The sequence below is a fragment of the Prochlorococcus marinus str. MIT 9302 genome, from assembly GCF_000759975.1.
Classification (GTDB): Bacteria; Cyanobacteriota; Cyanobacteriia; order PCC-6307; family Cyanobiaceae; genus Prochlorococcus_A; species Prochlorococcus_A marinus_M.
Window position 1 is genome coordinate 283,856 of record NZ_JNAM01000010.1, and the last position, 55,906, is coordinate 339,761.

A 55,906-nucleotide genomic window follows, 5' to 3' on the forward strand; every position below is an offset into this window, starting at 1 on the left:
TTCTTTTATCCTCTAAATTATTTTTGAGTTCAGCAAAAACATATATGTAAATTTTTTGAGCATAAATCCATTGAAGGCTAATATTTTCCGGAAATTCCTCTGATAGTTGTATTATTTCTGAAAGTTCATTTAGATTTACAAATCCTTCAATAACCTTAATTGGATTAGATTGGATAGTCTTAAGTTCTATTTCGGTAATTATTGAGAAGAAGGGTGCTGCCCCTTTAATTGCTTCCCAAATCAATTGTTTTTCTGGGTTTAGTTGATTTTTTCTTAAAGAGATAAATGTGCCATTACCCAAGAAACCTTTTATTGATTCAATATTATCAATGGCTAATCCGTAGGCTCTACTAAGTGGGCTTACTCCCCCAGTAAGTATATAGCCTGCTCCAGGAAGTTTAGAAAGTCCGATTGGAAAACTTCGATTATGTTTTTGTAAATGATTTACTAGATCCCCCATTATTACTCCACCTCCAATTGTTACTAAATTACTTTCTCTATCTAGGTTAATTTTGCTGTGATTTTTTCTTAGATCAAGAGTTGTAAAACCATTTTTTGCACAGCTAGAGGTTGTCCCTCCACTACATACGCAAAGGTGCTCAAATTTTTCCTTAGAATAATTTTCCTCATTAAATAAGGAATCATCCACGTCATATATTAATTTCTTTAACTTTGCGTCCTTTGAGTTAATATTTGGAATTTCAAGCAGGTTATTATATTTTTTCACTAAATAATATTGTTCTTTACTATTATGGTATTAGTTATAACTTAATTTTGGATAATTTAGATTCGAAGTTAAATAATCAAGTCGCGATCCTTATCTGTGGACACGGGAGTAGAAATAAACTAGCCATTACTGAATTTCAAGAATTAACTAATCTCATTAAAAAAAGATATCCAACCATTTTAGTTGAATATGGGTTCTTGGAATTTGCTAAACCTTCACTTGTTGATGCTCTAAACAAGTTAAAAGATCATTCTATAAAAAAAGTAATTGCGATACCCGCAATGCTTTTCGCTGCTGGCCATGTAAAAAATGATATACCTAGTTTGCTTATGAATTATTCAAGTAAACAAGGTATTGAAATAATTTATGGAAGAGAATTAGGTATTAATAATTTAATGATTAGTGCAGCTTGTGAAAGAGTAAAAGATGTATTTAAACAAAATAATACTCTCAAACCTGAAGAATCATTATTATTAGTTGTTGGTAGAGGCTCTTCTGACCCAGATGCGAATTCCAATGTTTCAAAAATTACGAGAATGATAGTAGAGGGTATTGGTTTAGGGTGGGGAGAAACAGTTTTTTCTGGAGTAACTTTCCCACTTGTTGAACCTGGCTTGAAAAATGTTGTGAGACTTGGTTATAAAAATATAATTATTTTCCCTTATTTCCTTTTCTCAGGTGTGCTTGTTACCAGAATAAAAAGGCACAGTGATTTAGTTGCGATTAATAATCCACATATTTCATTTATACATGCAAAATATCTTTCATCACAGTCTTATGTGGTCGACACCTTTGTAGAAAGGATTGAAGAGATTCTTAATAACGAGGGTAAGAATTTTATGAATTGCTCCACTTGTAAATATAGATCAAATTTATTTGGCTTTGAAAAAGAAGTTGGAATGGTACAAGAAAGTCATCATGACCATGTAGAGGGTTTGGGTATCAGCTGTGATTTATGTGATCCTGAATGTAATGGTGCTTGTGAAATACAAAATCATATTCCAACTCATAACCAAGAAAACTCAAATTTACCAGAAGGTAGATACTTATTACATGAAAATTTGGAGACTCATCAACATGAACACCATCACCACCACCATAGTAGTTATCCAAATTCAAAACACCCTTTAGGCCCTGTTACACTTCGCTTGCCGAATGAAGATCAAATCTTAAGAAAATCCATTGAAAATGACTGAATCATCCGTCTCTTTCTCAGTTAAGTCTTAATAGACTCAGTATATATAAGTATTCTTAATATAAAATCTTAAAAATATATTGAACTGGATTTTCCACAATTTACTGATCGTTTTCCACGTCCAAATCCACATTGGATTAGACGTGCCAGTATTTTTTACAAAAAACAGGACTTCAACATTATTCTTGACTTTTTTATTGGCCCTTATCAATTTCCTTAATTTTAAAAGTATATTTTTAAAAATATAATTTATAACATGAGTCTCATTTGATAATCCAAATATTTTGTTAATAAGTTTTTTTGACTTTTAAAGAAAAAAATATAATTATGTTTATGTTGAAAAAAATAAATTTATGGATCAAATCAGACAATCAAATCTAACTGATATGAAAATTGAAGAATGCTCTTCAAAAAAAGTCTCTTTAGAGACAGAGCTTTCAGAAACTCTTTATAACACTATGAAAGATTTCGTATTAAGTAACCCAACTTGGGATCAATATAAGCTTATAAATTCAGCATTGGCTACGTTTCTTGTTCAAAACGGATGTACTGATAATTCTGTCTCAGAGATTTATTTAAATCAATTATTTACACCTTCTAAGTCTTTTTAATATTTAAACAAGCTCTTCTACTCAAGGCCATCATTGTAAGTGTGGGACTCTGCCAAGAAGATGTTGGCCAGCATGATCCATCTAGTACAAGTACATTCTTACATCTCCATAATCTATTGAATTTATCAACTACGCTATTTTCTTCATTAATTCCCATTGGTGCTCCCCCTACTTCATGAATGTAATATCCCGGAGGAGGAGGACTATCTGAAAGTGCTATTAAATTTTTTGTAAATAAACTCCCAAATGGGATATTTATTAGTTCATCAATATTTTTTATTTCTCCATCCGCAGCTTCTATTGCTTTTTGGATTGTTTTTACCATATGTTTAGACATATTTAACTCATTTTCACTCCATTCGAATTCGATGTGGGGGATTGGGATCCCCCATTCATCGGTTTTTTTTGAGAGAGAAACTGAATTACTCTTCCTAGGGAGGACTTCACCATGTGCAATAAGAAAGCCAATAGATGTATTTTGGTCTTTTTGTAAAAATTTAGGAATCCCTAATCTATCAATTGCTCCCCAGATTCCATAGCCTCTATGGAAATTTATATTGTCAATTGTGGGTAAATTCGTACCAAATGGAATGAAGAAGCTGCCTGCTCCAGAAAGAACGGGATAATTGTGTGATAGTTCTTCTGAGTTTTTTGTTTTTGGAATTGAAAAGAATCTACATACAGATATGTGATCCATGAGGTATTTACCTAATTTCCCAGAATTATCTTTAAACCCTGAGGTATTTGATTTATATTCTGAGTTCAATAGTATTCTCAGTGTTGAAATTGTTGATGCGCAAAGGAGAATTAAATCACAATTTAATACTTCTTTGCTTCCATTTTCTAGGTTTACGATCGTCAGTTTTGATGCAAGCTCCGTTATCTTGTTAATTTCAAAAGACTCTACTAAGTGATTAGAGATTATTTGTACATTCCCAGTCTCTAAAGCTTTTTTAAAAGTACTTCCTAAACTAGAAGACTTTGGCCATTTTTCTTCTTTTACTGATGAATTGCGGTCAAATCCTCTTGATTGGATAAATGGATAGTTTAATTTGGATTTAATTTTTCTGCCAAAAATATTTTCGTTTTCCGTAAGAGGAATTTCACCAATATATTTACCGTTTGGGAGTTCTTTAATATTATCTTTTCGTCCATAAATTCCACAGAAATTTTCAATGAAATCATAGTGAGGTGATAGTTCATCGTATGAAATAGGCCAGTTTGGCCCAAATCCGTCTTTTTTTGCTGGATGAAAATCTCCTGAGGAAAATCTTAATGTTATACCTCCCCAAGTTAATGATCTCCCCCCATATTGATTACCTTGGGTCCAAAGAAAGGGCTTTTTTTTGGGAAAGTCATAAGGATGCTTTGATTCATTTGAATACAAATCAGGATTATTTTTCCAATAACCAGGATGTTGAGATTGCTTGATATGTTTTTTTGTTAAAACTCCTGATAATCTTTTTAAGGTACTTTCGGGCTCATAATTGCTAGCTTCAAGCCTTTTGATTTTTGGTCCAGCTTCTATTACTAAAACTTTAATACCCTGTTCTGCCAATGTAAGTGCAGCTATTCCCCCTGTAGCTCCTGAACCAACAACAATTGCATCATAAGGATTTATATCCAAAATCTAATTAATTATTTATCATTTCAATAAATATAGCATTCAGTAAATAATTAATTTCTAGATTTCAGCTTAAGAAGTTAGAATTTTATAGAATTATTTCCCAAAATAGATGAGATTTCTAACTTTGGCTTTTTTGATGATTGTTTTAACCTTTCCAGCTATAAGCTTTGCAGCTTTAGATTATGGTAAACAATCCCTAGTAGGGGGAGATTTTTCTGGATCAGATTTAAAGGGAGCAACTTTCTATTTAACTGATCTACAAGATGCAAATTTATCAGATTGTGATCTTCAAAATGCGACTCTATATGGAGCAAAATTGAAAGATACTAATTTAAGTAACTCTAATTTAAGAGAAGTAACTTTAGACTCAGCTGTTTTAGATGGAACTGATTTATCAAATACTAATTTAGAGGATTCTTTTGCATATAGTACACAGTTTGAAAATGTAAAAATTCAAGGCGCAGACTTCACAAATGTTTTCTTGCCTAAAGATGTTGTCAGGAGATTTTGTGAAAGTGCTTCTGGAACTAATCCATTCACAAATAGAGAGACTAGAGAAACTTTAGAGTGTGATTACATTTAAATTTATGCAAATATAAGTTCTTTCTTAATCTTTCTTTGTTTATAAAGTGATCTTCCAATAGGCCAACCTAAAGTAGATAAATGTCTCATTAAAGAACTTGAGTATTTAAAATAAAAATTTTCTGAATATTTGATCCCAAGTTCTTTTAGAGTGGTTATTAATAAAAATAGATCTTTTTTGTTGCCTTTTTTCATATCCAATAAAATTAATGCCTCACTTGATAATTTTTTTTCTAGAACCTTATCATTTTCAGCAAAACCAACTTTAAGTGAATTAAATTCATCAGAATAAAGCGTATAAATTATTCCATCTTTGAATTTATCTGTAGAAGTATCTACATTAAAACTTGATGATATTAATGTTTTGGATCCTTTGATGATTTTTCTGTTATTCATAATTATTTGATTTCATTCTGAGCTAGTTCATATTTCTCCAATAGATTGTTTACTTCAGCTAGTGCAATCCTTTTTTGACAGGCCGAGTCATATCTATTTACTGCTACTGAAGGTATTGAACCTTTGCTTTTTATTTCCCTTAGACCAGTTTCTAAACACTGAAAAGCAACACTCGATAGATCCCGACCCTCTGCTGCGGCCCATACTTTTAAAAGATAAGTAAGATTTGATGGTACTGAGATCTGTACTTTGTTTGAATTTGAAGTATTTAATGCAATATCATCAAGACTAATTTCTTTTGAGGAAATAGTTTCTTTAACCTTTTTCTTCAAAATTTTTACTTGGCTTATAGCGTCCTCTTTATTCTTGAGTTTTTGTTCTATTTCAAATAACTCTTCTTCAGAATTAATTAAAGCTTCTAATGCCCATTTAGCATCATCTTTTGCAATGGCCGTTCTATCAAGCCATTCATCTCTTAATTTTGACCAATTACTAGGCATAAGCTTTATGCGTTAATTATATAATAAATAATTCTAAATAGATTGTCTACAAATTCTATATAGATTTAATATAGAGTATATAAAGTTTAAAAAATTTTTTATTTAGGATTCCTTATGTTAGAAATAATATTATATGGCAATTAAAACTTTAGAGTTTATCCAGTAAGATTTAATAGGTATTTTTTTCCGTTAATAGCAAACGATTTATTTGATAATTTAATCTTTATTTTTTTTGTTATTTGTTTATTAAATTAAAAACTTCCAAGCTTTTAATCTCTTTCTATAAGTTCAATTTTATATCCATCAGGATCCTCAACAAAAGCAAAGACAGTCTCCGATCTGACACCGCTTTACATAAAGGGAGCTATTCCCTTAAACTGTAGTATTTGCAATACATTTCAAGCAAGTAAAAATATAAAAGTAGTTTATTTAAATCTTATTTTATGTTGCTTGATGTTAAGGAAAGAACACGCAAAGTGGATGCTACTCCCACTATTCAATGTCGTGTAACTGAAGAAATTTTTAAACAATTTAGTAAGTTAGCTGAACATTACAACTGTTCTAATGCTGAATTACTAAGAGCATTAATTGATGACGGCCTTAAAAGACATAAGGAGGTTATCTAATGCCAAAAGAAAAAAGCCCTGACTTTCATCAAGACTTTTCCGCTATACCAATTATAACTTCGGATGCAATCAGATCAGATTCTAAAAAGCTAGTTGATGACTATTGTAATTTGTTTGAAAAAGAGCCAGATAAGGCAATGGCCTCCTTAGTTGAAGATGTTTGTGTTCACACTACGATTCTGGCTCAACTACAACAAGCCATTTTTGTAAGGCAAGATCAATTAAAGAAAATAATTGCCGAAAAAGAGAAGTTAGAACAAGAAAAAGAGTCTGCCGAAAAGGTTAGAACTGCACAAATAAGTAAACGGCTTGAGAAGTTAGAGGCTTATTTCCATAAAGGTATGTGAGGTTATGCAATATTCATCCAAAAGGAATCCTTGCCCAGTATGCGGAAGAAACAAGGACAGCGATTGCCGTTGGAATGATGAGGTCATGTTTTGCCATTGCGGAAGTAGTTTTGCACCTCCTCAACATTTAAAAGTTGGAGAAACTTTAATTGTTAATGGTATGGAGTGGGCTTTAGTAAAAACTGATGCTGGTCACTCTGGAAGGGCTTTTGTATTTAAACCTCACAGGCAATTAGAAAATACTTTTAATTATTCTCCTCATATATATAAGGAGCAAAAAACTAAAAAAGACGAACTTTTTAGAATTGCCATACAAGCCTTTGAAGATTTTTTAAAGGTAAGTAAAGCAGCTTTAGATGCTGGTAACTTTCAAGAATGTACTCTTGAAGAACTACGAAAAGCTAAAAAGTTAATTGAACGTGCAGTTGAAGAAGGTAAAGAGCTTAAAACAGTAATGCTCCAGATGCAGCGAAATGATAGAAGATACTCAGACTATTTAGAGCTAATAGATCAACGCAATAAAGAAATTAACTATTTAAAGAAAAATGCTGACAGCTTTTGCTGGGAACACTTAGGAGAAATCGAATGACAATGAAGCACCTAGATTATGACTTGCCTCCAGAAGGACAAGCAAAAGTTTTAAGGGTATTAAACAAGGAAGTTTTGCAGCCTGTAACTATGGAGCAAAAATTAGATAAATTAGAAATTGAAATTTTTAAGCTATTTCAACCAGAGTGCAAGATAAAACCTTTAGACAGAATCTTAGTTATGAGAGATTTTTGTTTAAAAGAAGGCTTAAAACTAACTGATACTGAGATAAGACAAAAGATTTGGCAGGGTAGGCGGTTAATGGAAGGAGCTGTAGAAAGTTATAAACCTAACCAACTACTAGATGTTCCAGAAGAAACTTGGGCTTGGGAAGGAGTAATAATGAGTGCTGATGCAAACTTGCTCATAAGTCTTCCAAAATGCGGAAAAACTACATTAATTGTTGATCTGATCGCTACTTGGTCTAGAGGTAATGACGAATATTTAGGACACAAACTAATTGGCAAATGCCCTCCTGTCGTAATAGTCGGAACAGATATGACGTTAAGCCGTTGGCTTCCACTATTACAGCGTTTTGGATTAGCTGAAAAAGTAGGAGACAAGATGCAGTTTTTCGAGCCGATCGTACAATTATTTGCAGCAAATAATCCTCTACACCTTACGCAAGAAGGATTAGAAAGAATTGCTGAAATAGCTAGAAACAATAAAGGAGCTTTATTTTTATTTGATAGTTTTGCCAAGTTAGTTGCTCCTCTAGGTTTAAAAGAATCTTCTGAGGATATAGCTCATCCTTTGGCAGATTTACAGGAAGTCTTAGCACCTTATAAATGTACTTCTATAATTATTCATCACTCAGGAAAAACTAAAGAAGACAGTCCAGTATTAGCTAGTCGAGGAAGTACAGCACTAACCGCAGCAGTATCACAAATAATTAGCTTGAGCTGGTTTAAAAGGGAGGAGGATAGACAAGACAAAAGAATATTAATGAGGACACAAGGTAGGGCAGAAGATGTACAGCTTTTAATTAGTCAAGATAACTCTGGATGGATGTTGGAAGGAAATGTAGCTGACGAACTAAAAAAAGACGAATTTAATAAAAAATTAGAAAAATTAACTGATTCACAGGCTGATGTATTTGAAGTTGTACAAGCAGCTAATGGTATGGAGGTTACTGCTTCTGATATACAAAACCAGTTAAACATTGCCTCAAAATCTGGCATAAGAATTTTACAGGCATTAACTAAAAAGGGATTTTTAATACAAAACAAATCCACTACTCCAGAATCTAGAGGCTCAGTTTTAACTTTTAAAATCAAACCACTTCTTTGAGGTCTGTGAGGTCATGCGTTTTGTGTGTTTAGTGAGGGCAGTTATATATCTAACCTCACAAACCTCACAAACTACATGGGTACACTAACCTCATTTAATCTAACTAAACTCACAAACCTCACAAACCTCATTAATTAATAATTAGTAAATAAGATTATGTTACGAAATTGTAATATTTAATTAGAGGCAAATAGACTGTAATTAGTGCAATTTAGAGCTTTTTAGAGGACATTTAATGTTATTAGAAACTAATTAAAAACAAATATAGACAAGACGCTAATTACACCAACTAAATATAAACAAATAGACAGTTTTTTAGCTCAGAATTGTATAAGTTACATAAACATTATGCGTAGACCGCATAAGACAGGTAACAAAGCTCCAGATGCACCTATTAGGTCAGAAGATGCTTTGCAATCTGCACAATATAGACGCTATTTGCGTGAGCAATTAGAAGTCGAACTCGGACATTATCGAGACTAACTATGGAAACAGTAGAAGAAATAACGCTGCAAAGACGTTATTTGTCTCTAGTTGATGAGACAGAGGAAGATCAGGCAGACACTTTAAAATTTTCTTTTTCTAGTGAAAAGCCTGTAAGTCGTTATGCCTTTGATGAAGTCTTAGACCATAGCGAAGACAGCGTAGACATGACCCGACTTAATGCGGGTGCGCCTTTACTTTTTAACCACAATCCAGACAAACCTATTGGTGTTGTACAAAGAGCTTGGTTAGATAATCGCAAAGGTTATGCACGAATTAAGTGGGGAACTTCCCAACTAGCGGAGGAAATTCGCAGGGATGTCGAGAACGGAATCCTTAAATCAATTTCGGTCGGTTATCGAATAGAAGAAGCTGACACCGAAGAAAAGTATGGAGTTGTTAGGGCTACAAGTTGGACACCCTATGAACTAAGCGTTGTGACTATTCCAGCCGATCACTCGATTGGTATTGGTCGGTCGATCGTTCAACAAGAAACTAAAAAAACACCAAAAAAGGAGGTTAAAAAAATGACTCAAGCAATTTCAACTATTAATGATGGTTGGTCTGAGTACGAAAGAGAATCTAGGAATTTTTCTATCGTTCGTGCTTTACAGGCAAGTGTTAGCGGTAACTGGTCTAACGCTGGATTAGAAAGAGAAGTACAGCAAGAATTATCTCGTGCAAATGGTAGAGAATCACAAGGAATCTTTGTACCAGATAATGGTTGGGCAACTAGAGACTATACAAAAGGGTCATCTACACAAGGACAAAAATTAGTAGGTGTTGACCATCTTGCCGACAGATTTATAGATGTTTTAAGAGCAAGATTAGTAACTGCCGAAATGGGTGCAACATTTTTGCCTGGACTTGTTTCTGACGTTTCAATTCCTAGAAGAACGGCTGGAGGAACAGCTTATTTTGTAGCTGAAGGGAGCAATGTTACTGAATCGACAGGCACGTTCGATAGCATTTCAATGAGTCCAAAAGTTATGGGTGCATTTAGTCAGTTTTCTTATTTAATGCAGCTTCAAGCGACTCCAGAAATTGAAGAATTAATTAGACAAGATTTTGTTGCTTTATTAGCTCAAAAATTAGATCAAGTTGCAATCAATGGCGGAGGCAGTAACGAGCCAAGTGGCATCCTTCAAACTTCTGGAATTGGCAGCGTGGTTATCGGGTCAAATGGCGGTGCGATCACTTTAGACAAAATGCTCGATCTTAAGCAAACAGTTGCAGTAGATAATGCAGACATTCCAACTGCTGGCTTTCTAACTAATACAAAAGTTGAGAACGCTTTAAGCAAATTAAAAGATGGAAATTCCGCATATTTATTAAACCCATACGGAACAGAAATTGGACAACAACAATTTGCTGGAAGAAGTTTGATGATCTCAAACAACGTGCCTTCCAACCTTACAAAAGGTAGTTCAAGCGGTGTATGTTCAGCAGCCATTTATGGTAACTTCTCAGACTTGCTTATAGGTCTTTTCGGAACTTTGGAACTCTTAGTAGACCCCTACACTCAATTCCAATCTGGAGGTGTTGGCATAAGAGCTTTACAAGGTGTTGATGTTAAAGTTCGTCACCCAGAATCCTTCGGTGCAATCTTAGACATTACAACATAATTTTTTAGAGGCAGTTAAGTTTTGGGTGTTTTGTTTCTTCGCACCTTCTTCCATAGTTCGGGCATAGTAGAACGAGCTTTTCTGCCTCTAATAACCCATTCTCAATAAGGATTTATCTGCCATATTTTGACACCCTATATATGGCAAATAGGTTCTTTTTCTCTGTGTGTTCGTGGGTAATTTCGCACCCCAAATTTTTTCTAGGCAGAGCCTCCATATATAGTGGACACTTACAATTCTCAATAAGGCAAAATAAGCAAAAATAAGGGCATATTATACCGCATAAATCCAGTTAGCAACTACTTTCTCATTTATCTCTAAATCGGTGTAAAAATGAAACCAGTTAATGTAAAACTTACAATTTCTGAGGCTGCTAGGGAGCTTGGTTACAGCTCCAGATCACAGCTTTATAACCTGATAAAAAAAGGGTATTTAAATAACTATCTTTGGGTAGATGAAAAGGGCAGAAAGTTCTTAGAAATGCACCCTGTCGGTCGTAGAAAATTAAAAGATTATTTACCAGCAATAATTAAATGGAGATCAGATTGCGTACACCTAAAAAGTTAACTGTCTACTATATGCGAAGTTGACGCTAAACAACTTTCCAGCCTTTGGATGACCCACAAATATAAGTAAAAAAAGAACCTAGTCTCTTTCTATTAGCTCAATTTTATAGCCGTCAGGATCTTCAACAAACGCTAAAACTGTCGTACTGTTCTTCATAGTTTTTGGCTTTGTTGTAACTTTACAGCCGTTATCTTCTAGCCCCTGACAAATGCCATGAATATCTTTTACACCTATAGCAATATGTCCGTACTTATCTCCAAGCTCATAATCTTCTGATTTTTTGCCCCAATTATGAGTTAGCTCAATTACTGCATTTTCTTTCTCAGAACCATAACCAACAAAAGCTAAAGTAAATTCTCCATGCGGATAATCTTTTTTTCTAATTAAATTCATTCCTAATCTATTTACATAAAAATCTATTGATTTATCTAAATCTCCTACCCTCAACATTGTGTGAAGAATCCGCATTTTAAATTATGAACCTAAATTAATTATCTAAAATTTTATGGCTGTCTGCCAAAAGGGATATGTTCCGTAAGATTTTTCTCTAATTAACTGTAATTTTCTAGAATTTATTTTTACCACTATTCCGTCTGTTGGATAGTTATTAAATAGTTTTTTATTAGCCCATTGTTGCCTGTAAATTTGCACCTGACTCGTAAAATTGCAGCTCTTATATTCTGGAATCGTAAAGCCTAATTTTTTTAAATATTTAAGCGAATCGTGTTGATTTAACTTGCCATTAATTATCTGGAAAGAACAAAAGCTAAGATGATCGCTTTTACTATCACGACTCCGCAAATAACCGCCAGCCTGTCGTTGCGAATAAGTTGGTCGTTCATATTCTGATGGGTTAAAGAGTTCTCCTCTAACTTGAAATAAACCTTGAACTTTTACTGTAGATGGTACATCTGGAATAGCTTTAATTTTTGAAGTTACATCTAAACCTTTTCGAGTTATACATTTTTCTAAGTTGCCATTTTGATATTGCAAAGCGATTGCACAGCCGTCAATTTTAGGCTCAATAATTAACCTTGTATCAGGCAATAAACCTTCTAAAAATTCTTCAATATTGTCCTTCGGCAAACTTGGCAAAGGCAATGCTTTTTTGTTTGCAAAGTAATCGCAATTAGGGTCTATTCGTAATAAGTTCCGTTCTAACTGGTCGAATTGTTTATCAGTAATCAGGGCATTGCCTGACCGATAATTTTCGTCATACCATTTAACTCTTTCTTCTAAATAACTGCTCATTTTTTACCTCTGGGAAATCTAACGTCATATCCTTCTTCTAGGCTCATTTTTTTATAATCTTCTAAACGCTTTTCCTCTGATTCAAGTACTTGTTTTTTATCAACACCAAGAGCAACTAAATCTTCAATACTTTGATCTAATCCTCTATATTTGCCAGTTATAAAATCAAACATTCCAATTCCAACATGAAACGCATAATTTTTATGAGGTGTTTTTCTAGTTTGTTTTTGCTTATAAATATCTACTTGTATTGCCATTCCCATTTCTTTAAGCCAAGAATTAAATTTAAATCTTTCTTGAACATCAAACCTACCTTTATTAATAAAGTTTTTAACTCTTTTTTTAATATCATCTTCTAAACTTTTACCAGTTTTTTTTCTTTTTAAATTTTGTATATCTAAGTTAGCTCTATTATATTTTTCAGTTAATTCATCATATTTTTCTATAGCCTGATTTTTCTTTTCTCTAAGATTTTGAGGTAATATTTCTCCTTGTTCAAAATATTGTTCTTCGGCTGTTTTATATTTTTCAATCTGATTAGATACTTTATTTCTTTCGTTTAAATATCTTGTTCTTTTATCTTTTTCAACTTGTATGTCATTTTCATGCTTTTCATCTGTAAAAAACTCAGCCCATCTAAAATTCTGGATTTTTTCAAGAATAGCTAGTTCATTATCTATGCCATTGTGTAATTGTTTATAAGTAGCAGCATTAGTAACTGAACAAATATTAGAAGTTTGATTTCTTCCGACAGAACAATGCAAACTAAAATATTCAACTTCTATTTTTGGGCTATTTTTAACATTAAATTCTTTGCAGACTAATCTTTTAACACCAACAACTTCTATACGACCTCCGCAATGTCCGCAAAAAATAGAGCCTTGAAATAAATTAACTACTTTATGATGAGCAGATTGAGGAACAGTATTAGTAACCCTAGCTTGCTTGGCTTTTTGAACTAAATTAAATTGCTCTGGAGTAATAATTGCTGGATAAATACCAAAATAAGTTTTACCTCTAAATACTTTTTCTCCTAAAACAACTCTATTTTCTAAAATGCAATGTCTAATAACATTTCTAGTAAACCATTCAGTTTTAAATCCAATCGGATTCTTAATGCCTTGATCTTTTAAAGTTCGTTCAATCTTTTTTACTCCCATAGTTTCAGCCATAGTAAATATTTTTCTCACTATTTCTGCTTCTTCTTCTAAGACAATAAATTGTTTTCTTTTCTCATCAAAATTAAGCCAAAAAGGGTAAAGACCATGTTTTGTCCCTTTTTCTCTACCTTTAAAATGATCTAGTTTGCCATTTTCTAGATTTTCTTGAACAGCATCAAAAGAACCTACTATTCTTTCTTGTTTTGTTTGCCATTCGATAGAGGCTTGCATCATTCCTCCTAAAAGTTGAAACCATGCAGGGTCATTTCCTTTACCATCAAATACTTTTCCTCCGTATTCAGTAAAAGCAATAGTTAAACCAGAATTAAAAATTCTAAGTAGTAGTTCTAAAGAATTTTTAGGAATTTCTCTTGATAGCCTCGACATGGATTCAACAACTAAACAAGTTCCAAACGGAATTTCTCCTTTTTCTGCTTTTTCAATAATTTTGTTTAATGCCCCTGCTTTACTGTTTTTGCCTCTACCAGATAGTCCTAAATCTTTAAATTCATCTAAATTCTCATAATCGTTATTTTTTTTCAGCCAATCTTGATATGCTTTTTCTTGTCTTTTTATGCCAGAACCATCTAACTGATCTTTAGTACTTACACGAACATAAGACAGGGAATATTTAACAGCAACTTTTATCGCTTTACTCTTTGAAACAGAAGGTTTTACAAGGCTTTGAGCCATTACTAGATTTCAACTTAAAGCTAGTATGGCACAGGTTTTTACTTATGACAAAAGGGGTGTATTACAGTCTTACTGTTTTTCATTGTTTTAGGTTTGGTTGTTAATTTACAGCCATTATTTTCTAATCCTTGGCAAATAAGATGAATATCTTTTACTCCAATTGCTATATGACCATATTTATCTCCAAGCTCATATTCTTCCGACTTTTTCCCCCAGTTATAAGTTAATTCAATTACGGCGTTTTCTTTTTCTGAGCCATAGCCAACAAATGCCAAAGTGAATTTCCCATGAGGGTAATCCTTTTTTCTTAACAAATTCATTCCTAATCTATTGACGTAGAAATCAATGGATTTATCTAAATCTCCTACTCTTAACATTGTATGTAGAATACGCATTTTGAATTATGAAGCTTAATCAATTATCTAATATTTAATATCCATCTGCCAAAGTTGATATTTGCGAGGCTAAGTCATCAATTACATTCTGAAAAATTAGGTTAAGATATTAGTACTGAATTTCAGCAATATATTGAATCAGATACTCCAAAGACTCTCATCAGTATTTTTGTATACCCTGCCCTTAAAGGCTTCGATACCTTTTGGATATTATTTGTTCTATAAATATTCTTTTTTGAAAATACTATTATTACTAACTTTTCCAATAGCAATTATTGAAAAATCATTGCCTTTTGGTAGCTTTTTATTATTTATAATTTTGTTTGCAGGATTAGTAAGAAATCCCAAAGTGCCCTATTTCGTTAGGTATAACGCATGCCAAGTATTACTTATTGATATTGCTTTGATAATAATTTCATATCTTATGAGGATAATCCCTATAGTTGAATTAGGCTCGATTATTTTTATATTTACACTATGTATTTTTATTTATTCTATTTCTCAATGTGTTTATGGAGTCGAACCTGAAATACCCTTAATTAGTAAATCTGTAAGAATGCAAATTTAAAAAGATTTATAGATTTAGTGACTTTTTAGCACTCATTCTGAATAGATTCCCATCTTTTTTGACTTGCTTTTATTGCTTTCATTGGTGGTTGAGTTCCCTCTATTTCAAAGGCTTTAATCAGCGATTTATTTGCTAGTAATCCTAGTCTTGCTGCTTCTCTTTGCCTAGAACATACTTTTTTTCTTGAGCCCTCTTTTAGATTATCTTCAATTTCTTTAAGAATCTGGCTAGCTTCATTCGATTTAGAGTAAAAATCATTCATATACACGTCAAGAGTAGTATCAGCAAAAATTTGAATTGGAGAGATGATTGTGATTAAACACACTATAAAACTTGTAAATATAAATATTTTCATGAGAATCTTAAATAATGCTTTTGCCTGATCTTTTTAATACTAAATAAAAGACAAGAACGCTTATTGTTACTAATGGACTTATAAAAATATACCAAAATTGATCACCACTAATTGAGAGATTTGTTCCAAAGAATGTTGTAAAAATAATACCGAATAATGGGTGAAGGATTAAAAGCTAAAATTTAAATAAAAAGCTAGTTCAAAGTCATCCTAGGAGAGAAAAATACCATTGGCCCACTGCTATAATCAATACTGTAAGAACAAAAGGAAAAGCTGGATATTTTGATTGAAAATTAGCAGGTGGCCAAGGAGACCAAGATATTAATCTTCCATAAGGTTCATTAGAAGAAGTCAATTTTTTTGTTTTTAAGGACTTAGAGGTTTTATCTGCAAATCCCTTACTCATCATCTTTTATTAAAATTTAATAATAACAAGAATAAAAAATAAGAGTGTAAAAATTGCTGATAAATTTTTTATACTTGGGGAATTAATACTTGCAATTATTTTTGACTGGATAGTTTATTCGAAGTTTTGTTTTTATCGAAGTAATTTTGGATTAAACCAAGTAATTTTAATTGAAATTATTGAGAATTTCCTTTAAAAAATAGTTTTAAGTTGTTCCAAAAATGTAAAAATATTCCAGTTGAAAGTAAAAATTCATAAATTTCTAAATCATTTCTTATGTGTTCAACTGTAGAAGCCCATGAGATCTCGTAATAGAAAATATATAAAGCTGTTATCAAGAAAAATAAGCTTAATTTTTTGTTGGGGATTGAATTCAAATATGGCCATTTTCTCCAACCTATCCAACCAAATAAAATACAAATTGCAATTAAGATAGGATCAAGAAAAAAATCATGAAAAAACGGAAGATTATGTAAATTAGTTTCACTTTGAATACTGATTTCAGTTAAGGAATTAAGTGAAAATCCTGTTAATCTCTCTCCCCAACTTATTTCCTCAGCAGCAACGAAGAAGCAAAACGCACTTAGAATTAACCAAATAAATGAATTTATTGTATTTTTATTTTTACTTTTGAAATAAATAACAATACCAAATATTGATGAAATTAAGTATTCAGAAAACTGAATCCACTCCAAAGGACCATCTTCAATTTTTAATAAATCAAACCATGTTAAACCAATAATAATTTCCCCGTAAGGAAGAATATAAACAAATCCATAAATAAAAAGAAGGTAATAAATGGGGAATAGATTAACTTCCGGAGAGATGTTACCCCAGGGGGTTTTAATTAATTTCAAAATTTAATTAATATTTTTATTTAAATATTCTATAACAACTCTGAAATGGGAAATAACAAAATATCTCTCTAAACAAAAAAATAGTTAATAAAAAAATTGTTTTTTTAACTATGCACTTTGGATAATGAAGAAAAGCGAAAAGTAGTAAAAATACGCTCCAACAATTGAATAAAATATTATTAATCTCTTATTTATCTCCGATGATGCAATAAAGTAGCTTCCTAAAGAAAATGGCAAAATTGGGAAAGTACGTATTATTAATATGAAAATTGGTTTAAAAGTAATATTTTCAAAAATATGTTTCATTCGATTATTTTTAATTTTTTTTATTAAAGGGATATTTTTTGAAAAAATGAAATTTGTTTTTCTAAATAATATGATTTGTATAACCCCTAAAGTAGTTAGAATTGGTGCAAAAAAAATAATATAATTGAAACCGAAAAACTTTATCAATATAAAGTCAATTAAGATGGATATTGGTAACCCTAAAAATATAGAAATAATATTTATTAGTACCAAATATTTATATTCAATATCTATTATTAAATTCTCAAAGCCATTGCTATATCTAAGAAAAAGAGCAAATAAATAAATGGCCATATAAAAAATAAAAATCTTAAATATTGTTGGTTTCAAATTTAAATTTTTTCTAGACATATTAAATTAAACATCCCCAAATATTTATCAAAGAAGAACCTCTCAAATTTTCTTGATATTCTAATCAACTTACCTATCCTCGTATTGAAAGAATGGCCTCCGCTTAATAAATAAGAAAATGGCATCATATTCTTTTTTTTAATTATAGAAAACATGGGGAATAAATTTTTGAATTTTTCATAATCCCTTTCAAAAATTATCCATGAGAGTGCCTGATTAGAGTCTAATAAGGGATCTTTGGATTGAAATTTCCATTCAATTTGGTTTGTGTCAAAGGGTTCATGACCTATAAATTTATAGACCAATCTACTCCAGTAATTATTACATGGTTCAACCATTATTATTCTTCCTCCCGACAAAAGAGAATTTTCTGCTGATTTCAAAAATAATTCTGGGTCGCTTATGTGATGAAAAACATTAACCAAGATTAAATTGGAGATTTTGTTTTCAAATTTTTCCCCTATATCCATTGCATTAAGTTTGAAATCAGTATTTGAATTTAAAAAAACATCTGTTTTTTTAATGCTTTTATTTATCTGATCTATAAAGCTTGCACCGCATCCTAATTCAATATTAATCCCATCTATTTCAGAAAGAAATTTCGAAATAAGTTCATACCATTCTTTGTAAAGAAAACCTAATGCTATATTTGATTTTTGAAATCCAATTCTATTTTTTGTAATTACCTCGGCTTGATTTGACATTTTTTGTTAAAAGCTCAGGGAATATTCGTCAAATTTGAATTGATTCATAAATTATGAATAGTTCTTAAATTCGATTTAAGATTTTAGAAATTAATCAAAAGACGGAGGGGGTGGGATTCGAACCCACGGTGCCCTTGCAGACACGCTAGTTTTCAAGACTAGAGCCTTAAACCACTCGACCACCCCTCCAACGGGTTATTCAGTTGTATCCGAACCATTAATATATATCATAAGAAGTCAGTCATAGTCAAGTAATTTACCTTATTGCATGGGTTCTCAGGAGTTATAAAATGAAAACATTTTTTGGTTGACAGAATATAGGTGTACTTGCACGGATTAGTACATAATAGTTAGTATTAGTCCACCGAGGTTAGTCCTCCAATAAAAACCATCCGAACAATGGCTAATCCGTTTGAACTTTTAAAGGCAAAAGTTTCAGCAACCAATGATGTATTAAAAAGAAAAAAAGTTGGGGTAACTATATATATAAAGAAAGATGCTTTTGCTTTAAGGGCATCATTACCTTCAAAAGATGGTCAATCTAATCAGAATATTCAACAATGGGTATCCATTGGATTAAAGGCTGACCAAAAAAATATCAAAGAGGCAGTAAGGTTATCTGAAAAATTAGGGGAGGAAAAAAGGGCTGGATTATTTAAATGGAGTGATTGGGAGAAAAAGAATGAAGAGCCTGTTGAGTTAATCAAAGAAAGTAGAAAAGTAGGAGATATTATCAAAAGATTTGAAAAGGATTTCTGGAGTGCTGAAGATAAGGACAAAAACAATAACCAAAACATGGCTGGGTGGAAACAGATTGAAGGTTATTTATTGAAAATGGAAAAACATAAAATTCTTAATTATGAAAATATTGTTGAACTTGCCAATAAAGCACCAGCCGGATCAAAGAAGAAGGCGGATACTGCAAAGCATTTTCTGCGATTAGCTAAGTTTGCAGAAATACCAAATCTGAAAAAACTCCAGGAGTGGTCAACAGCTACTCAAAAGGCTTATAAGGATGATGCCAAGAAAAGATCCAGAAAAAGATTGAAAGATGAGGAATATTTATATCATGTTCGTTTGTTGAGAGAAGACCCAGTTTGGGGTTGGGCATTAGCTGCTCAATTTGTATTCGGTACTAGGACTTCTGAAATATGGAGCATCAAACCATTTGAAGAATCTGGAAAGATTATGGCTGAAGTTTTGACAGTTCCCAAGAGTGAAGAACCATCAGAATGGAGAATCACTCCAGCATTAAAACAGGAATGGGCAAGAACTTTAGATATTTTGAATATATATAAGGAATTTAGTATTGATAAAACTGAAGATTATGATTCTGCATTTTTAAAGTCATTAAATAGAAGATATACCAAATGGCTTGCTAAAAAAACCAATCAATCATTTCAGGCATATGACCTTAGACACGCTTATGGTTATCGCACTGCAAACATGAATATCAATACAGCATCAGCATCAAAATTTATGGGTCATAGTGAAGCTGTTCATACCGCAGCTTATCAAAAGGGATATGACAAACAAGATGTTTTGCAGACGTTAAATTTATTAGACCAACAATAATAGTTAGTAATTGACAGTCGATCTAAAATAAGGTCAATTAGCTCCTTTTTTATGAAGTTAAAAAATATTTTAAAAACTACTGGAGCGCTTCATATCCTGTTGGGATTGTTAATTATTTTCCTACTCATTTTTTCAGTGAAAACTATTGCAGGCGATGCTTCAAGTGAAACATTGCTTCTTGTTAGAGGTACTGCTGATGTTGTAGCAGCTAGTAATTTGGGAATTGGTTGTTTATTGATTATTTGTAGTTCCATAAAAGATAAAGCCTCTATAAGAAAAGTTTTATCAGGTGAATTAGCTTTGATGTTTTGTTTTTTAGTAGTAGCTCTATTTAATACTTTTAATGCTGGGACAATTGTTGATGGAGGACCTCCTCCTCCTTTTTGGATTGTTTTAATAGTGAATCCTCTTTTATGTATTTATGGATTAGTTAACAATAAAAATTGAAACCTTACTACTTTGCACCGCTATATTTAATACGATTGACAGTCGATCTAAAATAAGGGGCAATTAGCTCCTTTTTTAATGTCAAGTACTCAAGCCATAGAAAATTTAATTAATGGTTATGCAACCAGTGAAGACTCCTCTTTTCTAATACCGAATGCGACTGAAGATTTTTTGGCTGTAAGGCCAAGTGGAAATCCAATCTCTGCGCAGGGATTAGTTGGAATGTTTGATAGTAAAGACTTAGTTGCAGAATCCTCAGAACTAATCAAAACCCACAAAATTGAAATTTACGGTGAGATAGCATACGCCGTTTTCACTTTGAATGAAATCTTCAGTTATAAAGGAAATCAAAATAAAGATCTTTCAACTTACACTTGCATTTTTAAAAATGAAAACGGTACATGGAAATATGCCTGGATGCAAAGATCACAAGGAACTACTGATATGAAAACTTGGGAATAAATGAAACGCTTACTACTTGCACCAAAATTATTTAAATCATGGCTTAACACCTTAGTTATATTTGTATAAGTTTATTAGTACATATTAGTAGATAAAAGTTAACTGAAAATATAGTTAAAACTAATCAATTACATTCTAAGAAATAAAACTATCCATACTTATTTATGGCTTTAGTCAGTAGAGCTGAAAGGAAAAGACGCAGATGTGTCGCTCTCGAAAGATTAAACTCTGGAATGGGAGTGTCTGAAGTGAGCAGAACTCTTGTGAGGGACTACGGAATTACTCGCAGAAGTGCGAATCTGGATATTAATTGGGCTAGTGCTCAAATAGTAAAGAACTTAGATAAGTATGAACGTAAAGACCTAATGGCATGGCTTATTACACAGACTGAACTGGTATATTTAAAAGCTCTGGAATCTAACCAATTAAGTGCAGCAATTGGAAGTTTAAATTTAATGCACCGAATAACAATAGAAGCTGCCGAAAAAAAAGCTAACAAACATTATCACGGCAACTGTAAGTTTTAGTATGTCTCATCGGTCTTGGACATAGCTTTTCAAATTGTTGGACGAAATATTGTTTATTTTCTAAAACCTGGTCTCAGTCTAAGACTCTAAAATCATTGGGAATAGGTTGGCCAGTCTCATTAATTAGAGGGTGTACTGTCATGCAAGCAGTTGCTAGTAATGCAAAAGTTCTTATGAAATTAGTTGGTTTAGAAGCAAAAACACAAATTAGATAATTACTTTTTATTAAAAATATAACTTGCAAAAATCACTTTCTTTTTGTTTCTTTTTTTTCTTTTAAACAATTCATAACTTGCTTATAACTTTAAAATGTGACTCTAATAATGCATTCAATTCTTTTAAAGCAAAGCAGTGGTCTTGGATGCAATTTTTTATAGTATGCAAAAAATAAATTAATCATTTTTTTTTAATTAAAATAATATTTTATTTTTTCTTATTCGTATCTTATTTAATTCTTAAAGAAGACTTCATTAAATCTTTTAAGCTGAAATTAGCTTCTATATTCTCCTCACATGAAATAGAGAAGCTTTTTCTTTCTGAAATAAATTTGGTATGACTTATTTTGCAGAGCCAAATTACATAGAATATGACCTGTGGTTTGATTCAAATATTAATGCAGTTGATTTAATTAACTATTCAGATGAAAATGAATTTTGTAATTTTACGCATAAAAAATTTCATAAGATATCAAGTTTAAATTTAGTTATTGGTTCCTCAAAATATAAACAAATGATGATTTTTCCTTTTTATAATTTCATTGCAAAGTTAGTGCATTCCTTTATTGTTTTATCTCTCTGATTCGGAAATAACAGAAGTAATTGATTATTCTAGTCAAAAACTACAAAGCTTTCCAAAAAGTTTTTTCTGTTTTTTACCTTATTTATATTTAATATATTCCATTAACTTAATTATCTTTGATAGTTAAGCAGCTTCAAGATTTGATTCTTCTTGTTTAAAATTTGCTTTATTTTCCTTAACTTCTTGATTAGCCCATTGTAATAATCTTATAGATAATATTAAGTCTCTCTCTAACCATGCTCTAATAGCCATAGCTCTTCTAGGATCATAAAATTTTTTCTTTCTATACCAATCAAAAACATTCTCATCTGATTTGTCTCCATTGCATGAAAGACAAGCTGGAACACAATTTTCTGTTATGTTTAAACCTCCTTTACTTCGTGGCAATATATGATCAATAGATTCTGAAGGTTTTCCGCAATATATGCATCTTTTGCTCGTAAACGTATGAATAGACTTTCGCCAAAATCTTAATTTGAGCTTAGGGCATAAATCTTCTAAAAACACTGCATCATCAATATGCATTAAGATTATTCAATTATCTATATTTATGTCATATGAAATTTAAAAATAATTTAAGAAAACGTTATCTTTAAGAAACTAAATTATTTTCAAAAACCAATCACAAAATAATTAATTTCAAATAAATTTTTAATTAATTTTCTCATCACTTTTTCTGCTTTTTAGTTTGAGCTTTTCCTCTTCAGAATTTGGTTATGGGAATAACAATATACATTTAACATTTAACTTTATAACTTACCTTTTCTTTATCTGGAGTCTAGTTATTTAGTTGAATATAATAAGCTAAGAATTTAAAAAAAAATGTCTGATAAAAAGAAAGATACAAAAAAAGATTTTAAAAAGAATAAAGCTATGCTTGCTTACGGAGTGATACAACTAGGATCAGCAGTTGTATCAGCTGTTGCCTTAGTAGCTATTGCACTAAGCTTTTGCTCATTAAAAAAAGAATCAAAGTTCTTTAATGAATGTGTTGAAGAAATGAAAGCGACTGGTTCGCCAACAGCTGATGCGGTTCGTTTCTGTACTGGTGGGTAGCATTAGGTAAATTAAGTGTTTCCGATATTTTTATAAATAATATTTAATTTGTCTTAGTTCATATTAACCATAAATTAATTTTTTCTTATTTTCCCCTTAGTAAAACTAATAAATAAACTAACTAAAATTTAAATTGATATACAATTGCTTTAGTATCCGAATGAAGCAAAAAAATCATCCTCTTCATATGGAGTTGTATCAATCCATTCTGGAGGATAATCCCCAAGTTTAACGTATTGATAAAGCTTATCTAAATCTGGATCATAATAAGTGTCATTAATTCTTGGATCAGTTATTACTTTGCTTGGATGCATAATAAAAATTACTTCTACTATGTCTTTTAGGAAATTAAGTTTAACTTATATTTAAAATCCATTTAAAAGTTCCAAACAAATAAAAAAAAATATAAATTTTTTTTTATTTCAAAAGCAATCCTTTATTTAAAATTTAATTTTTGTTGTTACTCTGTTTTTATTTTGGGATTTGAATTCAAAAATTCCTGTATCAGTAAATATGGTCAACTCATCTCCAGATGTTTCTTCAATTGAAATTCCTTCAGACTCTAAATTTTTAACATATACATTACCAATAAGTTTTAGAGATTTATCATCCTTGTCAAAAGAAAGCTTGTCAGAATAAGCCTCAAAATTACCACTATTACTCTTAATGACTACATTTCCCTTAGCCTCTAAATCTCCTTCTAAAGTATTAACTTGAGAATCAGATGTAATTGTGTAATTAGTTAATTCCTCAGCAAAAGAGAATTCAGCTAATAGAAATAAAAACGATGCAAGAAGTACACTTTTCATTTACTCCCAACCCTTTTCTGCATTTTGAATAATCCATTGTGCAAGAACCTTATCCTCTCCATCCTTTAATTTATTTTTATAACCCTTCATAAAACCAATCCCGTCATTGGCAATTTTTGCTATTGAAATCTCATCTGCTATTCCTCTTTTTTCAAGGTCGGAAAGTTTTAATGATTTGGATCCTTTAAGAACGACTGATCCACCTCTTACATGGCAGCCTGCACAAACATTTCTAAAAATTGTTTCTCCATCTCTAATTTCAGAAGCCATTAGATATCTATTATGCAAAGAGGTTTGAAAAATAATTATTAAAGTTATTACAGGAATTACAAATGGAAATTTAAATATTTTCATTTTATCTAGTTGACCTAAGACTAATTTAACTTGTAATTAGTCTTGATTGTTTTAATTACCGATTTTTTAGGATCTTTATTTGGATAACAATTAACAATTCTATATTTACCACCTTTTCTATCTGTCTCAACGAGAGTAAATTGAACAAATTTTTCTTTTTCAACATTTGAAAAATCTTTGACTTCTATTTTGATGATTTCTTCATTTTCACTTTCAATTATTCTGGATTTACCTCCACAAACAAGAACTGCAGTTTCTTTAGTTACAGAAAATAATTTATTTTCATCAGTAATGGATAGTTCATCTTTTGTACTACAAGAAGAAATTAAAAGGATAGTAAGAATTAATAGCTTTTTCATAGTTTTTTTAGAGGATAAATTCACTTGTAATTGCTTTTAATTGTTTTTTATTTAGTTGGGTAAGATAGCTATAAATTTCTTTTCTAAATAATCTGTCTTCAACTCTTTTACTTTCAAGAATTGAAAAAGTAATGAAATTAACAAGTTGATTTTTGTTCATGTTTATCTTTTAGGTCTCTATTGTTAACTTTTAATTAAGTACTTATTAAATAAACTTTTGACTATTAGAAAAAATATTTAATTTCAAAATTTAGAAATTTTTTAAACAAATTTATTTTTTACTTAATAACTTCTTAATCCAATAATCTTAAGTTATATAAGTCTTCTATATTTTTACGCCTTGAATATTGAAGACAATCATATAAAAAAATAATAAATGATTATAAAAAATTCACCTTCTCCCAAAAACTCAAATCAAGCCCAAGAAATAGGGCATATCAAATATTCTTATAAAGAAAGTTTTAAAAGAGAAAATAAATCTATTTTGGATGATTCGGAATTTATTGAAAATTACAATAACGCCCTTAAATCACCACAATCAAGAAGATTGTATAAAGATACAGAGAATGAAATTCATTTGGACTCAATTAAGGCTCAGAATATTTTACCTCTAGATAAAATTTCTATTTAAAATTTTATTAAAAACTACTTTTAAAGATTTTTTAAATAGATCTTAAATCCGACCTTCTTTTTTTAATGTTAGCTTACTTCTACGTTCATCCAATTTATTTGGACGCATGAAATGAGAATAGGGAACGGGATTCTCATTAACTGCATAAGATCATGAATGAGCTCTCTCAAATAAGAGAAAAAATTACAAGAGCCAAGAGGCTTTATGAAGCCCAAATCTTGGCAACTAAAAATGGAGAAGTTACTCCATATAGAAGATCAGTCTTTGAAGAAAGAATTAGGGAAGCACAAAAAGAAATGAGATCGCAAGACACCAAAAAATAAATTCTTTTGTAAAAATCTATTTTGTATCAGCTACATTCTTGAAGAAATCGCAGTAAGCCATTAATTCTGATTCGGTTTCAATTTTTAGATTTAAATCATTAATTGCTTTCTTGGTATCAATTCTGTAGCCATACCAATCTAGACAAACTTCTCTCTGCCTTTGGGTTTCAGAAACCTTTTGAGTGCCTATTTTGTTTGAGTTACTAGTACAACTCGCAAGAAAAATAGTTGAGAGAGCTAGTAGTGGGAATAGTAGTCTTTTCATTTGTTAATCACAACAACTTTCCGTTTTTGTTGAAGCAGTCCAAGATGTTTCCTCCATTGTTGATAAGTCAACTCTATGAGTTGCCATCCAGTCACCATTGGCTTCCACAAACTTTTGAACATTTCCTTCTGGAGCTTGATGAATGACAATAACTTTTTGAGGATCTTCCTTACTTACTCCTCTAAAAAGTGGCTTAATGAGAAATTCAGAATGTCTTTTTTCAGCTTCCGCACTGTCAAATATCGCGGCCCATTCATCGAAAGTGCTTTCAATTTTAAAAGTAAAAACTGAGGTTATGGAACAAGACATAATAAAGATATTGTTTGTTTAAATAAAATAAGTCTGTTTAATTAAGGTTTAGTTAATTATCTTTAAATGGAATTAAAACAGATGTTTTTTCAAATTTAAGCCAACCTTTTTTCTAATATTTTTAACATTCTTAAATAAACATTCCTATTGAAAAGAGTAAGTGTCAATGCTATCAATTTAATAAAACTTACAAAAATATGGAGCTAAATACTTTCTTACTTATCTTATTAGTCATAGCAAATTTTACAAATTTATATCTGACTCATTTCAAAAAAAAGAAAAAGTAATAGTTTTTACAATTTAAATCAACCTTTATTTCGCTTAACCTTTTATTAATTTAAAGTTAAAAAAAAGATAATCAAATCAGTATTAAATAGGTTTAATTGATTAAATCTTAGTGAATAATAAGCTCTCCTTAAAAAATATTAATGTCAAATATGGAGAGAGCCTAGCTTTAAAATCCATAAACTTAGATATTTATAAAGGTGAATTTGTAGTCCTTCTTGGGTCTTCTGGGGCAGGTAAATCAACTTTGCTAAGAACAATCAATCAATTGAATCCATTAACTTCAGGAGAGTTAGATTTTTTTGATTTAGGAAAAATAAGAAATAAAAAAGATCTTCAGAATTTAAGAAAAAAAACTGGGATGATATTTCAACAACATCAGTTGATTGAGAGAAATACTGTTTTCCAAAATGTTTTAACTGGTCGACTTGGATTTCATTCACTATTTAGAAGCATTTTACCTCTTCCAAAATTTGATCAAGAACTTGCTCTCGATTGCATAGATAGAGTTAGCCTCTTAGACAAAGCGCTTGTAAAAGTAAAAGAATTAAGCGGAGGACAACAACAAAGAGTAGGAATTGCTAGAGCTTTAGCTCAAAATCCTTCGTTGATTTTGGCAGATGAACCCATAGCTAGTCTTGACCCAAAAACTTCCCATCAAGTTTTATCGATGCTGAAAGATATTTGTAAGAAAGATAATATATCCGCATTAACTAGTCTTCACCAAGTTGATTTTGCTAAAGAATATGGAGATAGAATTATTGGCTTAAGTCATGGGAAAATAGTTTTTAATGGTAAATCAGATCAACTTTCAGACGAGATTTTAAAAAATATTTATTCATCTTCACCAATAACAGAAGAAGCAAATTTTACCTCAAATGAAGTGGTAATGGTTTAAAACCACTTCATTAAAAAAACTTAGACAAAAAAAATGAAACTTAAATCTCTTTTAAGCGTTTTTACTATTTCTATTGTGGCGCTTACTTCGGCATGCTCTACGAAAAATGCTGGACCAAGTGCTGATCCTGATAAGTTAATTGTTGCATTAATTCCTGATGAAAATGCTGCAACCGTTATCCAAGATAATCAAGGTCTAAAAGATTACTTAACTGAAGCCTTTGATAAGGAAATAGAGTTAGTTGTTACTACTGATTATTCTTCAATGATTGAAGCAGCTAGAAACGATAGGTTGGATTTAGCTTACTTTGGACCTTTATCTTATGTTTTAGCTAAAGCAGTAAGTGATATTGAACCTTTTGCAGCAAGGATTAAAGGAGGAACTAAGACTTATAATTCCTGCATAATTGGAAACACTAAAAAAGGTGTTACTAGTTTTGATGATATCAAAGGTACTACTTTTGCTCTTGGAGATCCAGCTTCAACCTCTAGTAGATTATTCCCTGAGTTAACTCTTGCTGAAAATGGACTTACTAAAGGCAAGGATTTTCAAGGAGTTTTTCTAGGATCACATGATGCTGTTGCCTTGGCAGTTCAAAATGGAAATGCTCAAGCAGGAGGAATGGCATGTCCGATTCTTAAATCCCTAAAGAAGAAAGGTGTTATTGACCCTTCTAAAGTAACTACTATTGCTGAATCTTCTCCTATTCCTCAATATCCATGGACAATGCGTTCAACTTTATCTCCTGAATTAAAAGAAAACATAAGAGTTACTTTCTTAGAACTAGAAAGTGACAAAGTCCTGAAACCATTTAACGCTGATGGTTTTGCATCTATAACTGATAGTGATTACGACGGTATTAGAAAAGCAGGCAAACTTCTAGGTCTTGATCTTTCTAAGTTTGTTAAGTAAAAAATCACATTAAAAATACAAATAAAAAATTATTAAATGGATAAATTTAAAAGAATTTTAGAAGTCGAAAGGAGGACTTGGAAAAAACAATTTTTCAGGGTTCTCATAATTTTGATATTTGTATTTTCTTCTTTAGCAGTTGTAGGTCTTTTCGATTTTGAAAGGATAAGTACAGGCATTCCGGCAGTTTTAAAATTACTGCCGGAAATGTTCCCTCCTGATTTCTCAAGAGCTGGAACTTGGTTTAAACCTTTAATAGACTCTTTGGCAATGAGTATCGCAGGAACTTCGATTTCTGTTTTTTTATCTTTACTTCTATGTTTTTTTGCTGCAAGAAATACAACGATAAATCCAATATTTTACAACTTAGCAACACTAATTTTAAACGTTACAAGAGCTGTTCCTGAATTAATTTTGGGTATTATTCTAGTTGCAATGATTGGCTTTGGTGCTCTACCGGGGACATTGGCATTAGGTCTTCATTCTGTTGGAATGTTAGGTAAATTCTATGCTGAAGCTATTGAGCTTTGTGACAAGGAACCTATAGAAGCAGCTAGAGCTTCTGGCGCAAGTGATCTACAAGTTATTGTGCATAGCATTCTTCCTCAAGTTTTTCCTGCTATGGCTGATGTTACTTTTTATAGATGGGAATACAACTTTAGAGCTTCAATGGTTGTGGGTGCGGTAGGGGCTGGTGGTATAGGTTTAGAGATCATAAGTGCTTTGAGGATAATGGATTATGCTCAAGTATCAGCTTTATTAATAGTAGTTTTAGTCGTAGTAACTGTATTAGATAGCATGAGTAACTATCTCAGGAAATCAGTATCTGAATAATTCTCATTAAATGAAGAAGGTTGTTATTTCCAATAAAGTTCATACTGAAGTTATTGAGTTATTAGAAAAAAATTTTGAAGTAATTAGTAACCAAAATGATAAACCTCTAACTTATGAAAAATTAAAGTTCTTATGTAAAGATGCACATGGTGTGATGGTATTCATGCCAGATAGAATTGATAAGAACTTTTTAGATAATTCAAAAAATTTAGAGATCATCTCTGGAGCACTAAGAGGATTTGACAATATTGATTTGGAAGAGTGCATAAAAAGAAATATAAAATTTACAATGATCCCAGATTTACTTGCTTCCCCAACAGCAGAATTAACATTGGGACTTCTTATTGGTTTATCAAGAAATCTACTAATAGGTGATGAATATGTTAGATCTGAAAAGTTTAAAGGTTGGGAACCAAAATTCTTCTCAAATGGAATTGAAGGAAAAAATGTTTGTCTTCTAGGTATGGGTAAATTAGGGGTTGAAGTGGCTAGGAAGATTAAAGGTTTTAATGTAAAACTTTTTTATCATGATTTACAAAAATTAGATTCAATAGATGAACAACAACTAAACACCAAATATCTGGAATTAAATGATCTTTTTGAGAAGGCTGATTATTTGGTTATTCTTTTACCTTTAAAAAACGATACTTACCATTTTATTAACTTTGAAAATATTTTAAAAATAAAAAAAAATTGTTTACTTATTAATACTTCAAGAGGTTCTGTAGTAGATGAGAGTGCAATTGCACAAGCAATTAATTCTGGGCACATAGGAGGATATGCTTCAGATGTCTTTGAATTTGAAGATTTATCGATAAAAGATCGACCAAAAAAAATTAATCAGGAATTATTAAATTTAAAAGATAAGACTTTTTTTACTCCTCATCTTGGCTCAGCAGTTGATGAAGTTAGACTTTTTATTGAATTAGAAGCTGCTCAAAATATTATCAACTTTTTATATCATTAATAGTTTTATACATTTTTATATAAGAGATATTTTCTTTTTTGAAATAATCACCTTCAGATAAAAAACCGAATTTTTCATAAAACATTTGAGCTTTTTTTCTAGAAAATAAGTAAATATAATTTACGTTTCTTAACTCTAAGTAAGAAATTGAATGACAAATTAATTTAGACCCAAATCCTTTGTTTTGATAAGCAGGTTTTGTGGCCATTTTTCTGATTCTTGCTTTATTTTCTCTCACGAAAAGTGAAATTATTGATATTAATTCCTCTTGTTTATATAAACCAAAATGTGTACCATTTTTATCATCTTCAAGAATACAAAATTCTTTTTTTTTATCTGGCCAAATAGCTTCATGCCTTATATCAACAGTTTGATTAGAATATATTTTTCTAATTGAAATTGGCATTCTTAATTATCTTTTCTTCTTAAATTTATCTTAATCATAAATGTTTAAAATCTTGTTAAGACTTGTATTAAGGTTGAATCAGTTTTGAACAATATAAAATTAAAATTCGATAATGACGGATTTATAGTTAATGAAAACCTAATAAATCAAAATGATTTAGAGGCCATTGAAAAATGGATTAGTGAACTTAACGACTCTAAAGAGGTTAACCATCATTATGAAAAAACAGTTAATGGTAAAGTGCTCTCAAGAACAGAAAACTTTGTAAGCTCGCATACATCTTTTAGGGAATTTCTTTTAAGTTCATCAATAAAAGATTATTTAACTATGCTATTTGATGATGAACCAATATTATTCAAAGAAAAAATAAATTATAAATACCCAGGGGGAGCTGGATATGCACCTCATCAAGATGCCCCTGCTTATCCTTTTGGGAAAAAGCACATAACAATGCTATTAGCTATAGATGATTCTGATATAAGTAATGGATGTTTGGAATTTGCAAGAGGTAGAAATAATGAGGGCATAATAAATATTGATGACAAAGGATGTATAGATTCACTAACCGCAGAAAAATTTGTTTGGGAGAAGATACCTCTTAAAAAGGGAGGCGCAGTATTTTTCGATTCTTTTGTTCCTCACAGAAGTTCAACAAATAAATCTAGTCGTCCAAGAAGAGCGCTTTATGTTACTTATAATGCTAAAACTGAAGGCGATTTGAGAAAAGATTATTATGACTTTAAAAAGAACTCTCTTAAAGATGGATATGTAAGTTTAATAGGTCACTTTGAAGGAGAAGCAATTAAATGAAATACAAAACTATTAAAAACTTCAAAAACAAATTACAAAATTCTGATAACAATGAATTTGTAGATTTATTATTTGATTTTATTAAGGAGGAAGGAAAAACTAATTATGATGAATCAGTCACTCAATTACAACATAGTCTCCAAACAGCATCACTTGCCCGAATTGAAGATGGCAGAAGGCATATAGTAATTGCTTCTTTATTACACGATATAGGTCATCTTCTAATCGATGAAAATGACTCAAAAAATGATTTCTTAAAAAAAGATCTTAACCATGAAAATATTGCTTCAAATTTTTTAAAAGATTTTTTCTCTGAAGAAATTACAGAAAGTATTCGCTTACACGTTGTAGCAAAAAGATATTTATGCTCAATCGATAATTCTTATTATGAAAGTTTATCTAAAGCATCTAAAAATAGTTTTCAGGTACAAGGTGGTGCTTTAAATAAAGAAGAGATTAATGAACTAGAAAATAATAAATACTTCAAAGATGCAGTTCGATTAAGAAAATGGGATGATAGAGGAAAGGTTTCTCTAAAAGAAGTTGAAGAATTAGATACTTATAAAAAAATGATTGTTGCCGAAAGATTAGCTATCTATTAAAAATATATTCATAGCTTATATTTATAGATTCTTTAAGAGAATTGCTTATGAATGATGATTCAATTTTTTCTTTTATAAAGTTCTTTATTTTTAATTTCTTAATAAGTGGAAGGCATATTTTACAATGCAAGGTTGAAATTTTATTATTTTGAACATCACTTTTAGAGATAATATCAACATAAAAACTTTTTGATTCAATGTTATTCTTTTCTAGAATTATTCCGAGAGTTGTTGAAATACAACAAGCTAAAGATGCAGACAAAAGATTTGAGGGTTTAGTTTGTTCGCAAGAATCATGTAAATTTCTGTTCGAATTTGTTTTTATTTTTAATTGATTTTCAAAGATAATTTCACTCTCAAATTCACCTAAATATTTCGCCTTAATTGACATATAAAAATAGCTATTATTAAGAGCTTATTATAGGTAAATTAAGTTAAGATTAAGGCCAAAAAATTTTGCTAAATTTAATAATTGATTAAAAAATTTTAAATGCAATTTTCCGATAGATATCTAAGTATTTGGGTTTTCTTAGCAATGTGTATTGGATCTTTATCCGGTTATTTATTTCCTAATTTATCTCAATTTATAGGCGGATTAGAACTCTCAAGAATAAATCTTCCAATAGCAATTCTTATCTGGGGAATGATTTTCCCAATGATGTTATCAATAGATTTCAAGTCAATAATAAATTTGAAATATAAGATTAAAGGATTTTCTATTGTCCTTTTTATTAATTGGTTAATAAAACCAGTTTCAATGGCAATCATTGCAGCCTCTTTTTTATATTTTTTATATGGTAATTTGATAGATCCTGTACTTGCTAAAGAATATGTTTCTGGAATGATTCTATTAGGAATAGCGCCATGTACAGCAATGGTTTTTGTCTGGAGTAATCTTGCTAAAGGCGATCCTTTATTTACTTTAATACAAGTAGCTATTAATGATCTAATATTAATTTTAGCCTTTCCATTATTGTCAAAAATTCTTTTAGGATTTAACAGTATAGATATCCCGTTAGATACTGTTTTCGGTTCTGTAATAATCTTTATTCTGGTACCACTTTTTCTAGCAATATTTTTAAAAAATAAAATCTATAGCGAAAAAAAAATAAAAAGTATTTTGAATAAAAGTAAAAGTTATTCGTTATTTTTTTTAATTCTTACAGTCTTTTTATTATTCTTTGTTCAATCAAAATCTATATTACAAAATCCTATTCATATAATCTTAATTTCAATTCCATTAATAATACAGACTCTTTTTATTTTTTATTTAACTGCTTTTTCAATGAAGTTTTTTGGGCAAAAGTATTCTATTTCCTGTCCAGGCTCGATGATAGCCGCTTCAAACTTTTTTGAACTCGCAGTAGCTGTATCGATAACTCTTTTTGGTGTTAATTCAGGAGCTGCTTTGGCTACCATAGTTGGGGTACTAGTAGAAGTTCCTTTGATGCTTTATTTAGTAAATATTTCTAAGTCTTCCAAAATATTATTTATAAAGTAATATTTTCTTCTTCAAGTTTTTTCTTTAGTTCTAGTGGCATATAAGTAATATCTTTTTTAATTGCATCTAAAGCATCATTATACTTTTCAGGATCAGATAAAAGGGTTTTTATCAAGTTGTATTGACTTTCTATTTCTTGAGAGGAAAATTTACTCATTTTAAAAACTTATTAGTTTTGTTATTCTATACTTTCTGTCAATATATTTTCCTACATGTGAGGATATAGGTTAGGTATAAAATGTACTTAGCCTATACCTCCAAAAGTAGGAATATTATTTCCAATATTTAAAGTAAGGTCTCCCAACCTTTTCAACGATTTTTGTCCTTTCAATTTTTCCTTCAGTAAATAGTTTTATACATATCCTTCTTGCATGTTCAAAATTACATTTAAATTTTGCCGACAATTCCTTATATGTATATTCATGCTTTTCTTTAGTCAAAAACTTTAAAAATTTATCACTTAATTCATTTTTCTTTGTTGGTAGAAGATCACCACAATCGGCATCAATTAATTTAAAAGAGTAATCTTCTTTATTACCCTGCAATTTCCATTTAGTACCTTTCTCACAATTTCTTTTACCTAAGCATTTTAAATAAAAAATCTCATCATCTTTTTCGTCAGTCCACATACTCCATACATCACTTACTGCACCTGATTGTGTACCAGCGCCTAGGATATCATTCATATCCACTTCTGTTCTTTCTTCTTTTCTTAAATGGGCTGTTATGACAATAAGGATTTTTAATTCACTTGCTAAATTATTTAATGCATATAGAGGAATACAAAATTCTGAATCTTTAATAGATATTCCATTCCCCATTATTAATCCAGTAATACTATCTATAAAAACAACATCTATATTTTGAATCTTTACTAAAATTCTTAGTTCATCAATATCTAATTCATACCCACCTTCATCATCATTAAAAAGAAAACTTATATTCTCTTTTTGTAAGTCCATTAATTTGAATTTATCCAAAGCATTATTTCTTGATTCATCAGCTTGCCATACAAAAACTTTTGATTTTTTTGTTTTTAATTCACCCATGAACATCTTTTGATATTCAAGGGCTTCTGCCATTCGATAAATAAAAGTAGTTTTACCTGATCCTTTATCAGCAGCTAATAAAACACAAGAACCTTTTGCACCAAATAAATCCACAATCCACTCTCTAGGTTTCCATTGATCCATTAATTGAGAAAGAGGAATAGGTTTTAATTTACCTATTCCTTTTTTACTACTTTCAAACCCATTTTTAGAAGCCACTTTTTAACCTCCATTCCTTATAAACCAATTCCATTTTTTGAATGGTAGTTTCACAGAAATAAGCAAGTTTATGTTGCTTAGCTTTTTGCAAACGGATATACCAAATCCTTGCAATTACGCGAGCGATTATCTTTTGTTTGAACTTGGGGTGAAGCTGGGAAGATTTAATCCCAATGCTTCTATAAGTCATTAGAATAGAGTCGTAAAGATAAGGCCCGCTATAAGCGGGTTTTTTCATGAAAATGAATTAATAATTTTTTTATTAGATATTTGTATTGGTTTTATTTTTGATACGTCTTTAACTGCATTTATTCTGTGATAGTAGAAATCAGTTCTTTTACCTCTTACTACTTCTTTGACAGAAGTCTTTTTAAATAAACCCTCGTTTCTCCATTTAGTAACTGTTGAATTACTAACTTTTAAAATTACAGCAAGTTCAGATGGCTTTAACCAGACATTCACATTAAATGGATTCCCTTCTCTTGCCAGATCAAAATCCATTCTTAATTGGTCAACAGTTTCTCTTGTAAAAGAAAAACTTTGGATTAACTCCTGTACTGTTTCTCTAAGTTCTTTGACGTCTTTTTTAGACGCAAGTTCCTCTCGACTAAAAGTATTCATTTGTTTAAAAAGATATATTGCTTAGCTGTCGCTGTCCTTCTTAAAACGATTCTCAAACCCATGCTTCAACATTGGCGTAGCCGTGGATAAATCAGAGCCTTCATTTATATGGTCAGCAACTTCAATAAAATCCGCAGTTGATCTTGCATCATCATTGGAACGCTTCCTTACGGAGATGTTGTATTTTCTATTAAAGCGACTTTTAGCCATATTAATTCTGGAGAATTGTTGTTAGAAGTAACAGCAACCCTGACCTCGTCTATCCACCTTGCTTAAGGGTTTATACAAGTAATTATTAGAAACCTATTTGAAGATCAGAGTCTCCCGTAGTGCTTCATCAGTTATTTAAAATTTTACTTCCATTTTTATATAAATCAACTGGTAAATATTAGTAATCCGCTTGTTATGTAAACTAGAGCCAAATAATTGTAATGATAGTCCTCCTTATATAGTCCCTTTTTTTAAAATTATCCCACTTTACTTGCAAATACAATAGGCTGTTTTAGTTTTCAAGACTAGAGCCTTAAACCACTCGACCACCCCTCCAACGGGTTATTCAGTTGTATCCGAACCACTAATATATATCATAAGAAGCTAGTCGTAGGCAAGTAAGTCACCTAATTGCAAGGGTTCTTAGGAGTTATAAAATGAAAACATTTTTTGGTTGACAGAAAATGGGTCAACTTGTATTAATTTGTAGATATTTGTTATATTTAGTCCACGCAAGGTAGTGCACGCAAGGTAGCTCTAATGCACAGGTTAAAATTGTTTAATTATTTAAAAAAAAGATTCTCAAGAAGAAGCAAGCAGAAAGTAATAAATGGATTCACATTAGCAGAGCTTTTAGTTGCTTCAGCCATTTCTGCTGTAGTTTTAAGTATCGCTTACTCATTAGTTAATGTAATTTTAACTTCTAATAAAAACGACAATACTAATATTGCATTAAGTACAAAAATAGAAAATGCACTTGGTTTTGTTGTAGATGAAGTTAAGAGTAGTAAAAATGTTATTTCAAGTTGGAGCGATTTACCTACAAGGTGTATACCACAAAATAAGGGAGAATTTGTTCTGGGTTTAACACTGCCAGATCAAGCATTAACAAATGATAGTTATAAAAACAAAACAAACGTCAACTGGAAAAAGGTAGATTGTCCTATTGTTTATAGTCTTAAACAAGATACTAGTTATAAAGGAAGGGGTGGATCTTTCAAGCTTTTTAGAAGCGGTCCTCAATTAGACCAGAAAGGATTTTATATTCCAACAAAGGTTTCAGAAACTCTAATATCTGACCGAATTAAATATCAACCAGATGATGTTATGCCATGCAACACAGCAGAAGGGTGGACCCAAAGAAAAGTTAGAGGAATTATTATATGCACCTCTCCATTCAATAAAGCAGCTGAGATAGGTATTTCTGCAGAAACAGTTTTGCAAGCTAATAAATATTCAACTGTTACTAAATCATCAGGTGGTTATGCAAAAATCCAAGATGAGAATTTAATTGGAGATATAGGAAGTTCATTTTTTAACTTAGATAATAATGAACAACCTTGTTCTTCCCCTCCTTGTTGTGTATTTGGAAGATGTAGTACTACTAACGAACAAACTTACTATATAGATGTTTCATTATCCATGAGTTGGTGTAGTGCAAAAGGTAAGAATTGTTTAGAAGCTGCCAAAGAAGAGGTTATAGGAGTTATTGCAAAATTGAAAAATGGAGTCATGTTACAAGTCGTCAAATTTAATGGATATAGTACTTTTCTGTGGCCTGCTTCAAAAGCTGTCAATCCTGAGACAAAAGCACAAGCTATCAACTTTGTAAGGAGCTTACGACCAGGTGGAGGGACTAATCCTTGGAATGGACTTATGAAATCAATGCAGGATCAAAATGTTTCTCAAATAATTTTAATATCTGATGGATATACAAATTCTAGCGGAAGTTGTAATGGAAAAAATCAAAAATATGCAGATTGTTTTGCTCAATTCAACAAGCAAAGAGAAGGTAAGGGGTGGGATCCAGTAAAAATTGATTCAATATCCCTTGGTCTCGATTTTTGTAAAAAAGGAGGATGGATGGGTGAAATCTCAAACAAAACTAATGGCAAATGTGACATAATTATGTAATCTTAATTTTTCTTCTCTTGCAAATCATCTTTTTAAGAAGAATTAAAATTATTTATATTTTCAAATTCACTATAAGAACCATCTAATAATCATGGGTGACCATAATAACCAATTCTCGTTTATCCTTTGCAGAGTCCCTGTATCTTGTTCATCAGAAGATTTACATTTTTTCCAATTTTCACTAATTTTCTTAAAAGATGATTAGAGACAAATTATTCAAATTGTTTTCAAGTAAAAAGTTCTAAGGTAGGAAACTTCAAGCCATAAATGTTGCATTAGATATAAATTTTTTAGAGCAAAAACGATATAAGACAACAAACAGTTATTAGTAAAAACGCTAGTTTTGTAAACTATAGCCATAAATTAAAAAAATAGTTCACGCCACATAGTTCACATTTTTAAAATTATCTCTAATCGCTTGCAAATACTGAGGTCAACTTTAGATTTCAAGACTAGAGCCTTAAACCACTCGACCACCCCTCCAGGCAAAAATATTAAATTTTTAGATTTTTAATTATAACAAAAGGTGGTTGATTTTTCCTGAAATAGATTGTAAACGCATATCCAATTAGAGTATGAAAGGCATTGCCAAAACAACAAATTAATCTAGCTTTAAAGACTAAATCGTTTAACCTCTCAATTTGCGCTATAAAGGTTTTGGAGGTTACTAGTTTAGGCTCACCTGTTCCAAGAATTTATTGCTGAAAATAAAATATATTAGGAAATTATTGAAACTTTATTCTATTATTCAATAGATTTAGATCTCACAAATTAATGAAAGAGAGTGAATTTCTTTTGCACCTTGATAGAACCGATAGAGATTTAGATGCATTTCCTTTTTGGGCTGTTTTTAAAAAAGCTTGTAGTAAGTATCCAGTTAAAGGGATTAAAAATTTAACCCCTGGCAGGCAAGCTCTATTAATTTTATGGGAAGCAAATTCTCAAACTAGAGATGAGAACGGTAAAATAATTACGGCTAATTTAAATAGTGGCAATACCAAGGAAAAACTAGAAAGGTTGAAAGAGGATTTAATAGGTCATTTTATGAATGATGAAATAGACGATAATGCACTTAAAAAATTTATTCGTTCAGTAGTTAAAGAAGTTACGTGATAACTATTTAACTTACAGTACTCATCATATTAAACATAGGCAAATACATAGCTACTAAAATAAATGCAACAACACCCGCTACAAATACAATCATTAATGGTTCCAGAATGGAAGTTAAAGATTTAACAGAGGTTGATACTTCATCTTCATAAAAATCAGCTAGTTTATTGACCATCTCGCTTAGTTCACCGGTTTCTTCCCCAATCCTAAACATTGATGTAAACATAATAGGGATAGGTTCTTCAGTAGCTAAAACCTTGTATATCGGTTGCCCTGCCTGAATTTCGGTATTCATTTTATCGGCAATTCGTTGAAAAACCTTATTACCTAGTGTTCTTTTTGAAATTGTTAATGACTCTAAAATAGGAACACCTGCTGAGTTTAAAGCAGATAAAGTTCTTGAGAAGTTCGCAAGACAAGATTTAGTAACTAAATCTTTAGTTATAGGTAATTTTAGTAAAGTTTTATCTCTCCAATTTATAAAGGATGAAGTTTTAGATTGTCTTTTTAAGAAGAAAATTAATATGACCAAAACTGGTATAACTTTAATTAAAAAAGACGGATCCTTTATAGCATTTGAGGCGTCAACTAAAATCTGGGTTAATCCAGGTAAATCAGCTCCTGAAGAAGCATACATATCAACAAATATAGGTATTACAAAAACAAGCATTATTATAATTACTGCAATTGTCAGAGTGAAGATAGCAATAGGATAAGCAAGAGCACTACTAATTTGACCCTTTATTTTTGCTAGGCTTTCCAACAAACCTGCTTCCCTATCTAGGACATCAGGTAAGAGTCCCGCAGTTTCTCCAGCCGAAACTAGTGCTAAGTACATTTCATTAAAAACTTCTGGATATTTCTCGAGCATAGAAACAAATGTAGATCCTCTACTTATTCCCATTGAAGCATCTCTAAAAATATATTTTAAAGTTTTATTTTCATTACTTTCCGCTAATATATTTAAAGCTTCTAATAATGGAAGTCCAGTTCTTATCATTGAAGATAACTGTTTAGTTGCAATAGCTAATGCTTTAGTTGAAGGAGTCTTTAGTTTTTTCTTGGGATCTAACTTTTTTTTTGCTTTAAGGCTTTCAAACTTTTTATTTTTTTTTACCTTGATTTTGGTTGAATTAGAGACTTCTTTGTTATTAATTTCTGTATTTAATTTTTTGTCGGATTTAATTGAATTTGATTCCTCCCTTTTTCTTTCTAGCGCCCCCCTTATTTTGGGGTCTTCAATAAATGAATAATTCATAAATACAAAATTAGGAATTATCTAATTCGAGCAAACTTGTTAATACATTTGGCCTGTTGCATTTGAAAAAAGCCTCTTCTTTTGTAATCTTACCTTGATTAATATGCTCAAAAAGTGCTTGTTCTAAAGTTTGCATCCCATATTTTGCCCCAACTTGTATTTGAGAATAAACTTGCGAAGCTTTAGCTTCTCTTATTAAATTTCCTATTGCATTATTGTTTACAAGAATTTCAGCAGCTAGTGTTCTTTTGTTGTCTTTCGTTTTGCAAAGAGTTTGAGAAATAACCCCAATTAGAGAAGCTGATAGCTGCACTCTTACTTGTTGCTGTTGAGAAGTAGGAAATACATCTATAATTCTATCAATAGTTTGGGAAGCAGAAGAAGTATGTAATGTTCCCATTACCAAATGGCCTGTCTCAGCGGCAGTAATTGCCAAACTTATTGTCTCTAAATCTCTCATTTCACCAACTAAAATTATATCAGGATCTTCTCTTAAAGCTGACCTTAACGCTTTAGAGAATGAAAGTGTATCTTCTCCAACCTCCCTCTGCCTAACTAAACAATTCTTATTATCAAATACAAACTCAATGGGATCTTCAATTGTAAGAATATGATGAGAGTGATTATTATTAATCCAATCAATAGAGCTCGCGAGAGTAGTTGTTTTGCCTGAACCTGTAGGCCCAGTAACAAGCATTAACCCTCTTGGTCTATTTAACAATTGTTGAACACTATCAGGTAATCCAATCTTTGAGAAATCTGGAATATCTGTATTTAATGCTCTCATTACACAGGATAATTTCCCTCTATCCATAAAAATATTTAATCTGAATCTAGCAACTCCCTTTAGACCATAACTGCAATCTAATTCTTTTTCTTTATCAAAAACTTTCAATTTCTCAGCAGTAAGAATTTCTTCGAGATCTCTCCTAAGCTGAGTTTCTTCATAAATTTCGGAAGAAGCAGGTAAAATCTGACCTTGAATTCTGAAGTAAGGTGTAGTACCTCCAGTTAAATGTAAATCAGAACCATTCCTACTAACCAAGTTGGTCATTAATTCTTTTAATTTAGTTGTCATCTGTTTCTTCCTCTAAAAGACAAACTCTTTCTACTTCATCAATTGTAGTCAATTTATCTCTCACTAAGTCCATTCCATACATTAATAAACTTTTTACTCCATTTTTATAAGAATGTTCTCTTATAACATCAGCAGTGCTTGATTTCATTATTAATTCTCTTATGGAATCATTTACCTTCATTACTTCGTAAATGCCTAATCTTCCTTTATAGCCTGTGCCATTACAGACATTGCATGTATTTTGAGAATTGTAGTCATTATCTTTTAGGTCTATAACTTTTGCTACACGAAATTCATTTATTCCATAATTTATATATGATTGGTGTTTATCTGGATCAGCTTTAACTGTCTCGCAACAATTTACGCATACTTTTCTAATTAATCTTTGGGCCATTACCCCAATAACTGATGAACCAACAAGATAAGGGGGGCATCCCATTTCTGCTAATCTCGTTATTGCAGTCGCAGTATCATTAGCATGTAGTGTTGTGAAAACCATATGCCCTGTTAGTGCAGCTTCCATAGCTGTTTGCGCTGTTTCTTTATCTCTTGTTTCTCCAACAAGTATAATATCGGGATCTTGCCTCATTAAAGATCTTAGGGCTCTAGAAAAATCGAGACCTTTCTCTCTTATAACTTGAACTTGATGAACTCCGTTCAATGTGTATTCAACAGGATCTTCTACAGTACTAATATTTACATCAGGAGTATTTCTCTCGTTTAAGATAGAAAATAAAGTTGTAGATTTTCCACTTCCAGTAGGCCCAACTACAATAAAAATTCCATAAGGTGAAGCCCCCATTTCTCTAACTTGATTTAGTTCATTTGAATAAGTGATTAATTTCTGAAGATCTAGCATTGAAGTATCTGACTGCAAGGATCTTAATACAATCTTTTCTCCCCATTTACCTGGAAGAGTACTTACCCTAAAATCAGAAATTTCTTTATTAATAGAACATCTGATTCTGCCATCTTGAGGGAGTCTTTTTTCTGCAATATCTAGTTTACTCATAACTTTTAATCTGCTTGATATAGCCTTTGATTTTCCTTTAGGTAATGAATAAATCTCCTTTAAAACACCATCTATTCGATATCTAATACGCATTTTATCTTCCATAGGTTCTACATGTATATCAGAAGCCTTTAATCTTCCACATGCAGATAAAATTGAACCAACTGCTGCAACCACAGGGTCATTGGTAGCTAATAATTCACTATCTTCGATAATTTCTGAATTCTCTTCTTCCTCATCCTCATCCTCATCTTCGAAAAAATCAAACTCAAAAACATCATTAGTTTCAAGTTTAGATTTTTCAATTAATTCATTTAATATTGTTTTAGGTTTTTGTTCGCTTTTTAAGGGAGTTAATTCATCAGGCTTTTTGTTTTCGATTTTGTTGTCACTTTTTTCCTTTAATTGAGTTTGAGTATCATTTAAATCTTTTTTTTCAATTACTGAGTTATTTATTTTATTTAAAGTATCTTTTTCTACAAAACTTTTTTTATTAGAGTCTACATTAAACCATTTTTCAAATTCTTCTGCAGAAATTGTATTTACTTCAATTGTTCGATTAAATTTATTTTTTAATAGACCTGAAATTTTCTTTACTTCTGAGTAAACTGGATTCATTGCCCCAAGAGTTATCGTTGACTCATTAAAAGAGACTAATATGGCTCCAATAGATTCACAAATTTGTTTTGTCAGAATCTCTTCTATTTCTTCTCTATTGATTGGTAATGAGCCACTTTTAGGTTTAGATGAAACCATCCTGAGAATTATTACTATATTTATTAAATTTAATCATAAATTTTTAAGTTTGTGTTTATTTAGAAAGAAGTTGCACACATTTAAGTATCGTTTATAATCAAAAAAATTTTGAATATAAATATTGAATGAAAATTGAAAATTTTTCAAAATTTTTAAAATATATAATTCCTCTATCACTATCAACTTTTTTTATTTTATTTTTTTTCAAAAAAAATAATATAGATTATATTTCTGTGGAAATGGACATTCCAAGTGATATGGAAAATCAAAGAAGCAATGAAGAATCCTCCTCGATAAATAAATTTCAATTAAGACCTTTTATTCCTGATAATTCCTATGAAAGAAAGTCTCCTCTGAGCGCCATTAACAATAACCCATTTGAGAAGTTAGGAACAGTTGAAAGCTCTTATAATCAGTTGCCAAGCGATTTGAAATTTACTGGTATTTTGAAAGTTGGAAATAAAGAAGGAGTTTTTATTTCTTCTAATAGAGGTTTAGACGTTCTTTATTCAGGTCAAGAGGTTGCACAAGGTTACAAAATAATGACTATAGATTCTGAAAAGGCAGAAATTACTCTTTCTAATGGTTTCAATACTAAATTAGTTAAACTTGAACAAGATTAATAATATGAAGAAAAGAGAAAAGATTAAATTATTTATAAAAGAAATTTCAAATAAAAAAAAATTAATAAATATCGTCAATTTAAGAAAATTAATTAATAAGGGAAATTTTAAATTAGAGATACCTTTTAAAAATACTTTTGCAAACTTAAAAAGTAATATTTTGCCTAAAGATCAATCTTTAATTTTTTTTAAAATTAAAGATAAATTTAATATGTTGACTGACAAGGAATCATTTTCAAAATATCAAAAGAAAATAAAGAGATTAAAGATTTCTAATCTTCTTAATAGTAAAAAATCAAACAAGATAAATAGAAATCAAAAAAAGATAAATAGAAATCAAAAAAAAATAAATCTAAAAAATTTATTTTCTCTAAAATTAAAACAAACAAATGATCAATTCGATAATTTTAAAAAGAAATTTCAACTTCCAATATCGAAGACTAGATTTAATAATGATTTAAAGGAATTAGTTTTAAAGTATTTTCCAAAAGCTGAAAATAAAAATAATAAATCTACTAACTTCTTTGTAGTTATTCACTATTCGGAGCATAAGCTCTCTATATCGAAAATATTATCTGATACGAAAGTATTTAACGTCGAAGATCTTATAAGTATGAATATTCCAACTGCGATTTTAGGAGATTTTAAAGTTGAAAATAAATCTGATCTTTTAAATATTTTAAGAGATATATTTTCTCTTTTTGACGTCTCAAGCAAACCGGTAATGCTTCTTTTAGGATCCTCATTCTTTACAATAAAAAGTTTTGATGACTCAGAGTTGGTATCTTTTTCTGAAGATAATCCTCAACTTTTATCCAAGAGCCCATATCTACCTGACGATACATTAATTCAATATTCTAGATCCACTGGTAATAAATTAACTTCTTATCACAGGGTGGTATATGCCAATAAGAAAGTTATGGATTCATGGATAGAGGTCCTTTCTGATTTAGGACAACCTCTTGCTGGAGTTACCTGTTCTTGTATTCACTTAATTGAAGCAATTACTAAAAAATTTAAAAAGTTATCTATTTTATGTGATGTAGATATGGGTGCTACATACATATATATAGAAAAGGAAAATTGTGAATTAAATACATTTAAACTCCCCTTTGGAGCCTCTAATTATATTTCTACAGATAAAAAAATATCTGAACAATTTTTTGAAAGGCTTCAAAATTCTATCTCCTTAATAATTGAAAAATTAGGACACCCAATCAATAATGATATATTTTTAATTGGTGAAGGTATTGATAAGCTTGAGATAGATAAACTAAATTTAGATCAAAGATTTAAAAAATTTCCTGAAGATATTTTTATGAATTATAAAGTTAATAAAAATATTGATAATTCTATAGTTCTAGAAAATAAGTCAAATCTTATTAAAATGACTTCCGTAACCGAAATTATAAATAAATGATTAAATATAACTTTTTATCTAATTACGAAGGAATTAAAATTTGGGAAAAAGGATTAGATAAATCTCCTTCTAATAAACCTTTTTTAAAAAATGATTTCAAAGAAATTCTTTTAATTTCAAGAGCATTTTTAATTCAAAATAAGATTTTTTATGTACCAACTTTATCTACATTAGGAATTGCTTTTATTTTTAATTTGGTTGGATTTTTGCCCTATCTAAATACCCTCAGGTTAGAAAATAAACATCAAGAATTTACTTTTAATGTTGAAGAGTTAACTACTTTTAATGAAAACTTAGAAAATAAAAATAAAGATCTAGATAACTATTATCAATTATATGTTGCAGGAGCCCCGGCATATATTTTTTCATATTTTCTTCAAAAAAATATTCCTGAAGATTTACAAATTACTGAATACCTAATTGATAAAGATGGATTTGATATTTATGCTCAAGCTTATTCTATTAAAACAATAAATGATTTTATAAATTCAATTCTTGAATGGTCAATAGTAAAATCAGATTCTATTACTGTAAGAAATGTTATAAAGTCAGGAAACAGCAATCAAACAGATCCTTCTTCTAATAATGATCTTTTTTTAGTTGAAATTTCAGGAAAAAATAATTTAATAGGAATTTCAAAAAGGTTACCAATTTTTCGCGATTCATTTAACTATGGTCAGATAAATAAAATTGAAAGGTACATCAATTCAAAAGAATCAGGCATCATTAATTAGTTAATTATGAGTAATAGTATTCAAGATTTCATTGGTCAACTAAAAAATATTGATGTAGCAAATCTCTTAGAAAAAGCAAAAACTGTAAAAATAGAAGATTTTAGAAATATAAAATTTTCTGATCTATCTAAAATAAAAGATAGTAAGTATTTTTATCCAATATCTGGATTTTTATTCGCATCTTTATTTACAATTTTCACCACTATACCCTCGTACAAGTCGATGAAAAGTACTATAGATAAATCAAAAAGATATTCTTATGAAGCAAATAAGTTGGAATTACTAAATACTAAATTATTTAATATTAGAAAGGCTTTAGAAAGACTAAATACCACTATCCCAGAAGTATCAAACTTAGTTATTACAGATGAATCTTTAGTATATTTAACAAAAATAATTGATGAATCTGCAATTAGATCTGCGATAACTATTTCTCAATTTAGACCAATTAATGAACAAGAACTACAAGCTTGTTCATCTTTATCTGAGGAAGAAAGAGCAGCAGACTTACAATCTTCTTTTGCTAATAATGATATCCCAATGTCCATGGACGATCAAAACTTTGATGAGGAAGCTGGCTTCGATGATTTAGAAAATGGAGATATGGAATTATCAAATCAAAAGTCAGTTGAAGAGATAGAAAGCCTACTTAATTATTCCAAAATAATTGAAAATATTGATAGCCCCTTAGATGGCTTTAAAAATGATATTGAGGCAGGATATAAATCAAATTTTTATGAAATCATTGTCACAGCAGATTACATAAATATTTTAAAGTTTCTTAAATCTATTCAAGAATACGAACTATTTATTATTCCCTATTGTTTCGCTCCAATGATAGTTTCAAATCAAAATAATAATGAATTTAACCAAGTTTTGTCTCCTAATGGAGAAGTAAAAACAAAGATAATTTTAAATATTCCAACGAAATAATTCGATTTATTATTATTTCTAAATAACCTCATGACTATATATGGACCAAAATAAAATCACTGCTAATGTGAATTAAAATAAAGTTAATTTTATTGCCTTGTGAAAAGGAAAAGAAATAATTTAGTTGGTATATTTGTTGTTTCTTTAGCAACTTTTATATTTTTGGATATTCCTGTATATTCAGATCATAACTTTGAGTTGGAAACGAAAAGATATAAACAAAATGCTAAGTTTCTAGATTCAATTTCAATAGGAAATATTCCTGAAGAAAAGAAAACAATATCATTAGAAATTGCTAAAGATCAAAATTTCTTAAAGTTGATAATTAAGGATGTTGGATTTAATTCAAAAGTATTTACTAAATATAAAGAAGATATTATTAATTTTGAAATTACAACCATCAATAAAAGGTCTATTGAGAAAAATGAACAAATTATAGAAATACCATCTCAAGGGATAGTTCAAGCAAGACTTCATGGAAAGGAAAAAAATTATAAATTAGATTTAAAACTTGATGATCGAATTTTAAAAGAAGATGTCCAAATAACTACATTAGGCGCTGATGTCGTGTTGAGTTTTGAAAAACTTACTCTCACTAGAGAAGAAGCTTATGAAAAAAATATGAAGATAATTGCACAGCCTAAATCAAAAAAAATTAATATTAAACAAAAAGGGGCAATAGCTCCTCCCTTAGGCGATATAGCCATTGGCACCACAATAATACCTAATCCAAATTTACTTAATTTAAAAGGTCCAAAAGTTTCGCTTGTTTTTAAGCAGACTCAATCCAAAAAGGCTCTTGAATTTTTATTATCGAAGGCTAATTATGGCTTTGTTTGGGTTCAGAAAGATCCTTCCTATAACCCAGATGGTAATTCCTCTTCTTCAACTCAAACCATATCAAATGAAGGAACAAATTTAGCAACTCAAAGTATGGATGGAAGTTCGATGGGATTATCAAACTCTCAAACTCCAGACTCTGCTGAAAAAAATGCTGATAGTCATAGATATATTACTCTAACCTTAAAGGATGTTCCTTTTAATAATGCTTTTAACGCTGTCTTAATGGCAAGTGGTATGCAAGCTAAATTAGAAAATGGGATAGTTTATGTGGGCCCAAATGTTCGAGAATCTGTTTTTAATAGCCGAATCTCCAGAGTTTATAGATTGAACCAAACAACAGCTAATGCTGCTGCATCTTACCTTGCTAATTTAGGAGCTAGAGTAACCAGAACTACTACTATCGAGACAGCCGTAACTCAAGGAGTTTCAGCATCTAGCTCTGTTTCTGGTGCGGCAAATTCATCCACTACACAATCAGGTTCCTCAACTTCAGTAGAAGTTTATGGTTCTGATATAGGTCCATTATTAGGTTTAATAGCTACAACAGATGATCGTCTTCAAACAGTCACTATGATTGGAGCAGCAGATGTTGTGAGTGTAGCTGAGGAATATCTCAAAAAACTTGACTTAAGACAAAGGCAAGTTGCTTTGTCTGTGAAGATATTAGATGTCCAACTTGATGATGGTACAAGTTTATCCAATAGTTGGGCGATGAAACAAAATAATAATTTCATAGTTAATGATTCTGGAAAACTAATTACTGCTTTTGGTAAATATTTACCTCCCAACGAATCGAATGATTTTGCTGATCCTAGAGGTCAAGGTGATGGAAGTAGCGATAACGTTGAAAATATAGCAAGTGATTCTTCGGGAACTCCTCCTATCGTCACTACATTAACCCAAGTTAGAAGGCTTAATCCCGTAAATATGTATACGAATCAAAATTTTATTACGTTTCTAAGGGCTCAAATAGTTTCCAAAAATACTAAAATTTTGGCTAGTCCAACTCTAATTTTGAATGAATTCCCTGGAAAATCAGGAGGAGAAGCTGTCACATTCACAGATGTATCAGAAGCGTTATCATCTGGATCTATTGGAAGATCTTATGGAAATGAAGGATTTGTTATCGTAGGTAATCAACTCCCTATTAACTGTACTGCTGAAGGAGATACTGCTTCATTTGAATATGGGATAGCAGGTCTAACTTTTGGCGCTAGGGTTTTAAGAATTGATGATAATGGATACGTTACTTTTGCCATCTCTCCATCAGTAAGTGCATCATCTTCTACTAGAGAGATTAACGGATGTGGAATTATCGACCTTTTATCAGTAAGAAGACTTGATAGTGGATCAATAAGAGTGAAGGATGGCCATACACTCATCCTTACGGGGGTTTTAAATTCTAATGACAAAGAGACTATTACCAAGTTCCCATTTTTTGGGGATCTTCCAATTATTGGTCATTTCTTTAGAAACAGGGTTTCGGCTAAGGATCAACGAGAACTGGTTATTATGGTCACCCCAAGATTGTTAGATGGTTCTGATGGTGAATTTGAAAATATTAATACATTTACATCTTCTTATAAAGATGATTTGCAATAGCAAAAAAATTAAAATTATCTAATTACGCTACATTTACCATTAGTCTTGTTTGAGATTTCACCCATCCATCCTCCTGACCTACAAAAATCAAGACCTATGGATATTGAATCAACTTTTACGGGATCCCATCCAGCAGCTTCTCTTTGCTTGTTGTATTGTGAAAAACAGTCTGCATATTTTTGATATCTTCCATTACAACCACCGTAAGAACTTGTATATCCATCAGATATCAGAATTATTTGAGAAACATTTTGATCCTGTATTGATTTCATAAGTCCACTCCAAGGATTTGTACCTCCCCCTGGCCTTAAGTGCCTGACAAAGTTGATAGCTTGTGCTTTTGTATCAGGATTGATAGCTTTTGAACCTCCTGGCCACAGAAAAGTACTATATGAATTAAATTTGACAACTTGTAACATGACTCCTGGATTTAATTTATTAATATTTTTCATAACCTCTTCTTTAGCCGCTTCCAAACAATTCTTACCTTTTGCCCTACACCCTCTCATGGATCCCGAAACATCTATATAGTAAGTTTGTTCGTTAGTAGTACTACATGTTCCAAATACACAACAAGGAGGGGTAGAACAAGGTTGTTGTTTATTACTTAAATTAAAAAATGAACTTCCTATATCTCCAATTAAGTTCTCATCTTGGATTTTTGCATACCCACCTGATGATTTAGTAATCGTTGAATATTTATTGCCTTGCAAAACTGTTTCTGCAGAGATACCTATCTCAGCAGCTTTATTGAATGGAGCGGTACATATAATAATTCCTTTAACTTTTCTTTGAGTCCAGCCTCTTATGTTATCGCATGGCATAACATCATCTGGTTGATATTTTATTCTGTCTGAAATGATTGTTCGAGAAATCTTTGTTGGGATATAAAACCCTTTTTGGTCTAATTGAGGACCGTCTCTAAAAAGCTTATAAGATCCTCCCCTTCCTTTATAATTAGTATCTTGTTGAAGAGTATAAACAATAGGACAATCTACCTTTTTCCAATTCACATTATTTTTGTTTTTATAACTATCGTTTGTTAATGCTTGATCTGGCAGTGTTAAACCCAGAACAAATTCTCCCTTATTTTGTGGGACACACCTTGAAGGTATACCGCTCCAACTTGAAATAACATTTTTACTACTCTTAACTTCATCTACAACAAAATCAAGTGCATTTTCTATTTTTGTACTTAATGCAATATTAGTATTGTCGTTTTTATTAGAAGTTAAAATTACATTAACTAATGAGTAGGCGATACCTAATACTACAGCAGAAATAGTAGAAGCAACTAAAAGCTCGGCTAATGTGAATCCATTTATTCCTTTCTGCTTGCTTCTTCTTGAGAATCTTTTTCTAAAATAATTAAACATTTTTAACCCTTAGTACACCAACTATGAGCTTCACTGGTTAGATCAAGACTACTCCAATGAATATTTTGATTGTTCAAATTAACAATGTAGACAATTTTAGCGATGCTTCTGTCCATAGTTAAATCATTTCCCAGTCCAAGAGGTCTAGAACTTATAACTTTTCTTGTTATTATAACGGGTTGTCCACGAAAAACCTTGACTCTGCTTTGACCTACATAACTATTTTGACTTGAGCCTGGTTTCCAGGAGAAATCATCTGTGGTGAAAGACCTAAATGTATTAATTAAATCATCACAATATTTTCTAGAAATATCATACTTAGCGGCAGTATTTCCTTGCTTAGGCTTGAAATGTTGCACAAATAAATTGTTTTTTATAGTTTCAATATCTCTATTTATTTCATTATTAATTGCCGAAGTTAAATTTGCTCTGTATAAAGTTTCTTGCCTCTTAGAAATAAAAATTATTGAATAAGAAATTAATAAAGATAATAAAACGATACTGATTATACTTTCAGTTAAACCAAAGCCACTATTGTTTGAGATAGATTTTCTTTTATATTTTCGCAATAAATTAAACATTCTAATCAAAATTTCTTAATGTATCCCACACTCTTACGGATTGGCCTCTGTAATAAGGAACACCATAATTAAAATCTATATTTCCAAATCTTTCAACTAATTTTGTACTAAGGTCAAGATCAAAATCCCAATTTATAAAACCCGAATCATCAAAACATACATTTTTCATCCATACTATTGATTTGAAATTCTTATCAACTTTTTGTTCATTTTTTTCTAATTCAATTCCATAATAACTAATCCAAGATTGTCCATTAGGAGCAAGTGTAAAAGGAGTATTCCCCAGTGGAACATAACCACCATTTACGTTTATAGGAACTAGTTGTCCTTCGGTAGAAATATTATTTCCTCCTGATTGGAAATTTGAAGTTATATTCATTCCTCTTAGGCTATAAAATCTATTTTTTTTATCCCAAACTAAAGCAACGTTGTCATAATGTGTGGAACCTGGATTAGAAATCTTTCTTCCAGTTGCTATTATTTCTAAATTATTCATATAAGAATCCCAATAACGACTAGTTTTATTTTGGAATGGAATGAGCTTTCCATTAGGGCTTTTTATTAATCTTGGAGATCTATCATGCTTTGGGCCATCAGGATTATCAATAAAACCATATACACCTCTAGAAATTACGATATTTCTCATTCCAGTTACAGGTTTTTGATAGTAAGGAGCCAAAGATTTTGTAGTTGAGAATGTAGTCTTAGGTCCATAAACAAATGCGCTGAATTTATCAGATGTCCTTTTTCCAGTTGTGTTGCTGACAATAAAAGTATTAAAAGGAATCTCTTTGTTTTCTCTAAGTGTAATTCCTCCATTAGATGAACAAGCTAATTCAGATTTTCCTTGCAATGTTCCTATAGAAGGTAAAGAGTTCTGACCAGGTTGTTCAAACATTATTGTGAGATTCTCAGGATCTCCTGATCCGCATTGAGTACTGCCCTTTTTTTTATGACAAATATGTCCTTTATTAGCGACATGTATTGATCCTCTTACTAATAATTTAATTCTAGATTGATTTGAAGTTGTTATCTCAAAAACCCCATCTTTTCCATATACAAAAAGATCATCGATCGTCACTATCCTTTCAGTGCTTGGAAAAGTGTTTATAGAACTAGAGAGTATTTCACAGTTTGATTGATTTTTTTTGTGACAAACAATTGAATCTAAGTTAATAATACCTTTGTTTGACTTAAATGAAGGTTTAGGTGGGAAACTTATTGGCTGCATCCAAATCCCTCCAGAACCTTTTGCATTGTCAGGCAAGTGATTTCTAATAGCTCCAATTTTTGAACCTATTTTTGCACAATCAGAATTAAAATATATATTTTTTCGCCAGATTATTGATCCAACTTTATCCCCAGAAACTCTAAAGTTACCCATATATAGAGATTGACCGAGATTAAAATCTCCATCCGCCTCATTCTCACCAGCACTTATTACTCCAAAAGCTTGAGGCGTTACTATCTTTGTAATTGATATATCGGCCCTCAATTTGTTTGATGAAATATTAGTATTTGGCGAATTTATAGGCTGAGAAAAACCTTCAATTACTAAGGCCGTAGATCCAGAGGCCTCACTACCTACAAAATCAGTAGCTTTTAGTGAGAAGCTTTGCTGATAATTTGATTTAGTCCCTTTGACATCAAAGCCAACTTTATCTTTGTTTCTATCAAGAAGATTTGTTAATCCACTTGAATAACTAAACCATGGAATTGAACCGGAATTAACTGAACCAAGGTAAGTGCATTTTGGGGCAATTTGTCGACCTAAACAATTCTTTCTTCCGTTACACCAAAGCCCTCCAGTATCAGTCCAATACATATTTGATAAGTCTGGGAAATATCCCTTTACTGGAATACCTGGCCATATATTTGGATTGGAACCTTTTAATGGGGTATAACAATCAGAATTTTGAGCGTCCAATGAACATGTTTTAGCCAGCCAATAATAATAGAGAACTCCACTTTTACTATTGTTTAAAAGTGATTGAACTGTAGCCACTCCAGATTCTGCTGAGTTCCTAGACTGTGACTCAAGCAAAGCAACTCTGTTGGTAGATAATCGATTAATAGAAACTGCAATTAGCCCTGTAATTCCTAAAGCAATACCAATAGAAAGAATTAGTATTTGAGGTAAAACAAATCCTAATTCTTTATCTTTATTAAAATAATACTTAAATTTTATTGAAGATTTTTTCTTAAAAAGTCTTATAAAAAATTTTTTCAAGAATCTATACTATCTTGAGTTAACAATTTATGTTTGGAACTCCCCTTCCCTTAACTGTTCTTTCTACAACTTTTGTAGCGCCTGTTGAGGAGTTGTAGCATGCTGATACCCCGTAGCCAGCGTTAGAATATTGTCCTGTGGGAAGAGCTCTGAAAAGAGTTCTTGTACCACTTTGTTGCATATAAACTTGAAAATATCCACTTGGAGAAAACCAACTAGTGGAACTTCTACTTGTGTGATCATAGGCTGTATTAGTTTTGCAGTAGCTAGGGTTGTTATTTCTACAACCAGTAACACTAATATATTGTCCTAAATCTTGGCTGGACCTTGCATTCATACTATATTCCGTGAAATAAGCTTGAGCTGCTTTAGTATAAGAAGCTAATAGTGTGGCAGGCTCTTTCTGCTTTGCTTTGTCGCTAGCATTTTGGAAACTAGGAATTGCAATTGATGAAAGAATTCCGATAATAACGACAACAACTATTAATTCAACCAAGGTAAATGCAGAATTAGATTGATTATTTTTTGTTGCTAAATACTTTATAAGTTTGAGTTTTAGAGCCGTCATTTAATATTAGATTTATATATAGAAAATTATAATAAAAAAGAAAAAAATAGACAAGTAATATACCTAAAGTTTAATGTTATAGACTCATTATTGTATCAAGAAATACTTTATTAAAAGTGAACAGATTTAAAGTCAATAAATCACTAATTAATTAGAAATGCAAATGTTTTCTCTAAGACTGTAATTAAATTTACTTCCAACTTTATTGGAATAATAATTAATCCTATTACTGTATATACCTGTTCTAACAGTTCCTGCAGGAGATTGAATTACAAGACATTTTGGTTGTTGGGAAGCTGTGTATTGATTATGCCTACCACCAACAATTACTACAAAAGCGTTTTGGTTATTATTTAATGAAATTTGTCCTTTTGGAGTTATATCAAATTCAGTGCTTACTTCCTGAAAAACAGTTTTGTTTATGTTTGGTATTGCTGTAATTACATTATTCCTAGATGTATTGTTTAATCCAATGCAATTAACTGAGAATCCTTTGCCCTCGCTTCCAGGTGAAATGGTGGTTAATTTAACTGAGCAAGTACCTCCCCATCTCCTTGTTTCTCTTCTTATTAACCTAAAAAAACTGGCCAATTCATTTAGATAAGAATCTTGATTAATTTGGTAAACCCACCTAAGAGAAGAGGGTATGGAAATTGAGGCTATAAAACCAATTAATGCTGACACTATTAATAACTCAACAATAGTGAAAGCATTAGTTGAATGATAATTTCTTTGTGAAAATTGAAAATTTATTTTTTTCAATTTCCTATGCTTGAATTAAAGCCGTTATAAATATCATTAGTATTTTTTGAGATTGGATTTAATTGCTTATCTAAGAATATATTGTAAGTTTCCCAAACCTGTTCAGAATCTCTGACGATACGATTTTCAGGAAATCCTATAGTGCTTTTTTTTTCGCTAAACAAATATTTAGCTCCAAAAAAGTCATCAAGCTGACTAGAGATCTTTTGACTTTGTACTTGATTGTAAGAATTTTTGTATAGGGCTTGATCGAATGCATCCTCTATAGAATTTGACTCTTCGCAATACGTATATTTTTTATACTGTTTATCTAATCTATCTAACTTAACTTCACTATTGCAAATTAGTTGTGAATAAAGAGTATTAGGGAATAGAAAACTTAAAAAGGCATAATTTATAATAAAGCTTATAGAAAATTTATTTTTAAAAAAAGTTGTCATTGTAATTTTCCTTTTGGCCTACTTTACACAAGATAACTATTTAAGAAGAAATATACAATCTTGAAAATAAATTCCAAATATTTTCGCTACCAAATAAAGCCACAAAATAAGCAGATAAGGATATGAATGGAGCAAATGGTATCTTATCTTTCCGATTTAATTTGTTTAATAAAATTCCAACTAAGCTAAAAATACCTCCTAAATAGATTGAAAGAACAAATACAGCAAACAAGTTATTGAAACCCAACCAGAATCCAACTAAACCATAAAACTTTGAATCTCCAGATCCAAAAGCATATTTGCTAGTTATTAAAAATATTATAAAAATAATAATCTCTAGGGATAAAAACCCTACTATCCCAGAAAATAATCTATTTAGTAAATAATAATAATCATTGTTTAAAATTGATATTGATATCGAGTTTAAAAAAGCGAAACAAATTCCAAGAACTATAACCCTGTTAGGGATTATTAAGTTCTGAATATCAATTATTGCGATGATATAAATTAGTAATGAAAAAATAGATAAACTAATTAAGTTATTTCCAATATTTATATTTTCATTTAAACCTAAGCTTAAACCATTTATTATAAAGATTAAAGAAACCAAGAATTCGTTTAAAGGGTATAAATAAGATATTTTTGATTGACAATAACTGCATTTTCCTTTTAATACTATCCATGAAATAATAGGTATTTTGTGAATCCATTTTATTTCTCTATTACATTTAGTACAAAAACTATTTGGTTTTATGATGGAGATATTTCTTGGAACTCTATAAATAATTACATTTGAAAAACTTCCAAAAGCAAGTCCAAAAATAAATAATATTAATATCATTATTTTTCTGAAAATCTAGTCTACAAAATTATCAAGACATATATCAGAATCTTTTATTAGTGTGGAGCAAGGTTGAATATTTTTAAGATAAGAGGAATTATTCTTATCAATTTTTTTAAATTTAAAGTTTAATTCTTTAATATTTTTGGTCTTTTTATTTTGATTTTCAGTCTTAGGATCATTTAAGATTTTATTATTAGTATTTTCTTGATTATCTTTAGTCTTAGAATCATTTAAGATTTTATTATTAGTATTTTCTTGATTATCTTTAGTCTTAGAATCATTTAAGATTTTATTATTAGTATTTTCTTGATTATCTTTAGTCTTAGGATCATTTAGGATTTTATTATTAATATTTTCTTGATTATCTTTGGAATTTGGGT

Annotated in this window: 70 protein-coding genes and 1 tRNA gene (1 of these 71 only partly in view); 33 read left to right on the forward strand and 38 right to left on the reverse strand. The window is 30.6% G+C overall.

Features of this window, described 5'->3' with window-relative positions:
• On the reverse strand, positions 1–727 hold the 5' portion of the coding sequence (locus tag EU96_RS03035; protein ID WP_032526941.1) for an FAD-binding protein. It extends 554 nt beyond the left edge of the window; 727 of the gene's 1,281 nt are visible here — the first part of the coding sequence; it begins with the start codon at positions 725–727; its stop codon lies off the left edge, out of view.
• A 47-nt stretch (positions 728–774) separates the two neighbouring features.
• Between EU96_RS03035 and EU96_RS03030 the strand changes: the two genes are divergently transcribed.
• Both EU96_RS03030 and EU96_RS0109250 read left to right on the forward strand, forming a co-directional pair.
• The gene (locus tag EU96_RS03030; RefSeq protein WP_416406687.1) at positions 775–1,923 is read left to right on the forward strand and encodes a sirohydrochlorin chelatase; all 1,149 of its coding nucleotides are present in this window, start codon (positions 775–777) and stop codon (positions 1,921–1,923) included.
• A 352-nt stretch (positions 1,924–2,275) separates the two neighbouring features.
• Positions 2,276–2,533, forward strand: coding sequence for a DUF2811 domain-containing protein (locus EU96_RS0109250; RefSeq protein ID WP_032526943.1), 258 nt, complete (start codon positions 2,276–2,278; stop codon positions 2,531–2,533).
• Here the strand turns inward: EU96_RS0109250 and EU96_RS03025 are convergent.
• The gene (locus EU96_RS03025) at positions 2,520–4,160 is read right to left on the reverse strand and encodes a GMC oxidoreductase (protein ID WP_032526944.1); all 1,641 of its coding nucleotides are present in this window, start codon (positions 4,158–4,160) and stop codon (positions 2,520–2,522) included. The two genes, EU96_RS0109250 and EU96_RS03025, sit on opposite strands and share 14 nt — an antisense overlap.
• A 109-nt stretch (positions 4,161–4,269) precedes the next feature.
• Between EU96_RS03025 and EU96_RS03020 the strand changes: the two genes are divergently transcribed.
• Positions 4,270–4,743: a pentapeptide repeat-containing protein gene (locus EU96_RS03020; RefSeq protein ID WP_032526945.1), complete on the forward strand. Its 474-nt coding sequence runs from the start codon at positions 4,270–4,272 to the stop codon at positions 4,741–4,743.
• Between the two features lie 2 nt (positions 4,744–4,745).
• Here the strand turns inward: EU96_RS03020 and EU96_RS03015 are convergent, their stop codons facing one another.
• Together EU96_RS03015 and EU96_RS03010 are read right to left on the reverse strand one after the other, a co-directional pair.
• Positions 4,746–5,138: a hypothetical protein gene (locus EU96_RS03015; RefSeq protein WP_032526948.1), complete on the reverse strand. Its 393-nt coding sequence runs from the start codon at positions 5,136–5,138 to the stop codon at positions 4,746–4,748.
• A 2-nt stretch (positions 5,139–5,140) separates the two neighbouring features.
• Positions 5,141–5,638 (reverse strand): VHS domain-containing protein, encoded by a 498-nt coding sequence (locus EU96_RS03010; protein WP_032526949.1) that lies wholly within the window; start codon positions 5,636–5,638, stop codon positions 5,141–5,143.
• A 443-nt stretch (positions 5,639–6,081) separates the two neighbouring features.
• Between EU96_RS03010 and EU96_RS03005 the strand changes: the two genes are divergently transcribed.
• From EU96_RS03005 to EU96_RS02985, 7 genes are all read left to right on the forward strand, one after another.
• The gene (locus EU96_RS03005; RefSeq protein WP_032526950.1) at positions 6,082–6,264 is read left to right on the forward strand and encodes a hypothetical protein; all 183 of its coding nucleotides are present in this window, start codon (positions 6,082–6,084) and stop codon (positions 6,262–6,264) included.
• On the forward strand, positions 6,264–6,611 hold the full coding sequence (locus EU96_RS03000) for a hypothetical protein (protein ID WP_032526951.1): 348 nt from the start codon (positions 6,264–6,266) through the stop codon (positions 6,609–6,611). The genes EU96_RS03005 and EU96_RS03000 overlap by 1 nt, the downstream gene beginning before the upstream one ends.
• A gap of 4 nt (positions 6,612–6,615) precedes the next feature.
• Positions 6,616–7,200, forward strand: a complete 585-nt coding sequence (locus EU96_RS09650; RefSeq protein WP_052044261.1) for a hypothetical protein — start codon at positions 6,616–6,618, stop codon at positions 7,198–7,200.
• Between the two features lie 2 nt (positions 7,201–7,202).
• On the forward strand, positions 7,203–8,489 hold the full coding sequence (locus tag EU96_RS02995; protein ID WP_193741337.1) for an AAA family ATPase: 1,287 nt from the start codon (positions 7,203–7,205) through the stop codon (positions 8,487–8,489).
• Between the two features lie 348 nt (positions 8,490–8,837).
• Complete coding sequence (locus EU96_RS10645) at positions 8,838–8,972, forward strand: hypothetical protein (protein ID WP_271484468.1); 135 nt, start codon at positions 8,838–8,840, stop codon at positions 8,970–8,972.
• A gap of 2 nt (positions 8,973–8,974) precedes the next feature.
• Entirely contained in the window at positions 8,975–10,597 is a 1,623-nt protein-coding gene (locus EU96_RS02990) for a phage major capsid protein (protein WP_032526953.1), read from the forward strand.
• 333 nt (positions 10,598–10,930) lie between these two features.
• Entirely contained in the window at positions 10,931–11,164 is a 234-nt protein-coding gene (locus tag EU96_RS02985; protein WP_032526954.1) for a hypothetical protein, read from the forward strand.
• A gap of 78 nt (positions 11,165–11,242) precedes the next feature.
• Here EU96_RS02985 and gloA (EU96_RS02980) read toward each other — a convergent pair whose 3' ends face one another.
• Genes gloA (EU96_RS02980) through gloA (EU96_RS02965) form a run of 4 tightly spaced genes read right to left on the reverse strand, consistent with a single transcriptional unit; the run spans position 11,243 to position 14,663 of the window.
• Positions 11,243–11,632: a lactoylglutathione lyase gene (gene gloA, locus EU96_RS02980; protein ID WP_032526955.1), complete on the reverse strand. Its 390-nt coding sequence runs from the start codon at positions 11,630–11,632 to the stop codon at positions 11,243–11,245.
• Between the two features lie 27 nt (positions 11,633–11,659).
• Positions 11,660–12,415: an NAD-dependent DNA ligase gene (locus tag EU96_RS02975; RefSeq protein ID WP_032526956.1), complete on the reverse strand. Its 756-nt coding sequence runs from the start codon at positions 12,413–12,415 to the stop codon at positions 11,660–11,662.
• The gene (locus tag EU96_RS02970) at positions 12,412–14,268 is read right to left on the reverse strand and encodes a recombinase family protein (protein WP_032526957.1); all 1,857 of its coding nucleotides are present in this window, start codon (positions 14,266–14,268) and stop codon (positions 12,412–12,414) included. The genes EU96_RS02975 and EU96_RS02970 overlap by 4 nt, the downstream gene beginning before the upstream one ends.
• Before the next feature lie 38 nt (positions 14,269–14,306).
• Positions 14,307–14,663 (reverse strand): lactoylglutathione lyase, encoded by a 357-nt coding sequence (gloA, locus tag EU96_RS02965; protein ID WP_032526958.1) that lies wholly within the window; start codon positions 14,661–14,663, stop codon positions 14,307–14,309.
• A gap of 133 nt (positions 14,664–14,796) precedes the next feature.
• Here gloA (EU96_RS02965) and EU96_RS0109260 point away from each other — a divergent pair, with 133 nt between their 5' ends.
• On the forward strand, positions 14,797–15,231 hold the full coding sequence (locus EU96_RS0109260; RefSeq protein WP_032526959.1) for a Tic20 family protein: 435 nt from the start codon (positions 14,797–14,799) through the stop codon (positions 15,229–15,231).
• Between the two features lie 25 nt (positions 15,232–15,256).
• Here EU96_RS0109260 and EU96_RS0109265 read toward each other — a convergent pair whose 3' ends face one another.
• The 5 genes from EU96_RS0109265 to EU96_RS02940 form a co-directional block, all read right to left on the reverse strand.
• Positions 15,257–15,586 (reverse strand): hypothetical protein, encoded by a 330-nt coding sequence (locus EU96_RS0109265; protein ID WP_032526960.1) that lies wholly within the window; start codon positions 15,584–15,586, stop codon positions 15,257–15,259.
• Positions 15,587–15,791: 205 nt separating this feature from the next.
• A complete protein-coding gene (locus EU96_RS02960; protein ID WP_032526961.1) occupies positions 15,792–15,992 on the reverse strand; it encodes a hypothetical protein in 201 nt (66 codons plus the stop codon).
• A 176-nt stretch (positions 15,993–16,168) separates the two neighbouring features.
• Positions 16,169–16,849, reverse strand: coding sequence for a hypothetical protein (locus tag EU96_RS02955; RefSeq protein ID WP_032526962.1), 681 nt, complete (start codon positions 16,847–16,849; stop codon positions 16,169–16,171).
• A gap of 638 nt (positions 16,850–17,487) precedes the next feature.
• Entirely contained in the window at positions 17,488–18,210 is a 723-nt protein-coding gene (locus EU96_RS02945) for a hypothetical protein (protein ID WP_032526964.1), read from the reverse strand.
• A 102-nt stretch (positions 18,211–18,312) separates the two neighbouring features.
• Positions 18,313–18,399, reverse strand: a tRNA-Ser gene (locus EU96_RS02940).
• Positions 18,400–18,609: 210 nt separating this feature from the next.
• On the opposite strand from EU96_RS02940, the gene EU96_RS02935 reads away from it, so the two are divergent.
• The 5 genes from EU96_RS02935 to EU96_RS02915 all read left to right on the forward strand — a co-directional run bounded on the left by EU96_RS02935 (position 18,610) and on the right by EU96_RS02915 (position 22,019).
• On the forward strand, positions 18,610–19,785 hold the full coding sequence (locus EU96_RS02935) for a hypothetical protein (protein WP_032526965.1): 1,176 nt from the start codon (positions 18,610–18,612) through the stop codon (positions 19,783–19,785).
• A gap of 51 nt (positions 19,786–19,836) precedes the next feature.
• Positions 19,837–20,232: a hypothetical protein gene (locus EU96_RS02930; RefSeq protein ID WP_032526966.1), complete on the forward strand. Its 396-nt coding sequence runs from the start codon at positions 19,837–19,839 to the stop codon at positions 20,230–20,232.
• Between the two features lie 78 nt (positions 20,233–20,310).
• Positions 20,311–20,694, forward strand: a complete 384-nt coding sequence (locus EU96_RS02925; RefSeq protein ID WP_032520583.1) for a DUF3804 family protein — start codon at positions 20,311–20,313, stop codon at positions 20,692–20,694.
• 164 nt (positions 20,695–20,858) lie between these two features.
• Entirely contained in the window at positions 20,859–21,221 is a 363-nt protein-coding gene (locus EU96_RS02920) for a hypothetical protein (RefSeq protein WP_032526968.1), read from the forward strand.
• 552 nt (positions 21,222–21,773) lie between these two features.
• Positions 21,774–22,019, forward strand: coding sequence for a hypothetical protein (locus EU96_RS02915; RefSeq protein WP_032526969.1), 246 nt, complete (start codon positions 21,774–21,776; stop codon positions 22,017–22,019).
• 123 nt (positions 22,020–22,142) lie between these two features.
• Here the strand turns inward: EU96_RS02915 and EU96_RS0109270 are convergent, their stop codons facing one another.
• Positions 22,143–22,544 (reverse strand): HNH endonuclease, encoded by a 402-nt coding sequence (locus EU96_RS0109270; protein WP_032526970.1) that lies wholly within the window; start codon positions 22,542–22,544, stop codon positions 22,143–22,145.
• Positions 22,545–22,841: 297 nt separating this feature from the next.
• On the opposite strand from EU96_RS0109270, the gene EU96_RS02910 reads away from it, so the two are divergent.
• Entirely contained in the window at positions 22,842–23,075 is a 234-nt protein-coding gene (locus tag EU96_RS02910; RefSeq protein WP_025880550.1) for a hypothetical protein, read from the forward strand.
• A gap of 149 nt (positions 23,076–23,224) precedes the next feature.
• Here the strand turns inward: EU96_RS02910 and EU96_RS10310 are convergent, their stop codons facing one another.
• The 5 genes from EU96_RS10310 to EU96_RS10315 form a co-directional block, all read right to left on the reverse strand.
• Positions 23,225–23,389, reverse strand: a complete 165-nt coding sequence (locus tag EU96_RS10310) for a hypothetical protein (RefSeq protein WP_193741338.1) — start codon at positions 23,387–23,389, stop codon at positions 23,225–23,227.
• A 126-nt stretch (positions 23,390–23,515) separates the two neighbouring features.
• Complete coding sequence (locus EU96_RS02905; protein ID WP_025935788.1) at positions 23,516–23,884, reverse strand: hypothetical protein; 369 nt, start codon at positions 23,882–23,884, stop codon at positions 23,516–23,518.
• Positions 23,885–24,238, reverse strand: a complete 354-nt coding sequence (locus tag EU96_RS02900; protein ID WP_032526971.1) for a c-type cytochrome — start codon at positions 24,236–24,238, stop codon at positions 23,885–23,887. It lies immediately after the preceding gene.
• Between the two features lie 20 nt (positions 24,239–24,258).
• On the reverse strand, positions 24,259–24,597 hold the full coding sequence (locus tag EU96_RS02895; protein WP_032527028.1) for a hypothetical protein: 339 nt from the start codon (positions 24,595–24,597) through the stop codon (positions 24,259–24,261).
• 7 nt (positions 24,598–24,604) lie between these two features.
• Positions 24,605–24,757: a hypothetical protein gene (locus EU96_RS10315; RefSeq protein ID WP_193741339.1), complete on the reverse strand. Its 153-nt coding sequence runs from the start codon at positions 24,755–24,757 to the stop codon at positions 24,605–24,607.
• Between the two features lie 216 nt (positions 24,758–24,973).
• On the opposite strand from EU96_RS10315, the gene EU96_RS02890 reads away from it, so the two are divergent.
• Positions 24,974–25,228, forward strand: coding sequence for a hypothetical protein (locus tag EU96_RS02890; RefSeq protein WP_032526972.1), 255 nt, complete (start codon positions 24,974–24,976; stop codon positions 25,226–25,228).
• 152 nt (positions 25,229–25,380) lie between these two features.
• Entirely contained in the window at positions 25,381–25,551 is a 171-nt protein-coding gene (locus EU96_RS10320) for a hypothetical protein (RefSeq protein ID WP_011863196.1), read from the forward strand.
• Between the two features lie 16 nt (positions 25,552–25,567).
• Here EU96_RS10320 and EU96_RS02885 read toward each other — a convergent pair whose 3' ends face one another.
• Positions 25,568–25,816 (reverse strand): hypothetical protein, encoded by a 249-nt coding sequence (locus EU96_RS02885; RefSeq protein WP_025890984.1) that lies wholly within the window; start codon positions 25,814–25,816, stop codon positions 25,568–25,570.
• 3 nt (positions 25,817–25,819) lie between these two features.
• Complete coding sequence (locus EU96_RS02880) at positions 25,820–26,125, reverse strand: DUF3764 family protein (RefSeq protein ID WP_032526973.1); 306 nt, start codon at positions 26,123–26,125, stop codon at positions 25,820–25,822.
• Between the two features lie 397 nt (positions 26,126–26,522).
• Here EU96_RS02880 and phnC point away from each other — a divergent pair, with 397 nt between their 5' ends.
• The 4 genes from phnC to EU96_RS02860 are packed head-to-tail and all read left to right on the forward strand — an operon-like array spanning position 26,523 to position 30,021.
• Positions 26,523–27,308 carry a phosphonate ABC transporter ATP-binding protein gene (gene phnC, locus EU96_RS02875; protein ID WP_025930545.1) on the forward strand — a complete coding sequence of 262 codons (786 nt, stop codon included), beginning with the start codon at positions 26,523–26,525 and terminating at the stop codon, positions 27,306–27,308.
• 33 nt (positions 27,309–27,341) lie between these two features.
• Complete coding sequence (gene phnD / locus EU96_RS02870; protein ID WP_025930546.1) at positions 27,342–28,220, forward strand: phosphate/phosphite/phosphonate ABC transporter substrate-binding protein; 879 nt, start codon at positions 27,342–27,344, stop codon at positions 28,218–28,220.
• Positions 28,221–28,256: 36 nt separating this feature from the next.
• The gene (gene phnE / locus EU96_RS02865) at positions 28,257–29,054 is read left to right on the forward strand and encodes a phosphonate ABC transporter, permease protein PhnE (protein ID WP_025930547.1); all 798 of its coding nucleotides are present in this window, start codon (positions 28,257–28,259) and stop codon (positions 29,052–29,054) included.
• Positions 29,055–29,064: 10 nt separating this feature from the next.
• Positions 29,065–30,021, forward strand: coding sequence for a phosphonate dehydrogenase (locus EU96_RS02860; RefSeq protein ID WP_032526974.1), 957 nt, complete (start codon positions 29,065–29,067; stop codon positions 30,019–30,021).
• Here EU96_RS02860 and EU96_RS02855 read toward each other — a convergent pair.
• Positions 30,002–30,427 carry a GNAT family N-acetyltransferase gene (locus tag EU96_RS02855; RefSeq protein WP_052044262.1) on the reverse strand — a complete coding sequence of 142 codons (426 nt, stop codon included), beginning with the start codon at positions 30,425–30,427 and terminating at the stop codon, positions 30,002–30,004. The genes EU96_RS02860 and EU96_RS02855 overlap by 20 nt on opposite strands.
• 84 nt (positions 30,428–30,511) lie before the next feature.
• On the opposite strand from EU96_RS02855, the gene EU96_RS02850 reads away from it, so the two are divergent.
• Both EU96_RS02850 and EU96_RS02845 read left to right on the forward strand, forming a co-directional pair.
• The gene (locus EU96_RS02850) at positions 30,512–31,237 is read left to right on the forward strand and encodes a phytanoyl-CoA dioxygenase family protein (protein ID WP_025930550.1); all 726 of its coding nucleotides are present in this window, start codon (positions 30,512–30,514) and stop codon (positions 31,235–31,237) included.
• Positions 31,234–31,839 (forward strand): HD domain-containing protein, encoded by a 606-nt coding sequence (locus EU96_RS02845; RefSeq protein WP_025930551.1) that lies wholly within the window; start codon positions 31,234–31,236, stop codon positions 31,837–31,839. The genes EU96_RS02850 and EU96_RS02845 overlap by 4 nt, the downstream gene beginning before the upstream one ends.
• Here EU96_RS02845 and EU96_RS02840 read toward each other — a convergent pair.
• Entirely contained in the window at positions 31,829–32,230 is a 402-nt protein-coding gene (locus EU96_RS02840; RefSeq protein ID WP_032526975.1) for an OsmC family protein, read from the reverse strand. The two genes, EU96_RS02845 and EU96_RS02840, sit on opposite strands and share 11 nt — an antisense overlap.
• 99 nt (positions 32,231–32,329) lie before the next feature.
• Between EU96_RS02840 and arsB the strand changes: the two genes are divergently transcribed.
• Complete coding sequence (gene arsB, locus EU96_RS02835) at positions 32,330–33,340, forward strand: ACR3 family arsenite efflux transporter (RefSeq protein WP_032526976.1); 1,011 nt, start codon at positions 32,330–32,332, stop codon at positions 33,338–33,340.
• Here the strand turns inward: arsB and EU96_RS02830 are convergent.
• From EU96_RS02830 to EU96_RS10040, 4 genes are all read right to left on the reverse strand, one after another.
• Complete coding sequence (locus EU96_RS02830; RefSeq protein WP_032526977.1) at positions 33,330–33,497, reverse strand: hypothetical protein; 168 nt, start codon at positions 33,495–33,497, stop codon at positions 33,330–33,332. The genes arsB and EU96_RS02830 overlap by 11 nt on opposite strands.
• Before the next feature lie 115 nt (positions 33,498–33,612).
• Positions 33,613–34,608, reverse strand: a complete 996-nt coding sequence (locus tag EU96_RS02825; RefSeq protein WP_032526978.1) for an AAA family ATPase — start codon at positions 34,606–34,608, stop codon at positions 33,613–33,615.
• Positions 34,609–34,842: 234 nt separating this feature from the next.
• Positions 34,843–35,229, reverse strand: a complete 387-nt coding sequence (locus EU96_RS02820; RefSeq protein WP_032526980.1) for a helix-turn-helix domain-containing protein — start codon at positions 35,227–35,229, stop codon at positions 34,843–34,845.
• Positions 35,230–35,250: 21 nt separating this feature from the next.
• The gene (locus EU96_RS10040) at positions 35,251–35,439 is read right to left on the reverse strand and encodes a hypothetical protein (protein ID WP_158465671.1); all 189 of its coding nucleotides are present in this window, start codon (positions 35,437–35,439) and stop codon (positions 35,251–35,253) included.
• Between the two features lie 540 nt (positions 35,440–35,979).
• On the opposite strand from EU96_RS10040, the gene EU96_RS02815 reads away from it, so the two are divergent.
• Together EU96_RS02815 and EU96_RS02810 are read left to right on the forward strand one after the other, a co-directional pair.
• Positions 35,980–37,353: a prepilin-type N-terminal cleavage/methylation domain-containing protein gene (locus EU96_RS02815; RefSeq protein WP_080735245.1), complete on the forward strand. Its 1,374-nt coding sequence runs from the start codon at positions 35,980–35,982 to the stop codon at positions 37,351–37,353.
• A 774-nt stretch (positions 37,354–38,127) separates the two neighbouring features.
• On the forward strand, positions 38,128–38,466 hold the full coding sequence (locus EU96_RS02810) for a hypothetical protein (RefSeq protein WP_032526983.1): 339 nt from the start codon (positions 38,128–38,130) through the stop codon (positions 38,464–38,466).
• Between the two features lie 7 nt (positions 38,467–38,473).
• On the opposite strand, the gene EU96_RS02805 is transcribed toward EU96_RS02810, so the two are convergent.
• Genes EU96_RS02805 through EU96_RS02795 form a run of 3 tightly spaced genes read right to left on the reverse strand, consistent with a single transcriptional unit; the run spans position 38,474 to position 42,570 of the window.
• Positions 38,474–39,724, reverse strand: a complete 1,251-nt coding sequence (locus EU96_RS02805) for a type II secretion system F family protein (RefSeq protein WP_032526984.1) — start codon at positions 39,722–39,724, stop codon at positions 38,474–38,476.
• A 10-nt stretch (positions 39,725–39,734) separates the two neighbouring features.
• Positions 39,735–40,802 (reverse strand): type IV pilus twitching motility protein PilT, encoded by a 1,068-nt coding sequence (locus tag EU96_RS02800; RefSeq protein WP_032526985.1) that lies wholly within the window; start codon positions 40,800–40,802, stop codon positions 39,735–39,737.
• Positions 40,792–42,570: a GspE/PulE family protein gene (locus tag EU96_RS02795; protein WP_052044263.1), complete on the reverse strand. Its 1,779-nt coding sequence runs from the start codon at positions 42,568–42,570 to the stop codon at positions 40,792–40,794. The genes EU96_RS02800 and EU96_RS02795 overlap by 11 nt, the downstream gene beginning before the upstream one ends.
• A 239-nt stretch (positions 42,571–42,809) precedes the next feature.
• Between EU96_RS02795 and EU96_RS02790 the strand changes: the two genes are divergently transcribed.
• From EU96_RS02790 to EU96_RS0109280, 5 genes are all read left to right on the forward strand, one after another.
• Positions 42,810–43,193 (forward strand): hypothetical protein, encoded by a 384-nt coding sequence (locus tag EU96_RS02790; protein WP_158465672.1) that lies wholly within the window; start codon positions 42,810–42,812, stop codon positions 43,191–43,193.
• A gap of 4 nt (positions 43,194–43,197) precedes the next feature.
• Positions 43,198–44,613, forward strand: coding sequence for a hypothetical protein (locus EU96_RS02785; protein WP_158465673.1), 1,416 nt, complete (start codon positions 43,198–43,200; stop codon positions 44,611–44,613).
• Complete coding sequence (locus EU96_RS02780) at positions 44,610–45,347, forward strand: hypothetical protein (RefSeq protein WP_032526989.1); 738 nt, start codon at positions 44,610–44,612, stop codon at positions 45,345–45,347. Before EU96_RS02785 ends, EU96_RS02780 begins: the two co-directional genes overlap by 4 nt.
• A gap of 6 nt (positions 45,348–45,353) precedes the next feature.
• The gene (locus tag EU96_RS02775) at positions 45,354–46,280 is read left to right on the forward strand and encodes a hypothetical protein (protein ID WP_032526990.1); all 927 of its coding nucleotides are present in this window, start codon (positions 45,354–45,356) and stop codon (positions 46,278–46,280) included.
• A gap of 99 nt (positions 46,281–46,379) precedes the next feature.
• Entirely contained in the window at positions 46,380–48,725 is a 2,346-nt protein-coding gene (locus EU96_RS0109280) for a type II secretion system protein GspD (protein ID WP_052044264.1), read from the forward strand.
• A 14-nt stretch (positions 48,726–48,739) separates the two neighbouring features.
• Here the strand turns inward: EU96_RS0109280 and EU96_RS02770 are convergent, their stop codons facing one another.
• The 8 genes from EU96_RS02770 to EU96_RS10325 all read right to left on the reverse strand — a co-directional run.
• On the reverse strand, positions 48,740–50,101 hold the full coding sequence (locus EU96_RS02770; protein WP_032526992.1) for a prepilin-type N-terminal cleavage/methylation domain-containing protein: 1,362 nt from the start codon (positions 50,099–50,101) through the stop codon (positions 48,740–48,742).
• Between the two features lie 2 nt (positions 50,102–50,103).
• Complete coding sequence (locus EU96_RS02765) at positions 50,104–50,682, reverse strand: hypothetical protein (protein ID WP_032526993.1); 579 nt, start codon at positions 50,680–50,682, stop codon at positions 50,104–50,106.
• Position 50,683: 1 nt separating this feature from the next.
• Entirely contained in the window at positions 50,684–52,912 is a 2,229-nt protein-coding gene (locus EU96_RS02760) for a hypothetical protein (RefSeq protein ID WP_032526994.1), read from the reverse strand.
• Positions 52,913–52,931: 19 nt separating this feature from the next.
• The gene (locus EU96_RS09655; protein ID WP_052044265.1) at positions 52,932–53,480 is read right to left on the reverse strand and encodes a prepilin-type N-terminal cleavage/methylation domain-containing protein; all 549 of its coding nucleotides are present in this window, start codon (positions 53,478–53,480) and stop codon (positions 52,932–52,934) included.
• A gap of 147 nt (positions 53,481–53,627) precedes the next feature.
• Complete coding sequence (locus EU96_RS02755) at positions 53,628–54,242, reverse strand: pilus assembly FimT family protein (RefSeq protein ID WP_032526996.1); 615 nt, start codon at positions 54,240–54,242, stop codon at positions 53,628–53,630.
• Positions 54,239–54,682 carry a hypothetical protein gene (locus EU96_RS0109290; RefSeq protein WP_032526997.1) on the reverse strand — a complete coding sequence of 148 codons (444 nt, stop codon included), beginning with the start codon at positions 54,680–54,682 and terminating at the stop codon, positions 54,239–54,241. Before EU96_RS0109290 ends, EU96_RS02755 begins: the two co-directional genes overlap by 4 nt.
• Before the next feature lie 40 nt (positions 54,683–54,722).
• A complete protein-coding gene (locus EU96_RS02750) occupies positions 54,723–55,523 on the reverse strand; it encodes a prepilin peptidase (RefSeq protein ID WP_032526999.1) in 801 nt (266 codons plus the stop codon).
• 15 nt (positions 55,524–55,538) lie between these two features.
• The coding region (locus tag EU96_RS10325; RefSeq protein ID WP_032527000.1) for a hypothetical protein at positions 55,539–55,906 on the reverse strand (368 nt) is incomplete at its 5' end.

Excerpts from the sequence above, each read along its gene's own strand:
- EU96_RS0109250 (WP_032526943.1), top strand. The coding sequence starts at position 2,276 with ATGGATCAAATCAGACAATCAAATCTAACTGATATGAAAATTGAAGAA.
- EU96_RS03020 (WP_032526945.1), top strand. The coding sequence starts at position 4,270 with ATGAGATTTCTAACTTTGGCTTTTTTGATGATTGTTTTAACCTTTCCA.
- EU96_RS03015 (WP_032526948.1), bottom strand. The coding sequence starts at position 5,138 with ATGAATAACAGAAAAATCATCAAAGGATCCAAAACATTAATATCATCA.
- EU96_RS03010 (WP_032526949.1), bottom strand. The coding sequence starts at position 5,638 with ATGCCTAGTAATTGGTCAAAATTAAGAGATGAATGGCTTGATAGAACG.
- EU96_RS03005 (WP_032526950.1), top strand. The coding sequence starts at position 6,082 with ATGTTGCTTGATGTTAAGGAAAGAACACGCAAAGTGGATGCTACTCCC.
- EU96_RS03000 (WP_032526951.1), top strand. The coding sequence starts at position 6,264 with ATGCCAAAAGAAAAAAGCCCTGACTTTCATCAAGACTTTTCCGCTATA.
- EU96_RS09650 (WP_052044261.1), top strand. The coding sequence starts at position 6,616 with ATGCAATATTCATCCAAAAGGAATCCTTGCCCAGTATGCGGAAGAAAC.
- EU96_RS02995 (WP_193741337.1), top strand. The coding sequence starts at position 7,203 with ATGAAGCACCTAGATTATGACTTGCCTCCAGAAGGACAAGCAAAAGTT.
- EU96_RS10645 (WP_271484468.1), top strand. The coding sequence starts at position 8,838 with ATGCGTAGACCGCATAAGACAGGTAACAAAGCTCCAGATGCACCTATT.
- EU96_RS02990 (WP_032526953.1), top strand. The coding sequence starts at position 8,975 with ATGGAAACAGTAGAAGAAATAACGCTGCAAAGACGTTATTTGTCTCTA.
- EU96_RS02985 (WP_032526954.1), top strand. The coding sequence starts at position 10,931 with ATGAAACCAGTTAATGTAAAACTTACAATTTCTGAGGCTGCTAGGGAG.
- gloA (WP_032526955.1), bottom strand. The coding sequence starts at position 11,632 with ATGCGGATTCTTCACACAATGTTGAGGGTAGGAGATTTAGATAAATCA.
- EU96_RS02975 (WP_032526956.1), bottom strand. The coding sequence starts at position 12,415 with ATGAGCAGTTATTTAGAAGAAAGAGTTAAATGGTATGACGAAAATTAT.
- EU96_RS02970 (WP_032526957.1), bottom strand. The coding sequence starts at position 14,268 with ATGGCTCAAAGCCTTGTAAAACCTTCTGTTTCAAAGAGTAAAGCGATA.
- gloA (WP_032526958.1), bottom strand. The coding sequence starts at position 14,663 with ATGCGTATTCTACATACAATGTTAAGAGTAGGAGATTTAGATAAATCC.
- EU96_RS0109265 (WP_032526960.1), bottom strand. The coding sequence starts at position 15,586 with ATGAAAATATTTATATTTACAAGTTTTATAGTGTGTTTAATCACAATC.
- EU96_RS02960 (WP_032526961.1), bottom strand. The coding sequence starts at position 15,992 with ATGAGTAAGGGATTTGCAGATAAAACCTCTAAGTCCTTAAAAACAAAA.
- EU96_RS02945 (WP_032526964.1), bottom strand. The coding sequence starts at position 18,210 with ATGTCAAATCAAGCCGAGGTAATTACAAAAAATAGAATTGGATTTCAA.
- EU96_RS02935 (WP_032526965.1), top strand. The coding sequence starts at position 18,610 with ATGGCTAATCCGTTTGAACTTTTAAAGGCAAAAGTTTCAGCAACCAAT.
- EU96_RS02930 (WP_032526966.1), top strand. The coding sequence starts at position 19,837 with ATGAAGTTAAAAAATATTTTAAAAACTACTGGAGCGCTTCATATCCTG.
- EU96_RS02925 (WP_032520583.1), top strand. The coding sequence starts at position 20,311 with ATGTCAAGTACTCAAGCCATAGAAAATTTAATTAATGGTTATGCAACC.
- EU96_RS02920 (WP_032526968.1), top strand. The coding sequence starts at position 20,859 with ATGGCTTTAGTCAGTAGAGCTGAAAGGAAAAGACGCAGATGTGTCGCT.
- EU96_RS02915 (WP_032526969.1), top strand. The coding sequence starts at position 21,774 with ATGACTTATTTTGCAGAGCCAAATTACATAGAATATGACCTGTGGTTT.
- EU96_RS0109270 (WP_032526970.1), bottom strand. The coding sequence starts at position 22,544 with ATGCATATTGATGATGCAGTGTTTTTAGAAGATTTATGCCCTAAGCTC.
- EU96_RS02910 (WP_025880550.1), top strand. The coding sequence starts at position 22,842 with ATGTCTGATAAAAAGAAAGATACAAAAAAAGATTTTAAAAAGAATAAA.
- EU96_RS10310 (WP_193741338.1), bottom strand. The coding sequence starts at position 23,389 with ATGCATCCAAGCAAAGTAATAACTGATCCAAGAATTAATGACACTTAT.
- EU96_RS02905 (WP_025935788.1), bottom strand. The coding sequence starts at position 23,884 with ATGAAAAGTGTACTTCTTGCATCGTTTTTATTTCTATTAGCTGAATTC.
- EU96_RS02900 (WP_032526971.1), bottom strand. The coding sequence starts at position 24,238 with ATGAAAATATTTAAATTTCCATTTGTAATTCCTGTAATAACTTTAATA.
- EU96_RS02895 (WP_032527028.1), bottom strand. The coding sequence starts at position 24,597 with ATGAAAAAGCTATTAATTCTTACTATCCTTTTAATTTCTTCTTGTAGT.
- EU96_RS10315 (WP_193741339.1), bottom strand. The coding sequence starts at position 24,757 with ATGAACAAAAATCAACTTGTTAATTTCATTACTTTTTCAATTCTTGAA.
- EU96_RS02890 (WP_032526972.1), top strand. The coding sequence starts at position 24,974 with ATGATTATAAAAAATTCACCTTCTCCCAAAAACTCAAATCAAGCCCAA.
- EU96_RS10320 (WP_011863196.1), top strand. The coding sequence starts at position 25,381 with ATGAATGAGCTCTCTCAAATAAGAGAAAAAATTACAAGAGCCAAGAGG.
- EU96_RS02885 (WP_025890984.1), bottom strand. The coding sequence starts at position 25,816 with ATGAAAAGACTACTATTCCCACTACTAGCTCTCTCAACTATTTTTCTT.
- EU96_RS02880 (WP_032526973.1), bottom strand. The coding sequence starts at position 26,125 with ATGTCTTGTTCCATAACCTCAGTTTTTACTTTTAAAATTGAAAGCACT.
- phnD (WP_025930546.1), top strand. The coding sequence starts at position 27,342 with ATGAAACTTAAATCTCTTTTAAGCGTTTTTACTATTTCTATTGTGGCG.
- phnE (WP_025930547.1), top strand. The coding sequence starts at position 28,257 with ATGGATAAATTTAAAAGAATTTTAGAAGTCGAAAGGAGGACTTGGAAA.
- EU96_RS02860 (WP_032526974.1), top strand. The coding sequence starts at position 29,065 with ATGAAGAAGGTTGTTATTTCCAATAAAGTTCATACTGAAGTTATTGAG.
- EU96_RS02855 (WP_052044262.1), bottom strand. The coding sequence starts at position 30,427 with ATGCCAATTTCAATTAGAAAAATATATTCTAATCAAACTGTTGATATA.
- EU96_RS02845 (WP_025930551.1), top strand. The coding sequence starts at position 31,234 with ATGAAATACAAAACTATTAAAAACTTCAAAAACAAATTACAAAATTCT.
- EU96_RS02840 (WP_032526975.1), bottom strand. The coding sequence starts at position 32,230 with ATGTCAATTAAGGCGAAATATTTAGGTGAATTTGAGAGTGAAATTATC.
- arsB (WP_032526976.1), top strand. The coding sequence starts at position 32,330 with ATGCAATTTTCCGATAGATATCTAAGTATTTGGGTTTTCTTAGCAATG.
- EU96_RS02830 (WP_032526977.1), bottom strand. The coding sequence starts at position 33,497 with ATGAGTAAATTTTCCTCTCAAGAAATAGAAAGTCAATACAACTTGATA.
- EU96_RS02820 (WP_032526980.1), bottom strand. The coding sequence starts at position 35,229 with ATGAATACTTTTAGTCGAGAGGAACTTGCGTCTAAAAAAGACGTCAAA.
- EU96_RS10040 (WP_158465671.1), bottom strand. The coding sequence starts at position 35,439 with ATGGCTAAAAGTCGCTTTAATAGAAAATACAACATCTCCGTAAGGAAG.
- EU96_RS02815 (WP_080735245.1), top strand. The coding sequence starts at position 35,980 with ATGCACAGGTTAAAATTGTTTAATTATTTAAAAAAAAGATTCTCAAGA.
- EU96_RS02810 (WP_032526983.1), top strand. The coding sequence starts at position 38,128 with ATGAAAGAGAGTGAATTTCTTTTGCACCTTGATAGAACCGATAGAGAT.
- EU96_RS02805 (WP_032526984.1), bottom strand. The coding sequence starts at position 39,724 with ATGAATTATTCATTTATTGAAGACCCCAAAATAAGGGGGGCGCTAGAA.
- EU96_RS02800 (WP_032526985.1), bottom strand. The coding sequence starts at position 40,802 with ATGACAACTAAATTAAAAGAATTAATGACCAACTTGGTTAGTAGGAAT.
- EU96_RS02795 (WP_052044263.1), bottom strand. The coding sequence starts at position 42,570 with ATGGTTTCATCTAAACCTAAAAGTGGCTCATTACCAATCAATAGAGAA.
- EU96_RS02790 (WP_158465672.1), top strand. The coding sequence starts at position 42,810 with ATGGACATTCCAAGTGATATGGAAAATCAAAGAAGCAATGAAGAATCC.
- EU96_RS02785 (WP_158465673.1), top strand. The coding sequence starts at position 43,198 with ATGAAGAAAAGAGAAAAGATTAAATTATTTATAAAAGAAATTTCAAAT.
- EU96_RS02780 (WP_032526989.1), top strand. The coding sequence starts at position 44,610 with ATGATTAAATATAACTTTTTATCTAATTACGAAGGAATTAAAATTTGG.
- EU96_RS02775 (WP_032526990.1), top strand. The coding sequence starts at position 45,354 with ATGAGTAATAGTATTCAAGATTTCATTGGTCAACTAAAAAATATTGAT.
- EU96_RS02770 (WP_032526992.1), bottom strand. The coding sequence starts at position 50,101 with ATGTTTAATTATTTTAGAAAAAGATTCTCAAGAAGAAGCAAGCAGAAA.
- EU96_RS02765 (WP_032526993.1), bottom strand. The coding sequence starts at position 50,682 with ATGTTTAATTTATTGCGAAAATATAAAAGAAAATCTATCTCAAACAAT.
- EU96_RS09655 (WP_052044265.1), bottom strand. The coding sequence starts at position 53,480 with ATGACGGCTCTAAAACTCAAACTTATAAAGTATTTAGCAACAAAAAAT.
- EU96_RS0109290 (WP_032526997.1), bottom strand. The coding sequence starts at position 54,682 with ATGACAACTTTTTTTAAAAATAAATTTTCTATAAGCTTTATTATAAAT.
- EU96_RS02750 (WP_032526999.1), bottom strand. The coding sequence starts at position 55,523 with ATGATATTAATATTATTTATTTTTGGACTTGCTTTTGGAAGTTTTTCA.